At 58.7% G+C, this 56899-nt stretch carries 38 protein-coding genes and 1 pseudogene; 12 read left to right on the forward strand and 27 right to left on the reverse strand.

Going from position 1 to position 56899, the window contains the following annotated elements; all coding sequences use genetic code 11:
• Nucleotides 1-66: 66 nt before the first annotated feature.
• Both LKG04_RS04180 and LKG04_RS04185 read right to left on the reverse strand, forming a co-directional pair.
• A complete protein-coding gene (locus tag LKG04_RS04180; RefSeq protein WP_291763310.1) occupies nucleotides 67-2463 on the reverse strand; it encodes an alpha-galactosidase in 2397 nt (798 codons plus the stop codon).
• A gap of 852 nt (nucleotides 2464-3315) precedes the next feature.
• A complete protein-coding gene (locus LKG04_RS04185; RefSeq protein WP_291761205.1) occupies nucleotides 3316-3828 on the reverse strand; it encodes a nucleoside deaminase in 513 nt (170 codons plus the stop codon).
• 224 nt (nucleotides 3829-4052) lie between these two features.
• Here LKG04_RS04185 and LKG04_RS04190 point away from each other — a divergent pair, with 224 nt between their 5' ends.
• Entirely contained in the window at nucleotides 4053-6128 is a 2076-nt protein-coding gene (locus LKG04_RS04190; RefSeq protein WP_291761206.1) for a cation:proton antiporter domain-containing protein, read from the forward strand.
• A 127-nt stretch (nucleotides 6129-6255) separates the two neighbouring features.
• On the opposite strand, the gene LKG04_RS04195 is transcribed toward LKG04_RS04190, so the two are convergent.
• Nucleotides 6256-7047, reverse strand: a complete 792-nt coding sequence (locus LKG04_RS04195; RefSeq protein WP_291761209.1) for an alpha/beta hydrolase — start codon at nucleotides 7045-7047, stop codon at nucleotides 6256-6258.
• 442 nt (nucleotides 7048-7489) lie between these two features.
• Here LKG04_RS04195 and dcd point away from each other — a divergent pair, with 442 nt between their 5' ends.
• Complete coding sequence (dcd, locus tag LKG04_RS04200; protein ID WP_291761211.1) at nucleotides 7490-8071, forward strand: dCTP deaminase; 582 nt, start codon at nucleotides 7490-7492, stop codon at nucleotides 8069-8071.
• 138 nt (nucleotides 8072-8209) lie between these two features.
• Here dcd and LKG04_RS04205 read toward each other — a convergent pair whose 3' ends face one another.
• The gene (locus LKG04_RS04205; RefSeq protein ID WP_291761298.1) at nucleotides 8210-11203 is read right to left on the reverse strand and encodes a cation-translocating P-type ATPase; all 2994 of its coding nucleotides are present in this window, start codon (nucleotides 11201-11203) and stop codon (nucleotides 8210-8212) included.
• Between the two features lie 326 nt (nucleotides 11204-11529).
• On the opposite strand from LKG04_RS04205, the gene rlmB reads away from it, so the two are divergent.
• Nucleotides 11530-12543: a 23S rRNA (guanosine(2251)-2'-O)-methyltransferase RlmB gene (gene rlmB, locus LKG04_RS04210; RefSeq protein ID WP_291761213.1), complete on the forward strand. Its 1014-nt coding sequence runs from the start codon at nucleotides 11530-11532 to the stop codon at nucleotides 12541-12543.
• A gap of 158 nt (nucleotides 12544-12701) precedes the next feature.
• Here rlmB and LKG04_RS04215 read toward each other — a convergent pair whose 3' ends face one another.
• The 17 genes from LKG04_RS04215 to dnaA all read right to left on the reverse strand — a co-directional run bounded on the left by LKG04_RS04215 (nucleotide 12702) and on the right by dnaA (nucleotide 37238).
• Nucleotides 12702-14135 carry a DUF4032 domain-containing protein gene (locus LKG04_RS04215; RefSeq protein WP_291761215.1) on the reverse strand — a complete coding sequence of 478 codons (1434 nt, stop codon included), beginning with the start codon at nucleotides 14133-14135 and terminating at the stop codon, nucleotides 12702-12704.
• Between the two features lie 139 nt (nucleotides 14136-14274).
• On the reverse strand, nucleotides 14275-15402 hold the full coding sequence (locus LKG04_RS04220; RefSeq protein ID WP_291761217.1) for an ABC transporter ATP-binding protein: 1128 nt from the start codon (nucleotides 15400-15402) through the stop codon (nucleotides 14275-14277).
• A gap of 299 nt (nucleotides 15403-15701) precedes the next feature.
• Nucleotides 15702-16130 (reverse strand): large conductance mechanosensitive channel protein MscL, encoded by a 429-nt coding sequence (gene mscL / locus LKG04_RS04225; RefSeq protein ID WP_291761218.1) that lies wholly within the window; start codon nucleotides 16128-16130, stop codon nucleotides 15702-15704.
• Nucleotides 16131-16218: 88 nt separating this feature from the next.
• Complete coding sequence (locus LKG04_RS04230) at nucleotides 16219-17655, reverse strand: glycoside hydrolase family 1 protein (RefSeq protein WP_291761220.1); 1437 nt, start codon at nucleotides 17653-17655, stop codon at nucleotides 16219-16221.
• Between the two features lie 98 nt (nucleotides 17656-17753).
• Entirely contained in the window at nucleotides 17754-18725 is a 972-nt protein-coding gene (locus LKG04_RS04235) for a carbohydrate ABC transporter permease (RefSeq protein WP_291761222.1), read from the reverse strand.
• A 9-nt stretch (nucleotides 18726-18734) separates the two neighbouring features.
• Complete coding sequence (locus LKG04_RS04240; protein WP_291761224.1) at nucleotides 18735-19943, reverse strand: carbohydrate ABC transporter permease; 1209 nt, start codon at nucleotides 19941-19943, stop codon at nucleotides 18735-18737.
• Nucleotides 19944-20228: 285 nt separating this feature from the next.
• A complete protein-coding gene (locus LKG04_RS04245; RefSeq protein ID WP_291763314.1) occupies nucleotides 20229-21536 on the reverse strand; it encodes an ABC transporter substrate-binding protein in 1308 nt (435 codons plus the stop codon).
• Nucleotides 21537-21869: 333 nt separating this feature from the next.
• A complete protein-coding gene (locus tag LKG04_RS04250) occupies nucleotides 21870-22880 on the reverse strand; it encodes a LacI family DNA-binding transcriptional regulator (protein WP_291761228.1) in 1011 nt (336 codons plus the stop codon).
• Nucleotides 22881-23063: 183 nt separating this feature from the next.
• Nucleotides 23064-24065 (reverse strand): L-lactate dehydrogenase, encoded by a 1002-nt coding sequence (locus tag LKG04_RS04255; protein ID WP_291761230.1) that lies wholly within the window; start codon nucleotides 24063-24065, stop codon nucleotides 23064-23066.
• 350 nt (nucleotides 24066-24415) lie between these two features.
• Entirely contained in the window at nucleotides 24416-25546 is a 1131-nt protein-coding gene (locus tag LKG04_RS04260) for a VanZ family protein (RefSeq protein ID WP_291761232.1), read from the reverse strand.
• A gap of 238 nt (nucleotides 25547-25784) precedes the next feature.
• On the reverse strand, nucleotides 25785-26384 hold the full coding sequence (locus tag LKG04_RS04265; RefSeq protein WP_434734848.1) for a DUF3566 domain-containing protein: 600 nt from the start codon (nucleotides 26382-26384) through the stop codon (nucleotides 25785-25787).
• Between the two features lie 156 nt (nucleotides 26385-26540).
• Entirely contained in the window at nucleotides 26541-29258 is a 2718-nt protein-coding gene (gene gyrA, locus LKG04_RS04270; RefSeq protein ID WP_291761302.1) for a DNA gyrase subunit A, read from the reverse strand.
• Nucleotides 29259-29498: 240 nt separating this feature from the next.
• The gene (gyrB, locus tag LKG04_RS04275; RefSeq protein ID WP_291761304.1) at nucleotides 29499-31577 is read right to left on the reverse strand and encodes a DNA topoisomerase (ATP-hydrolyzing) subunit B; all 2079 of its coding nucleotides are present in this window, start codon (nucleotides 31575-31577) and stop codon (nucleotides 29499-29501) included.
• Nucleotides 31578-31826: 249 nt separating this feature from the next.
• Nucleotides 31827-32306 (reverse strand): DUF721 domain-containing protein, encoded by a 480-nt coding sequence (locus LKG04_RS04280; protein ID WP_291761234.1) that lies wholly within the window; start codon nucleotides 32304-32306, stop codon nucleotides 31827-31829.
• Nucleotides 32303-33847, reverse strand: coding sequence for a DNA replication/repair protein RecF (locus LKG04_RS04285; protein ID WP_291761236.1), 1545 nt, complete (start codon nucleotides 33845-33847; stop codon nucleotides 32303-32305). The genes LKG04_RS04280 and LKG04_RS04285 overlap by 4 nt, the downstream gene beginning before the upstream one ends.
• 243 nt (nucleotides 33848-34090) lie before the next feature.
• Nucleotides 34091-35215, reverse strand: a complete 1125-nt coding sequence (gene dnaN / locus LKG04_RS04290; protein WP_291761238.1) for a DNA polymerase III subunit beta — start codon at nucleotides 35213-35215, stop codon at nucleotides 34091-34093.
• Between the two features lie 568 nt (nucleotides 35216-35783).
• The gene (gene dnaA, locus LKG04_RS04295) at nucleotides 35784-37238 is read right to left on the reverse strand and encodes a chromosomal replication initiator protein DnaA (protein WP_434734851.1); all 1455 of its coding nucleotides are present in this window, start codon (nucleotides 37236-37238) and stop codon (nucleotides 35784-35786) included.
• Nucleotides 37239-37750: 512 nt separating this feature from the next.
• Here dnaA and rpmH point away from each other — a divergent pair.
• The 8 genes and pseudogenes from rpmH (at nucleotide 37751) to LKG04_RS04335 (ending at nucleotide 45326) form a co-directional block, all read left to right on the forward strand.
• The gene (gene rpmH, locus LKG04_RS04300; RefSeq protein ID WP_273203573.1) at nucleotides 37751-37885 is read left to right on the forward strand and encodes a 50S ribosomal protein L34; all 135 of its coding nucleotides are present in this window, start codon (nucleotides 37751-37753) and stop codon (nucleotides 37883-37885) included.
• A 20-nt stretch (nucleotides 37886-37905) separates the two neighbouring features.
• Nucleotides 37906-38286 carry a ribonuclease P protein component gene (gene rnpA / locus LKG04_RS04305; RefSeq protein WP_291761245.1) on the forward strand — a complete coding sequence of 127 codons (381 nt, stop codon included), beginning with the start codon at nucleotides 37906-37908 and terminating at the stop codon, nucleotides 38284-38286.
• On the forward strand, nucleotides 38283-38582 hold the full coding sequence (gene yidD / locus LKG04_RS04310; protein WP_291761247.1) for a membrane protein insertion efficiency factor YidD: 300 nt from the start codon (nucleotides 38283-38285) through the stop codon (nucleotides 38580-38582). Before rnpA ends, yidD begins: the two co-directional genes overlap by 4 nt.
• 28 nt (nucleotides 38583-38610) lie before the next feature.
• Nucleotides 38611-39615, forward strand: coding sequence for a membrane protein insertase YidC (gene yidC, locus LKG04_RS04315; protein ID WP_291761249.1), 1005 nt, complete (start codon nucleotides 38611-38613; stop codon nucleotides 39613-39615).
• A 227-nt stretch (nucleotides 39616-39842) separates the two neighbouring features.
• A pseudogene (locus LKG04_RS04320) lies at nucleotides 39843-40370 on the forward strand (protein jag); the annotation flags it as partial.
• A gap of 1122 nt (nucleotides 40371-41492) precedes the next feature.
• Nucleotides 41493-42182, forward strand: coding sequence for a 16S rRNA (guanine(527)-N(7))-methyltransferase RsmG (rsmG, locus tag LKG04_RS04325; protein WP_291761251.1), 690 nt, complete (start codon nucleotides 41493-41495; stop codon nucleotides 42180-42182).
• Between the two features lie 569 nt (nucleotides 42183-42751).
• Complete coding sequence (locus tag LKG04_RS04330) at nucleotides 42752-43696, forward strand: ParA family protein (protein ID WP_291761253.1); 945 nt, start codon at nucleotides 42752-42754, stop codon at nucleotides 43694-43696.
• Between the two features lies 1 nt (nucleotide 43697).
• Entirely contained in the window at nucleotides 43698-45326 is a 1629-nt protein-coding gene (locus LKG04_RS04335; protein ID WP_291761255.1) for a ParB/RepB/Spo0J family partition protein, read from the forward strand.
• A 149-nt stretch (nucleotides 45327-45475) separates the two neighbouring features.
• Here the strand turns inward: LKG04_RS04335 and LKG04_RS04340 are convergent, their stop codons facing one another.
• Nucleotides 45476-46006, reverse strand: coding sequence for a hypothetical protein (locus LKG04_RS04340; protein WP_291761257.1), 531 nt, complete (start codon nucleotides 46004-46006; stop codon nucleotides 45476-45478).
• Between the two features lie 562 nt (nucleotides 46007-46568).
• Here LKG04_RS04340 and LKG04_RS04345 point away from each other — a divergent pair.
• A complete protein-coding gene (locus LKG04_RS04345; RefSeq protein ID WP_291761259.1) occupies nucleotides 46569-46778 on the forward strand; it encodes a hypothetical protein in 210 nt (69 codons plus the stop codon).
• Between the two features lie 214 nt (nucleotides 46779-46992).
• On the opposite strand, the gene trxB is transcribed toward LKG04_RS04345, so the two are convergent.
• The 5 genes from trxB to LKG04_RS04370 all read right to left on the reverse strand — a co-directional run.
• Complete coding sequence (trxB, locus tag LKG04_RS04350; RefSeq protein ID WP_291761261.1) at nucleotides 46993-47934, reverse strand: thioredoxin-disulfide reductase; 942 nt, start codon at nucleotides 47932-47934, stop codon at nucleotides 46993-46995.
• A gap of 56 nt (nucleotides 47935-47990) precedes the next feature.
• On the reverse strand, nucleotides 47991-49190 hold the full coding sequence (locus LKG04_RS04355; RefSeq protein WP_291761262.1) for a D-alanine--D-alanine ligase family protein: 1200 nt from the start codon (nucleotides 49188-49190) through the stop codon (nucleotides 47991-47993).
• Between the two features lie 114 nt (nucleotides 49191-49304).
• Complete coding sequence (locus LKG04_RS04360; protein WP_291761264.1) at nucleotides 49305-50624, reverse strand: PLP-dependent aminotransferase family protein; 1320 nt, start codon at nucleotides 50622-50624, stop codon at nucleotides 49305-49307.
• 264 nt (nucleotides 50625-50888) lie between these two features.
• Entirely contained in the window at nucleotides 50889-55337 is a 4449-nt protein-coding gene (locus LKG04_RS04365) for a lipid II flippase MurJ (RefSeq protein WP_291763317.1), read from the reverse strand.
• Nucleotides 55334-56899, reverse strand: a 1566-nt coding sequence (locus LKG04_RS04370; RefSeq protein WP_291763319.1) for a DUF6049 family protein, incomplete at its 5' end; no start/stop codon positions are given. The genes LKG04_RS04365 and LKG04_RS04370, both read right to left, overlap by 4 nt.

Genomic DNA, 56899 nt, shown 5'->3' on the forward strand with positions numbered 1-56899 from the left:
AACCGCTATCGGCCGACTTGCATATATCAATCCAGGCATGTCGCGTTGTGAAATCAGCGCCTCGGTCTATTCCCGAATAGTCTCGAACAGCACGGCTTGCGCGGGGTGCAGGGAAGGCACGCGCAGGCCGTAGGTCCGCAGAGCCCGGCCATCAAGCGTGACACCGTCCGCATTCCACCAGCCACTCGGGCTCTGCGCGTTGGTGACATCGCTGCCGAGTTCACGGTTCACCGCCAGCGGACGCACACGATAAACCGCATCGACGTCCAATCCAGGCAGATGTACAGGCGCGGCAGGATACGTGGCCGAGGTGGTGCGCTGAGTGAACCGGTAGACGGCCCGCGAACCATCGGCGCTCACCACACCGTCCAGTTGCACAGCCGGATCCGGGGAATCGTTGTGCACGACCAGCCCGGATGCGAAATCGGCGCGGTGCGCCTTGAACGCTTCCACCCATGATCTTAGCGCGGCAAGCGATTCGGGCGACTGCTTGAGCAGATTCCATTCGATGCCCATGTGCCCGAAGAAGGCCATCGCCATGCGAAGCTCTTGGCTCGTGGCGCGCAGCGTGGAGTGTGCCGGACTCGCGCCCACATGCTCGCCCATCATTTCGGGCGGCACCAGCAGCGACGTATAACGCTGGATGGTCGCGCGCTCCACCGGGTCGACGCAGTCCGAGACCCACACGCGGCTCGCGAATTCGAGGATTCCCAAGTCGATGCGCCCGCCGCCGGACGAACAGCTTTCGATCTCCAAACCCGCATGACGCCGCCGAAGATCGCGGAAGATGCCATATACCGCTAGGGTTTGCGCATGCACTGCCGGCCGGCCGCTGTGCGGCGACACAGCTTCTGTCACCAGCCTGTTATGATCCCATTTGATGTAATCGATGCCCAGTTCGCCGACCAACGCGTCCATGGAGCCGAACACGTAGCCGCGCGCCGCCGGATTCGTCAGGTCGATGACCTGCTGCGAACGTCCCTGCATCGGCAAACGATCCACGGTGGGCTTGAGAATCCAATCGGGATGGGCACGAGCTGTATCGGAATCAGGACTGATCATCTCCGGCTCGAACCAGAGGCCAAACTCCATGCCCAGCCCGTGCACATAATCGGCGAGCGCCTTGAGACTCTTCTCGCCCTGCGGCCACACTTGCGGCGAAATCCGCCAATCGCCCAGCGCTTTTGTGTCGTCGCGCCGCGCCCCGAACCAGCCGTCATCAACGACGAAACGCTCCACGCCGGATGCTTTCGCCTTGTCGGCGAGCGCCTTCAACGTGTCGAAGTCATGCTCGAAATACACAGCCTCCCATGTGTTCAGTATCACCGGCCGCGGCTTGGCGGCCAATTCGGGGTGCTGTGCGCGCACAAGGGCGTGAAAGCGCTGGGCGATCTCATTGAGCCCATCGCCATACGCGCCGTAGATCCACGGGGTTGCGTAGGAATCCAAGTCCGGTTCCTCGCCGAAGGCGTTCGGCGCGCCGCCCTGCGACGGTCTGCCTGCTGACGCAGTGCCATGCGATGCGCCGTTATTCGATCCATCGTCATCGGCGGAACCGGCCGAACTAGCAGAACGGATCACGTCAGCCATGCCACCGCGCAGATCGCCCTTGGATCGCCCATTCAGTACGATCTCGCCACCGAGCAGCACTTCGCCGCCGCTGATTTGCGCCTGCGTGTAAGCATTGCGCTCGACCGCCAACACGCTGTTGCCGCTCCACGCCGTATGTATGGCATATGCTTCGCCGCGCTCTAATCCGAAGCCCGGCACACCGACTGTCAGCAGCAGCGAAGCATCGAAATCAGGCCTGCCCACCATGGACACGCGCTCGATGCGCTCCTGGCCTAGCATCTGACGCTGCGGATGGCGTTCGCGCAGATGGTGGCCAGTGGTCGTCAGCACCTCGGTGGCGCTGGACGGCAGCGCAAATCCGAGTTCCACTTTGTCGACGGCCAGCTCGCCATCGCCTGTATTGCGCACCACGGCGCGCTGGCGCACGAGCCCGCTTGCCGTCAGTTCGCATATCCACGTCAGCGCGACGCCTTGCTCGCTGTCCTCGGCCTCCACAGTGAGCGCCGCGTTTTCGGCATCGATCCGGACATCGCCGACTACGAATTTACAGAACAATTCCACGCCTGCGCGGCGCGCAACGAAGCGCGTGGCCCCAGTCCATCCCTCGGCCTGCGTCGGCAGCACGCCTGGCCATGGCGTCTCGTCCAATGCGCCTGAAACGCGTTGGGGTTTGAGCGCAGCGACTGCGTTCAGCAGGGTTTCCGGATATTCGAGCGGCCGGCCCCAATGCGCAATCCGCGGCAATTCATGGTCGAGAATCACGACGGCGAAGGCAACGCCCGGCTGCCTAGATTCGGCATATATCACTTGGAGCGGGCGGCCATCCGGCGAGGTGTCGGTGAAAGATCGCATCGTAGGAGCAGCTGTCGCGGCATGGGTTTTCGTCGTCATATTCTCAAATTCCTTCACGTTTCACTTCAATCATTGCAACTACCATTCAATTCATCTTTGAATCCGCTGAAACCGGGCGGTTCTCACGCTCTCAATGCTAAACGTTCACGGCTTTCTTTCCGCATCCCAGCGTGTTTCTTACCGACAGCAAGAAAATAGGGACCGGGCCTACACTTGGCCGTGTTTGCCCGTGCATATCCTCACAACACAGTTCCCATAACATCAATTAAGCACATTGCATGTAATTACGATGCAGCGCAGGCCCCACCGTCACTATTCCAAAATTCAGGAACGGCTGAATTCCGCCAAAGCGCCTTTCCTCCGATTTGAGGTCTACTTTGTGAAGTGCCTACTAGATGGGAAAAGTGCTTAATAGCTGATATTGACATAACGCAATGGGGAAATACGGGAGAGAACACGGCTGTGGTCATGTATTAGGCATTTTTCCCGCCTATTAAGCACTTCGCAAAAGTACAAGCCTATGAACGTATTTGCTCAACCTTGGAATTCCGCCATTCCTAGACAGGTGGCAAAGCCCGGAGAAGCCGCGCGCAATCAGTTTCGCCCGGCAATGTGCTTAGTACATAACGGGCACCGTTCCTGATCAACGGGCAGGACCATAATTCCATGGCCTCAGGCACATCTGAAGCCATGTATAAAGGCAAACTGCCCAACATGAGGAACCATGGCCACTCCGACGCAGCCGGCCACGCCCCTTCGACACGCAGACTTCACCATCAGAGAGTATCGCCACGCGCCGAATCAACACATACGCAAAGGCAGTTGGCGACTTCCCATCGTCTCGGCTCTTGCGTCGGCCCATATCGTATAGCGAATTCGTGTTATCAGGCATCAGGTTCGCGACGCTTCCCTGCGCGCGCGGAAGAAATCGCGCAGCAACGCGGCACAAGCTTCTTCCTCCACGCCGCCGATGATTTCGGGCTGCGGCCCGATATGAGGGTCGCGCGCGATGTCCCACACCGATCCGCAAGCACCAAGCTTGGCATCCCACGCGCCGAAAACAATACGATCCACATGCGTTTGCAGCGCCGCTCCGGCGCACATCGGGCACGGCTCAAGCGTGACCACCAGTGTGCAGCCCGCAAGATTCCACGGTGTCGCTCTCGACGATATTTCCCCAAACAGCGCATTCCCGCCCAAGCCGTTTGCCGCATCAGCCGCCTGTCGCATCGCTTCGATTTCGGCATGAGCCAGCGGGTCGCCTTCCGCCTCGCGCCGATTGCGCCCGCAACCCAGCATCCGACCATCGGCATCAAGCACAAGCGCACCGACCGGCACGTCGCCGTCTCCCGCCGCCTGACGCGCCAGCTGCAGCGCCTCGTTCATCGCCTGTTCATACCGCATACGATCAGTCTAAACCAGCGGTATAAAGCGGCGGATTCGGCCAACTCAGGCAAAACACCAGTTTCCCGCGAAGCCGCGCCCGGCCGTTTATGCCTTCCATTGCCCGCTTCATCGCCGCGCTGAAACAGTCATACGACGCCGTGTTACGCCCTACGGCGGAACGCCGACACGCTGCCCCCCTATAATCTAATGCTAGAGAGCTAGGCCCGAAGGGGAGATAAACGATGGACGTGTTCACATTGATACTGTATGTGATCGGCGCCGTCGTACTTTCATCCTTTATTGGCCGCTTCATTCCCAGGATCTCCACTCCGCTGGTGCAGATTGCGCTCGGTGCGCTGATGGCGCAACTGCCGTTCTTCCCCACCATCGAACTGGATCCGGCGCTGTTCATGGTGCTGTTCATCGCGCCATTGCTGTATCTGGAAGCCCACGAGATCGACAAATCCGCGCTGGTCAAAAGCCTTAATCTTTCATTGTCTCTGGCCATAGGCTTGGCGCTGATGACCATGGTGATCATCGGGTTCGCGCTGCATGGCGCATGGCCGTTGATCCCATTGGCCGCCGCATTCGCGCTCGGTGCGGCGCTCGGACCGACTGACGCGGTAGCCGTCTCCTCGATCGGCAACGTCGCCTCGCTCACCGACCGCCAGCGCAGCGTGCTTGAAGGCGAATCACTGTTTAACGATGCGTCGGGTGTCGTCGGCTTCCAATTCTCGATTCTCGCCGCAGTCACCGGAACATTCTCGCTGACCCACGCCACCGGGGAATTCTTGACTTCCTTCATCGGCGGTACGATATTCGGTCTCATGCTGGGCGTACTCGCCAATCTGCTGTTCGAAACCTTGCGCTCGTTCGGCTGGGAGACCACGACCACCAGGATCCTCATGGAGATTTTCCTGCCGTTCCTGATCTACTTGAGCGCCGACGGAATCGCACACGTCTCCGGTGTGCTCGCTGTAGTCGCAGCAGGACTGGTCATCCACTTCGATCGCACCGGCGTGGGCCCGAATGTAGCCAGAACGAACATCGTCTCCGGCAGCGTGTGGTCCGTGCTCTCCTTCAGCCTCAACGGCGCGGTGTTCATCCTGCTCGGCCTGCAGCTGCCCATGGCGTTGAGCACCAGCTGGTCGCACCCTGCGGTCAGCCATACCGTTCTCATTGAGATCATCATGTTGGCGTGCTTCGTCGTCATCGGGCTGCGATTCGCATGGATGAGCTTCGTACTCTGGCTCACCAAGGATCATGAAACCGGCAAACGCCGCAGCATGACACCGAACCGTTGGCGTTCTGCAGCTGTAATGACCTTCGGCGGGCCAAAAGGCACCATCACGCTGTCCTTGATGTTCACGATCCCCTACGTCGTCCGATCGGGAGCGCCGTTCCCGCTGCGTGACGAGCTCATTTTCGTTTCCTCCGGAGTCATCGTCATCACTCTCGTACTGGCGAATTTCATGTTGCCGCTGCTCGCGCCAAACCGAGGTGACAAGAAGGCCAACGAGATGACGGACATCACCATCGAGGCGGTTCATCGCACCATTGAAGAGCTCACCAAACGAGTCACTCCAGAGAACCGGCGGGCCGTGCTACAGGTCATCGATTCCTACACCAAGCGCATCAGCCGCCTGCGGCAGCACAACGATCGGATCGACCCGCGCAAAATCGAACAGCTGCAGGTCACTGCGCTGCACTGGGAAAAGGACTATATCAGGGGCCAACTCGACCAGGCGAAAGCCGACGAGCAAACCGACGCGCATGATCGAGGGCTAACGATCGAAGCTTGCGAACGTATGCTCGATCAGATCATGAACTCGTTGCGTCACATTTCCAGCCTCCATCCCTCGGGCAGGACCGTCTCGCAGATACGCGGCAGGATCCGCGCCCTGCAGCGGCGGCTGCTCATCCTGGCGCGTCGCGCCAACGCCAAGATCCAACGAACCACGCCCCTCGTAAGCGAGAACGAGGTCCACACGCATATGCGCAATCTGCAGCTTGCGGCCCTCGAATACGTAATTGACCATCTGTACGAGGAGATGGGCCAAAACCCGGACGACACCGAATACTGCTCGGCACTTATCCTCGATTACCGTCGTGCTGAGGCTGCGCTGCGCGCCCGCCCCAGCGTCGGAGGCAGCGCCAAACTCCTGGCGCAGATCGCCGAGACCAAGCGAGAAAGCTATGCCATCGAACTCGGCATCATCCAAGACATGGTCGAAGCTGGCGACATCACCCGCGCCCAAGCCCGGCATATGAGAAGAAATGTGTATGTGATGCAGGTTGATGCCGATAGCGAATTATAGTTTCCTGTCGACATCGACCTGCATCCTTCGTGGCCGTAGCAGCCGCTCACCTCGCCTGCGACGAGTCCACCGGCCCCTTCTTTAACGGCTCGGCGGATTGGTGCCAGCAGGCGTGCCGTGGCTGAGTTTACAGCACGCCCGAGGCGATGTCGTTGAGGAGGAGCCATTGCCGGATATCGCTGAATTCCTCGAGCCCTACGGAGTGGTCGAGCCCGTGATAGCTTTTAGAGGTCAGCCACGTATGCTCCTCCAACCAAGCGGAGAAAGCGTAGGACTCGTATTTGGGAATCAGCGTGTCGTCGGCGCCGAAGCCGTAGAACACCGGAATTTCGCGATCTGGAAGCCGCTCATCGCCGGGAAGCGGCCCAGGAGCCAAAAACCCGGACAACGTAATCGCTGCACGGTATCGTTCAGGATGGACCCGCAACACATGCACCGCCAGCACGCCGCCTTGCGAAAACCCGATGGGCACCACGTCGCGTTCATCGGGAATATTCTCCGAAACCCAAGCATCGATGGCCTCCGCAGCCGCTAGCGCATCATAGTCGAGGTCCTCGCCCACCGGCACGGATTCATGGAACCAGCTGTAGGCACCAGCCGAGTATCCGCCGGGGGACTCGAGCTCCAGCGGCGCGCGAAGCGAGGCATAGTCATTGTAGGGCGCGACATAGCGCATTATGTCTGCCAGATCCTCTTCATTGGAACCCCATCCATGCAGGCACAGGAACATCGGGCGATTGGGGGAGGACTTGGCGTCGCCGCGCGACAATGCGGCGTGCGTCACGTGCAAAGATTCGCCATAATGCCCCGGCACCACAGTGGATTTTCGGCCAACAAGCCGATCGTCACCGGTCTCGTCATCACCTGGTTTGTGACCCGTGGACTCGTATTCGGCGGAATGGGATTCTTGAGCAGCCATAGTCACAATATACGTCAGTGCAGCGGCAACGAGCGTAGTTCGGCGTAAGTCTGGCCTCATAGGCGCCAACACCATCTGCACCATGGTTCGAGTTTCGTTGTATGCCTCCCCTACATCATCACGCGCAACTTCTAGGTTTGCAAAAAGAAACCCCGGCGGGGTTGGCGCCGGGGAGAGAAAGGAGAGAAGAAGAAGGATTCAATTGTCGGAAGCGGTGCTCCTGGCCAGCTCTTGCTGACAAGTATTACTTAACCATCCATTCCTTGGTATAGCGCTCGTGTTTTCTGCTAACTTCCTGAGAATTTTTTTGTCGCCGTATTCGTCCAGCCTGTCTGCAACGGTTCGGCGGTAAGAACTAGACTAGGTCGAGAACCGTCGTCAACCATGCTTTGCCATGCGGCGCACTGCCGCAACCGGCAACCACACCCACGAGAGGGGAACCATGCTTCTGTCCGATCGCGACATCCTCGCGTTCCAAGCCGCCGGTCACATATCTCTTGACCCTTGGACGCCAGAGATGGTGCAGCCCGCATCCATTGACGTGCGGCTCGACCGCTTTTTCCGTCTGTTCAACAACCACGCCTATACCTATGTGGATCCGGCCGAAAATCAGGGAGCGCTCACCGAGCAGTTCGCGGTGGCCTCCGGCGAGCCATGGATTTTGCACCCGGGCGAATTCGCGCTCGCCTCTACATGGGAATATGTGAAGCTGGATGCGACGGTAGCCGCGCGGCTCGAGGGCAAAAGCTCGCTCGGACGCCTGGGCATTCTCACCCATTCGACCGCTGGCTTCATCGACCCGGGCTTCGAAGGTCATATCACCTTGGAACTATCGAATGTGAGCACGCTGCCGGTCAAGCTATGGCCTGGCATGAAAATCGGCCAGATGTGCTTCTTCGAGCTCAGCTCCCCCGCCGCGCACCCGTATGGGTCGGCCGGCACCGGTTCACACTACCAAGGCCAGCGCGGCCCGACGCCTTCGCGCTCGTATGAGCACTTCTACAAGGCCGAGGTCAACGACTGAGGCCATCGCCGGATATAATGTGCAACACCCCGGAAAATTCATAGGCAAGTCGGCCGATAGCGATTTTGACTGGCGGAATTCCGCCACTCTGATTGGCTATCGGCCGACTTCTGTATGACACTTACTGAGTCAAGGGCCTTACTGGGCAAGACCCCGATTCCCTGGCAGAGCTCTCAGCACCGCCTTGCGCACCTCGGAGGCGACGAGCACGAACAACGCCAGTCCGATGCATTCGAGCCAAGCTAAAGGCTCCAGCGGCGTCGTGCCGAAGGCGGCGTTGAGGAATGGCACATAAATGACCACCAGCTGCAGCAGCGTAGAAACGACGATCGCTCCCCACAGCCACCTGTTGGCGAACAGTCCCTTGAACACGCTTTGTAGATGCGAGCGCGAAGCGAGGGCATTGAACATCTGGGCGAACACGAGAATCGTGAAGCCCATGGTGCGCGCCTCGACCATCTGGGTCTCGTGGCCCATCGTCGAAACACTGCGGTCGGTGAATAATCCGCCGGCCAAGTGCATATCCATGCCAATCAGCGTAACGACAGCCATGATGACGCCGATGAAGACGATGTCGCCCCACATCTCCATGTTGATCACACGATCGGTGATCTTGCGCGGCGGCCTGCCCATCATGTCCTCCGACGATCTGTCGACACCCATCGCGAGCGCCGGCGCGGCATCGGTGAGCAAGTTGATCCACAGCAGTTGGGTCGCCAGCAGCGGCACAGTGACCCCGGCCGTTCCCGGCTGGGTGATGCCGAGGAATCCGGCGAACATCACGCCGCCGAACACCGTGAAGACCTCACCCACGTTGGAACTGAGCAGGTAACGCAGGAATTTCTTGATATTGTCAAATATGCCACGGCCTTCGCGCACCGCCGAGACGATGGTAGAGAAGTTGTCGTCCGCGAGGATCATATTCGCGGATTCCTTCGTCACCTCGGTGCCGGTGATGCCCATGGCCACCCCGATATCTGCGGATTTAACGGCGGGGGCGTCGTTGACGCCGTCGCCCGTCATCGCCACGATGTTGCGCTGGCGCTGCAACGATTCGACGATTTTCAGCTTGTGTTCAGGAGCCACGCGGGCGTAGACCGAGACTTCGGAAGTGGCCTTGTCCAGCGCCGCATCGTCGGTGAACTCATCAAGCTGTTCACCGGTCAGTGTTTTTCCATTCAGTGCCTTGCCCTCAATATCTCCGGATTCGATGATGCCCAAATCGGAGGCAATGCGCGAAGCGGTCAGCGGGTGGTCGCCGGTAATCATCACCGTGCGAATGCCCGCGCGATGTGCCTCTGCCACGCTGGCACGCACCTCGGTGCGCGGCGGGTCGATGATGCCGACCATGCCGGACCACACCAGCCCGGTCTCAATGGCATCGCTCTGCTCCGAGATGTCCGTCACCTGGCCGGCGGCGTTCGAACGCACTCCCGGCACATCGGCCAGCGACTGCGTGTCCAACGGCCGATAGGCTTCGCCCAGTGTGCGGTAGGCCTGTGAGGATAGCCGTTCGACGGTAGAGAGAAGCGAATCACGATCGCCATCGGTCATTCGCCGCACCGCATTGCCCACTGCGATATGCGTGCAGTAGCCCAGCAACACGTCAGGCGCACCCTTGGCAAATACCGTAAGCTTGCCGGAATCGGCGTTGTCTTTGGCGATCACCGCCATGCGCTTGCGTTCGGAGGTGAAGGGAATTTCGGCGACGCGCTCGAAATTGGCAAAGCTCGACATGGCCTTGACCTTGCGGGCAGCAACAATAAGCGACACCTCGGTCGGATCGCCCACGGCCTCCCAAGTGCCCTGCGAGTCGCCTGAACCGCCCTGCCGCAGGTCGCCGTCGTTCGCGATGGAGCCAGCAGCCAGCGTGGTGAGCACTTCATGCGCGAGGTCGCCGTCAATGTCTTCGCTGCCATCCTGCGCGATCATGCGGCCTTGCGGCGCGTAGCCGGTGCCGGTGATCTGCACTTCGCCACTCGGCGTGACCACACGCTCGACGGTCATTTCGTTGCGTGTGAGCGTGCCGGTCTTGTCGGAGCAAATCACCGAAGCGGAGCCGAGCGTCTCCACGGATGAGAGCCGTTTGACGATGGCGTGATGCTGGGCCATGCGCTGTACGCCAAGCGCAAGCACCACGGTGAGAATCGTGGCCAGGCCTTCCGGCACCGCCGCAACAGCCAGCGACACGGCGAGCAGCAGCGAGTCGATGACATCATGGATATCGTGGAATCCTTCCACAGTCGCGAGCGCGATGAGCACGACCACCGCGATGATGACCACGGCGATTCCCAGTATCTTGGAGACATGGTTCATTTCCTTTTGCAGCGGAGTGGTCTCGTCGTTGGTATGCGAAAGCATCTCGGCGATCTTGCCGACCTGCGTGTCCATGCCGGTGCCGGTGACGATGGCGCGGCCCGTACCTTGGGTGACGGCGGTGCCGTTGAAAACCATATTGGTACGGTCGCCCAGCGCCTTGGCCTGCTCAAGTGTGGCGGGCTTCTTGCCCACCGGCACGGATTCGCCGGTCAGGCTTGCCTCCGCGATGCGCAGCGATGCAGCAGCGAACAGACGACCATCGGCCGAAACCGAATCGCCCTCGCCCAACACGGCGATATCGCCGGGGACGACTTCGGATGTGTCGATGCGGTTGACTTTGCCGCCGCGCAGCACAGAAGTCTGCGGCGCCGTCATTTTCGCCAGCGCATCGACAGCTTGCTCGGCCTTCGCCTCTTGCAGGTAGCCTAGCACCGCGTTCACAATCAGAATCAGCACGATCACGATGGCATCGAACGGCAATGCTTCGCCGCCTTCGGCGCCCGGTCGCGCATTCGCCCGTTCAATGAACCACGCAACCAACGAAATCAGCGTGGCGGCAAGCAGCAGGTAGACCAGCGGGTCTTGAAACTGTTGCAAGAACTTCTTCCACTTGGGCGTTTTAGGCGCGCTGGCCAGTTGATTGGGGCCAAATTGCTCCAACCGCCGCCGCGCCTCGTCGTCGCTCAATCCCACAGCCGGGTCGACGTTCAGCGCCTTGGCGACATCAGTGGCATCGGTGAGGCTGGGATCGGCCCGATCCGGCGAATCCTGATGTTTCTGCGGGTTTGCCGACGACGTATCGATCGGCGTCATATCCACTGCCGCCATATCCATGGATACTGCGCCCGACGATGCCGTGGGGTCTGTTGATGGGGCTGCGTCTTGAGATGGCGCAGCGGATTGATCATTGGATCGACCAACCATAGTGTTCTCCTGTAGATTGGCCGCGAAGTAGTCAGCCCGGTCGGCAACGAAGAATGTGCAACACGGAACTGCGCGGTTAGTGGTCGCTGCGGCCTGTGCCGCTGGCGAATACAAGAACCATAGTACACAATGGCGCAACAGCGCCTGCAAATGTCGGCACGTATTCGCATATGTCGAAACGTCATTTGCCATGGGGTTCTGGGACAATGAAGATTATGGCTATGAAGAAGGGCCCGACCAAGGGGTCGGGCGGGAAACACCGCAATGCGCTGCGGGGCAAAGGACCTACGCCGAAGGCAGAGGATCGTGTCTATCACAAGGCGTACCGCGCCAAGAAAACCGCGGATCGCCGCAGGGTCGCCGATCCGCGCATTGCGGCGCGGCGGCGGGTCGCGAAATACACCTCGGACTCCGACGATCTGGTCATCGGCCGCAACGCGGTGCTCGAAGCGCTGCGCGTGGGTGTGCCCAGTTCGCAGCTGTATATCGCCTCGCGCATCGAACACGATGATCGCACGCGCGACATTGTGCGACTCGCGGGTATGCAAGGGCTCAATCTGTTGGAGGCTGACCGGCTTGAAATGGATCGCATCGCGCGTTCCGGCAATCATCAGGGCGTGATTCTCAAAGCCCAGCCGTATCAGTATTCCTCGCTGCAGGAACTGGCCGAGCGCGCTGAAAAAAGAGCCAAGGCGATGCAGGCAGCGGATTCCGGGGAGGCCCGCATCGCCTCCCGGCCGCTGTTTATCGCGCTTGACGGCGTCACCGATCCGCAAAATCTCGGCGCGGTGATCCGTTCGGCCGCCGCATTCGGTGCCAATGGCGTCATCCTGCCTGAGCGCCGCTCGGCCTCGGTGACCGCAGCCGCATGGAAGGTATCGGCCGGCGCCGCGGCTCATATTCCGGTGGCCCGCGTCGTCAATCTGACCAAAGCGTTGGAGGCGCTCAAGGAGCGTGGCTATTACACCGTCGGCCTTGATGGCGGCGGCGAGAGGCTCGTAGGCGAGACCGGCTTCGAATCCGACCCGCTCGTAGTCGTGCTCGGTTCCGAAGGCAAGGGCCTGAGCCGACTCGTGCGCGAAGCCTGCGACGCCATAGCCGGCATTCCGATCACGAATGTAGTCGAATCGCTCAACGCGTCCGTCGCCGCGGGCATCAGCCTGTATGCAGTGGCGCGTGCGCGTCGTGAAGCGGCCTCGGCTACTGCCGACGCCACGAGGGCACAATAGGCGGAGCGAGATATCGCATGCTTTCATGCGGATTCACGCCACATATGCAGAATGGCGAAAGGCCGCATTCTCGGTCATAGCTGCGCCCTTCTTCGCGCATGGAGACCCTGCCGCTGCGACGGATGGTCAGAACCGCGCCTGTCCGGGCAGCGGAATGTTCAGCGGCTTGCCCATACGGCTGCGTCAGGATCGTTGTCAACTGCATCGGAACCGTAATTGTCGTCGTTGGCGTTGAAGGCCGAATCGTCGTCGACCACGCCGGAATCGGCTTCCGCATTGAGCTGTTCGACGTCTTCGGTATCAAGCTTGTACTTCGGCAGCACCGTGTCGATGTAGCTTTTGACCGCCTCGCGCATGGGGATGTCGTGTCCTGCTTTTTCGGCCAGGAACCAGCGGTGCTCCAGAATCTCGTGGAAGAACTGGGCGGGTTCGATCTGCGAGCGGTATTCGGGCGGGATCATGCGCACGGTCGGCTCGAAGACGACGCGCATCCAATCGGTCGCCACTATTTCGAGGTCCTCATCATCCTGCCAGGTCGAGGCGCGGTAGGCGTCCAGATCGTTGAGCAGCCGACGGGCCTGATTCTCCTGCACGTCCAAGCCAGTGAGCCGCAGCAGCTTGCGCGATGCATATCCGGCATCGACCACACGTGGCCGCACGAGAATGCGGTTGCCGTCCTCGGTGGTTTTCATTTCGAGCTCGTCCACGTCGAAACCAAGCTTATTGAGTTTGTTGACGCGACGCTCGATCTTCCACATTTCGTCCGGCTTGAAGTTTTCGGTATCAGTCAACGTGCTCCAGAGCGAGTGATACCGCTCGGCAAGACGGTTGCCCACTTCGACCTCGTCTACGTCGCCGGGCAGCAGTTTGCCAGAACTCAGATCCATCAGCTCCCCAATGATGTTGGTCCGCGCCAGATCCATGTCGTATTCACGCTGACCGTCGGTGAGCACCGCGTGCAGATCGCCGGTCTCAGCATCCACCAAGAATGCAGTGAATTCGTCAGCGTCGCGCAGGAACAGCACATTCGAGAGCGATACATCGCCCCAGTAGAAGCCCGCCAGATGCAGGCGAACCATGAGCACGGCCAGCGCGTCGATCAGTCGCTGCGCGGTATCAGGGCGCAGGTTGCGTGCGAACAGGGCGCGGTAGGGCAGGGAGAATTTCAGGTGTCTCGTCACGAGGATAGATTCGAGCGGTTCGCCGGACTTGTCATGGCGTCCGGTGACTACGGCAATCGGCGTCACGGTAGGCAGATCAAGTTTCTGCAGTCTTCTCAGCAGCTCGTATTCCCGCTCGGCCACATTGCGTGTGATCTCTTTCATGGCATAGATTTCATCGCCGACGTGCACGAATCGCACGATGTGCCGCGAAATGCCACGCGGCAGATTGGCCAGAAGCTCCTGCGGCCATACGGACAGCGGCTTTTCCCAAGGCAGGGTGAACATCTTCGGATTCGAACTCGCCGCAGTGATCGTCAGAGTCCTCGGCTCTCGGGCATTAGCGCTGATGTTGCCATCCCTGCCCTTCGACTGCGCTGAGGATGCGGGATGCAGACGAGCATCGATTTCGACCGTATTCAGAAATTCCATACTGCCCAATCTACTGCCCATATAAGAAAACAAGCAAGAAAAAGGCCCCGCAGCTATGCGGGGCCTTTCCAACGAGACCTGAAGAGAGGAAGAGGAGGTCTCGTTTACTGGTTGGTTCGGTCTTGCGGCCTCGCCAAGTTTAGTTGAGACGCAGCTCGGATGCCGGCGAGAACAGGTGCATCTTGACCGGGTCGATCTTGATCTTCACGACCTCGCCGACCTTCGGCAGCGCACGCGGATTCACGCGAATCGTGGTGAGCTTGTTCTGGTCGGACATGGTCGCCGAAGCCTCGAGGACCGAATCGTCGATGATGATGTTGCCGTAGATGTAGCCATCAGAGCCCAGATCCTCGACGTTCACGACTTTGAGCGAGAAGGCGTTGGGGTCGTCAGCGGTCGCCAGACCGGCGTCCTCCGGTCGGAAGCCGATTACGATCCGGCCATTGTCTTCAGGGGCCAGCTTCGAAACGACATCGGTCGGCAGATCGATGGTGTCGCTGCCGATCTTCGCTTTGCCGTTGACCACCGGGTGGGTGTTGAGATTCATCGATGGGGAGCCAATGAAGCCTGCGACGAAGACGTTCGCCGGGGTATCATACAGCTCGGTCGGCGCGCCGACCTGCTGCAGGATGCCGAGTTTGATGACAGCGATGCGATCGCCCATCGTCAGGGCCTCGGTCTGATCGTGGGTCACGTACAGGGTGGTGACACCCAGCTGGCGCTGCAAAGCGGCGATCTGGGTGCGGGTCTGCACGCGCAGCTTCGCATCAAGGTTCGAAAGCGGCTCATCCATGAGGAAGACCTTCGGCTCACGAACGATGGCGCGGCCCATGGCCACGCGCTGACGTTGGCCACCGGACAGGGCCTTCGGCTTGCGATCAAGGAACTCGGTCAGATCGAGGATCTCAGCGGCCTTTTCGACGCGCTTGCGGATCTCGTCCTTCGGAGTGCCGGCGATCTTCAGGGCGAAGCCCATGTTGTCAGCAACTGTCATATGCGGATACAGCGCATAGTTCTGGAAGACCATGGCGATGTCGCGATCCTTCGGCTGCATCGTTGTGACGTCTTTGCCACCGATGAGGATGCGTCCCTTGTTCACCTCTTCCAAGCCTGCCAGCATGCGCAGAGTCGTTGACTTTCCGCAGCCGGAAGGGCCGACGAGCACGAGGAACTCGCCGTCCTTGATATTCAGATTCAAATCGTCTACAGAGGGCTTATCGTTGCCCGGGTAGACACGAGTGACATGCTCGAATACTACTTCTGCCATGATAGTCAATCCTTTCATCGGCAGGTACGTGCCGAACGATCCGTTGTGAAGGGTTATGCATCCACTCGTCGTAGCCAACTTCGGAAACGACAAACTTCTGCGTTTATTTTTTGCCGGCCATTGAAGGGTTTCTCTTCGTTGAGCCAAGACCAACTATACACCCCGGAAACGCTTCGTCAATTCATGGTGTCCATAACGTACATTGTCAAAAACAGACAGGGACTCGGGCGCGATGCGTCTGAGTCCCTGCTATGCGATATCTTCCCGAAGGGTGTTGGCCCCCCGCCATACGGCATGCCTCACCGCATGATTTCGGTTTTCCCATTCTCGCCTTTGGCCAGCTCGTCGCGGATCTCCTGAAGCAATGCCACGGTCTGCTCTTCAGGGCTGAGTGGCTCTTCCTCTTCTTCCGGCGTGCCATGCCGCGCGGCAGCCATATCACGGAACTTGTTGATCGGCAGCACGATGCAGAAGTACACGGCCGCAGCGACTACGAGGAAGTTGATCAGCGCGCCGAGAACCGCGCCGAAGGAGACCGTGGATTTGTTGACAGTGAATGCCAACAGTCCATCCATATTCTCAGTGCCAAAGATCATGGCGATCAGCGGGTTGATGACCTTCTCTACAATCGCAGTGACCACTGAGGTCACGGCTGCACCCATGACCACGCCAACAGCCATATCGACCATGTTGCCCCGGGCGATGAATTTCTTAAATCCGTCGAGCATTGTTCCTCCTTGTTTATCGGGTTTATACACTAGGTGAGTCCCACAGGGAATTCTAGCGCACCAACAAGGCACTGCTCGCCGCAACGGTTCAGATCGCGTTATGCGCCACAATCGCGCGCAATCGCAATGCGGAGTCCTTCCAGATGCGTTGCTGCGTGTCGTAATCGACGCGGATGATGCCGAACCGCTTGGAATAGCCCAGCGCCCACTCGAAATTGTCGAGCAGCGACCAAGCGAAGTATCCCTTCACTTTGGCACCGGCCGCTATCGCGTCGGCCACGGCGCGCACATGCGCCTCCAAATACGCCACGCGCCTGGGGTCGTGCACGATCATGCCGTTGGGCTCGTCGGCGTCTGCAGTTACCTCGTCGTCCCATGCGGACCCGTTCTCCGAGACGAACAGATCGAGATCGGGGAAGCGCGCCCCCAATTCGGTGAGCAGAGACGTAAGCCCTTGCGGCTCTTGGTTCCATCCCATGGCCGTCAGCTCGCCGGCCGGGGGCAGAGCCTCGACGATATCTTGCGCAGGCATGGGATTGCGTTCGGCTGGCGAAACCGGACGCGCAACCGAGGCAGCCACGCCACCGGCCGCACTGACAGCAGCAGCCGTATCCCGATAACGAACGTGCGTGGTCGAGTAGTAATTCACGCCAAGCGACTGCATCGGCTGCCGGATGAGTTCCTCGTCGCCGTCATGCACGAAGGACCAGTCGGTGTATGGCTTGGTCACTTCGAATATTTCAGGGTCGTAGCGGCCCTCGAGCATGGGCCCAAGAAAAACCTCGTTAGCGATCAGATCGGCGCGATGTTTAGCTGCCATGTCCGCCTCGCTGTCGGTCTGCGCGATGTTCACCGCAAGATTGAGCACGCTGGAAACCTTCGCGGTCCCGCCAAGATGAGCCCGGATCGCCTGCACACCCAAGCCGTGCGCAAGATTCAAATGGTGTACGGCGGCGAGCGCTTTGCCGTAATCGCGTACGCCTGGCGCATGCACGCCACTGCCATAGCCGAGATACGCAGAGCACCATGGCTCGTTGAGCGTTGTCCAGATGCCCACGCGATCGCCCAGCCCGCTGGCTATCGCGTCCGCATAATCGGCGAAACGCAGCGCCGTATCGCGCCTCGCCCAACCGCCGTGATCTTCAAGATATTGCGGCAGATCCCAGTGATATAAGGTCACCACAGGCATGATGCCCGCCTCACGCAACGCGTCCAACTCACGCCGGTAATGGTCGATACCAAGCTGGTTGACAGCGCCATCGGCATTCGGCACGATGCGCGGCCAGGCGATGGAGAGCCGGTAGGCCTTGACGCCGAGCTCGTGCATCAGCGCGATGTCTTCGGGATAACGGTGGTACTGGTCGCAAGCGATCTCGCCGGAGGAGCCGTCGGCTACCGTGCCGGGATGCTCGCAGAAGGTGTCCCAGATGCTCGGGGTACGACCGTCCTCGCGGATCGCGCCCTCGACCTGATAGGAGGCGGTGGCGGTGCCCCAAAGGAAGTCGCCGGGGAAGGTAGTGGTCATGGTGATACTCGCTTTCATTGGGTGGTGTTCGCCTGTTGTCTTGCACATCACATCAGACGCCAATTGATGGTCGGGCAACGGTTCCTTATGCTGCCGTCTCAGCCTTTGACCGCACCGGCCATGATGCCGGAGACGAGCTGGCGGCCGGCGAAGAAGAACAGTACGATGAGCGGGAAGGTCGTCAGGATGACGCCGGACATCACCATCGTGTAATCGGTGAAGTACGCGCCCTTGAGCGCTGCGGCGGCCACAGTGAGCATGCTGTTCTTGTTCGATCCCAGCACGAGCATGGGCCAGAAATAATTCGTCCACTGGCCGATGAAAGTGAACAGGAACAACATCGAGGCAGCCGGGCGGGCGGCCGGCATCGCGACTGACCAGAAAGTGCGGATCATCGAGCAGCCGTCGACGCGTGCCGCCTCGATCAGCTCGTAAGGCAGGGCATCGCTGATGTACTGCGTCATCCAGAACACGCCAAACGCGCTGACCAAACCGGGGATGATCACAGCCCACAGGCTGCCGTACAGACCGGCCTTGTTGGCCATGATATAAAGCGGCACGACGCTTAGCTGCTGCGGAATGGTCATCGTCGCGACCACGAAGGTGAGCATAAAATTACGCCCGCGGAAGTGCAGTTTGGCGAACGAGTAGCCAGCCAGCGTGCTGAAAAGCACGGTGGAGATGGAGACCAGCGTCGCGACGAAGAAAGTGCCGCCGAGCGCCTGCCAGAAGTCAATCGCATCGAAAGCCCTGCCGATGTTCCCCAGCAACGCGCTGCCGGGAATCAGCGCACGCACGCCATACTGGTTGCTCGGGCTGTTCTGAGAGGCGATGGAAACCGCGTAATACAGCGGGAAAATGAAGATTACAATGGCCAACACCAGAATCAGGTAGCTTGGCCAACCGGGCTGACGGCCTTCGGAGGTCAAACCGAGCTTCTTGGCACGCACCCTCGCCGCGGCCCTGGCCACGCCCTTGCCATACGCCTGTTCGAGCGCGGGGACGCCATAATCGGTGCCGATGTTGCCATTATCGTTATCCTTGCCGGTTGCTTCGTCTATCTTGCTCATCGCTGGCCCCTACGCTTCCTGTTTCATGCCGAGTGCGTCCAACGTTGCCGCAGCCGCGCGCGCGTTGTATCCGGAGTGAATCGCCCGTTGCCGCTCCGCCTCGTTACGCTCCTCTATCTGGCGGATAGCCTGTTTGCTTCGCCGCGCCTGCCCGCCGGATGCGAACCGCTGCGTGAGCAGGTAGTTGAGCACGGCTATAGCCACGATGATGAGGAACAGCACCCATGCGACGGCTGCGGCACGGCCCATATTCGGCTGGCCGGGCGTCACACTGACGAATCCGAGCTTGTACAGGTACAGGCTCACGGTCAGATACTGGTTGTTGACGCCGCCACCTGCGCTGGCCGCATTGTGGAAGAGCTGCGGCTCATCGAAGATCTGCAGGCCGCCGATGGTTGAGGTGATGATGACGAATATCAGGGTCGGGCGCAGCATCGGCAGCGTCACCGAACGGAAAGTACGCCACTTACCGGCGCCATCCACGACCGAGGCCTCGATCACATCGCGCGGCACGGCTTGCATGGCGGCGAGCAGAATCAGCGTGTTGTAGCCGGTCCAGCGGAAATTCACGATTGTTGCGATGGCGATATGCGACCAGATCGTGCTGCCGTGCCACATGATGGGATTCAGCCCGATCTGCTGGAGCAACACGTTGATGGCGCCCATCTTGTCAGAGAAAATCTGCGAGAAGATAATGCCTGCGGCAGACGGGGCCACCACATACGGCAGCAGTACGCCCATGCGCCAAAAGGTTTTGGCTTTGAGATTCGCGTCCAGGATCCAAGCCAAGAGCAATGCCAGCATGATTTGCGGAATCGAGCTCAGCAGAAAGATCGACACCGAATTCCGCAGCGCGACATAGAAAGCCTGCTGATGCAGGACCCATGCGAAGTTGCCGAACCATGAGGGCGCAGTGCTTCCGCAGGTCGCGCCGCACACGGCAAGCCCGCCGTCGCCGGTGAGCGTGTTCCAGTTTCGAGTGGCTACGACCATCGTGTACAACAGTGGGAACAGACCGACGATGGCGAACAGGATGAAGAACGGCGCCACATAAATGTATGGCGACGCCTTCCACTCGAACTGGCCGAGCCGGGTGCTCCACTTGCTCGGCTCGCCGTCAAGCAGGCCGCTGCCGGAGCGGTTCCCGCGCGTCATGCCAAACTGTTCGCTGGGCCCGCCAGCTGCGTGATGTTGATGTGACCTAGTCTGCTGTGACATAGTCTCTCCTTTTCGGCTCATCGCCGGACTCGCCGCCGATTTTCGCCTTCGTTCTCGCTGCTAATCTCGCGTTAACGCACTATCCGCCGATCTCGCCGACTCAATTGCATTTGACCCCGCAATTCCGCCGCATGCCTCGACATGGTATGCCTTAGGCACACGGCGGAATCGCATCCTAGAGTCGGTCATCAGTAGGCAGGCACCAAGTTACTCAGCGTGTTCACACGTTGGACCTGAGCTGCCGGGAGTACGTCACCCGGTCCGTTTCCAGCGGCCCAGCAACGCTCAGGACAGTGCCTTGACGTCGTTGACGTACTGGTTCCAAGACTGTGCCGCACTCTGTTCCTGAGTCACGTCGACACGGCCGAGTGCATCGCCCATCTTGGAGTCGATGTCGTAGTACTGAGCACCGGTGTAGGGCACGACGGTGACCGCCTTGGCACGGTCGGCGAAGATCTTGCCGGTCGGCGCATTGTTCAGGAAGGTATCCGTCTTGTCGGCCACGGCTGGATCGGCCATCGCCTTGGGGGAGCTCGGGTAGTTCGAGGCGGCCTTGAAGGTCGCGACCTGCTGCTCCGGAGCGGTCAGCCACGCCACCAGTTTGGCTGCTTCGTCCTGGACCTTGGAGGTCTTGGGCACGACGAGCCACGAGCCGCCTTGATTGGATCCGCCTCCAGGCGTCACGTCGGCGATATCCCAGCCCTTGAAGTCAGAGCCTGAGTTGCCCTTGATATTGTTGACCAGCCAGGCGGGGCACATGATCGTGGCGAAGCCCTTGTCGGATTTGAAGTTGGCGTTCCAGTCGTCGGACCACTGATTGAGGTGTGCCGACATATCGGTGGTCGCGGTCAGCTGATCGTAGAGGCTCTTGATCTTGCTGTCGGTGGCGATGACAGTGCCATCCTTCTTGACATAGGCTTCTTCGATCTGGGTTTTCATCGCGCCCCAGATGCCGCCCATCGCGTCATACCACGGCAGTCCGGTCTTTTCAGTGTATTGCTTGCCGACTTGGAAGTAAGTGTCCCAAGTGGCGCTGTCGCCCCCGAGCAGTTTGGCAACTTCGTCGCGGTCGGTCGGCAGTCCGGCCTTGGCGAACAGATCCGAACGATAGCAGACGGCGGTGGGGCCGATATCGTTGCCCGCGCCGATGACTTCGCCATTCGCCGTGGTGGCGCCCTGCGTCTTCCAGTCGAGCCAGTCGTTGTTTTTGAGATAATCCTTGAGATCCATGAACTTGTCGGGCATCGCCGTGATCGACGGCATCCACGCGATATCGGCCGCATAGATGTCATAGGCGTTCGAGCCGGATGAGATGGCGGTGTTGAAGGCGGAGCGCGCATCGTCCGAGCCGGAGGCGACGGTCTCCTCGATTTTGATGTTCGGGTGCTCTTTCTCGTATTTGGTCCACAGATCCGCACCCGGGCGCTCATTGCTGGGCTTGCCATAGCCGAAGTTGTTGAAGGTCTGGATCTTGATGACAGTCTTACCACCTGATTTGGCCCCATTTTGCGAATTGCTGGATCCGCAGGCGGCCATGCTGGCCAGCGCGGCAATCGCAGTGACGGAGGCGAGTATTCGTGTGCTTCGCTTCATGGTGTTCCTTTCCTCATCGCACATCCATGTGCGATCTCTCCACCGGTGAATGCAGCTGCGCATATCACCGATGTTCTTGGAACCGTTTCCAAAAACACAGTTACTGTATCACATTTTTCGATTGCGCTCCAACAGATGTGCCGTGTTGTGCTCAACTGTCGGCAACTGTGCGCTTCTGTGCCTTTGAGTCGGTAATAGACCGGATTGTGGTGAGATTCTCGATGCCTTATGTGCTCTTCTGAACAGTGGCAGAGCCTCGGAAGGCACCACAGCAAGCGGCAGGCATTACATGTATTGCCTCAGCGGCACTCGCCGGGGCAGCCATGCCAGTGCTCACGCGCTCTCCCGCGTTACCAGTGTGACCGGGAATATCTGCACTGTCGTCTTCCACTCTCCTGTGGCAAGTCGATGAATCAACATATCAGTAGCCGCTTGAGCCAACTGGGTAAGCGGCTGCGCGACAGTGGTCAGGCGCGGTGACGTGGCGCTGGCGATATGAAAATCATCAAAGCCAATCACTGCGACATCCTGCGGCACGCGCTTGCCACGCTGATGCAACGCATGCAGAGCTCCGGCAGCGATCTGGTCGGATTGCGCAAACACTCCGTCAACGGTCGGATGCGCATCGAGAATGGCAGCCATCGCCTCAATGCCATGCTCGAAGCTATAAGGGCCGGGAAGAATGGCAACCGGCTCGAGACTGGCCTCCTTGAGCGCCATCACGCAGCCTTCGGTGCGCAGATTCTTGCCCGCCGGCGACTGCATGTCGACAGGTCCCTCGATAAAGGCGATATGCCTTCTGCCGCGGCTCACCAGCAGCTGCCCGGCGAGATAGCCGCCCTGAATCTGATCGGGATCGACATACGGGTAGTTCATGCCGACGGGCGGCTTGCCCACGAACACTGTGGGCTTGCCCGATGCCTTGATGATCGTAGCGAAACGCTTGGAATAGTGGAAACTGACGACCACCATGCCTTCGGCACCGGAATTGCGCAGCAGGCGGATGAAACCGTCGGCGTCCGTCGGCGCGATCAGCACCAGGAACGGCAGCAGATTCGCCTTCGAGAAGGAACCCATGAGCCGGCTGACAATATCAGAGATGAAAGCGTCGCGAAACGCGAAGTCGGGAGATTCGGTGATGACGATAGCCACGATATTCGATCTGCCCGAAGTCAGCTGTCTTGCGGCCATATTGGGCACGAAATGCAACTCCCGGGCCGCCTGTCGCACCTTGCTGCGCGTCGCCGGCGACGCAGAGCCTTCGCCTAGCGCGCGCGAGGCGGTCGACACGGCCACACCGGCCTTGCGTGCCACATCGCGTATCGTGACCGCCTGCTGTGCCATAGCCGCCTCCGCCTTGGTGATCCGTATGCAAACGGTTCCATCGATTTGACTGCAATTGTAGCGCCACATTGCGGCTAATGGAGCAAAACAGACACTGACGAGCTGCCATCGGCCCTTATGTTCCACTACCTAAGTTTACTGGCATAACGGACGCTGGTGGAGTTGCTCGGTTAGCGGCTTGGTTTATTCATGCTTGGGGAGAACGACCGGGTTCTTGCGCGACTCCTCGATGCTGAAGGGGGCGAGGCGCGCGGTGTTGGCGCGCACGGCGTCGCAAGAAGCGGCGAAGCCGGCCTGTTCCTCCTCGTTCAAATCCAATTCAACGATGTCCTCGACGCCGTCAGCGCCGATGATGCACGGCACTGAAATATATAACCCGCTCTGGCCGTACTGTCCGTCAAGCCGCACCGATCCAGGCATCACCGCGTGCTCGTCATGCAGGATAGCACGGGTGATGCGGGCCGCCGCGTTGGCGATCGCATATTCCGTGCACTGCTTGCCACGGTAGGCGACATAACCACCGTCGCGCGCCTTCGCCTGCACATCGTCAGGCTTGAGATCGCGAAAACCTGGTTTGCCGGCAACGTTTTTCATCGGAACACCGGCGAAACTAATGGCCGACCATGCGGCGATCTGCGTATTGCCGTGTTCGCCGATCATGTAGGCCTGAATGGATTCGGGCGCAAGCTTCGTAGTCAGCGAGATCACCTCCCGCAGCCGGGCGGAATCGAGGCAGGTGCCAGTGCCGATGATATGGCTCGCGGGCAGGCCCGACAGCCGATGCAATTCGGCGGACACCACGTCGCACGGATTGGCGACATTGACCCAAAATCCTTCGAACCCTGCCGCCGCGAGACGTCCGGCAAAAGTACGAGCCGAATCGACGGTGGCGAACAGCTCGCCGTCGCGGCTGACCGCAGCAAGCTTGACATTGCCGGCAGCGTTGATGATGACATCGCAATCCGCCAACTGCTCGTAATCGGCATGACAGTTCCTCACCACGACACGATGCGGTGCGAAGACGACGGAATCGTTGAGATCCTGCACCTCGGCGGCGAGTTTGCCCTCATTGACGTCGCATAGCAGCAGTTCGTCCGCGATACCTTGCAGAATGAGGCTGTTCGCCGCGTGCGGGCCGACATGGCCGATGCCGATGATGCCAATGGATACTGGACGATGGCTCATATGAATCCCTCCTCGTACGGCGTCCGCACGGCCGCCGACTGTGCCCCAACGTCGTGCCCGGCATGCGTCTCGCCAGGTCAGGCGCGCAACATCTGCCAATACGCCTTGAAATGGCGCATCCGCGATGCCTCGTAACCGTGATACTACCCCGTACCACTGGCCAATGGCGACACCGTATCACAACCGTTTCAGTGAACTGAGCTTCTGTGCGCCATTATCGAGGAAACCAACTCAGTTGCGCCTCATACGGCTTATCACCGAACTCGCGCGCCGCCACGCATAGCAGGCCATCGAACCGGCAGCCCGGCAATGACGAAATGGCCGTTGCCAAATTGACTCTTACCGAATGATCATGCAGCCACCTCAGGATTTTCGCTCCATTTGCCTTGCTTCGGCTCGCCGGGAATCAGATCGTAGGGCATTTGGCGTTTGATGAGCCAGAATACGATAAGGACCACAGCCACCGCGAAGGAAACGCGATTGGCGGCAGTGTTGAGCGCGGTCTCGTTGCCCTGATTGTTGAAGCCCGGTTGCAGCAGAGCATAGAGCACGACGATGCGCAGAGCGTAGAACGCGGTTCTGGCATGACCGTGGCGGCGACGAGTCTCCACGGTCATGTGGGTGAACATGCCGCCCAAGGTCTGGCCGCGGTGCGTGACCGGGATCCACAGCTCGAAGACGAAGAATACGAGACCTGCGACGACCCTGATGATGACGGTGAACACCTCGACGCCGAAAGTCAGCCCCCACAATCGGTAATCGCCGTTGGGCTGCGGCGTAGCGACATAATGCAGCAGAACGACCAAGCCGGCTCCGAACGAGGAATACGCCACGGTGGCGAGCGCCATATCGATGGCCAACGTCACTGCGCGGTGCAGCAGTTTCGGCGAGGCGTTGACCGCATCCCTGTCGATCTGTTCGAGCGGCAACATCCGGCTGAACAGCAGCGCTGCCGCCCAGCCGAGAAACGCGCCGAGCGTGTTCGTCATAAGATCGTTCACGTCGAACTGCCTGTAGGCGCACGGGTACAGATGCCAGAATCCGGTCAGCTGCGAGCATTCGACAGCCAGCGATATCAGGAATCCGGCTGGAATCACCGCCCAGCCCTTCCAACGCAGCCAGCGGGTCATCGCAAAGCCGAGTGGGATGAACAACACGACATTCATCACGAGCTGCAGCAGGCCATACAGGCCATCGTTGCGAATATCGGCGATGAAACGCAACGGATTGAGCTGCGGGACGACATGATGAACCGCACAATAGGCCTGCGGGTCATCCGGCATCGGATACAACGTGAATGCCGCAAGCCCCAGGATATACAGCACGACGAGGTAGGCCGCCAGCACCGCACTGAAACGCAGCCGGTGATGGCGGTGATACATGCCGGCGAGAATGGGCAGCGTCAGCGCCGCCGAAACAAAGGGCCACGCAATTACCGCGATAATGAACGAGGTGCTGAAATATCCCAGATAGCCGAGCATGTCTTTATTCTTTTGCCTTGAATGAGATTACGATGGTGAGCCGGCAAATCCCCGCGCGCCGGTCAGCGCATCCTTGCTCGCCGCGTATTTCCGCGCGGATTCGTTATTTTCAAGCCTCTGCAACATCCTCTTTGCCTAATTTATGAGAAGGTTGTCCAACGTCGTGCAGATTATGAGCGGGCATACGACTGATGGGTCAGGCCGATTCCATTCGCCGCGACGACTCACGCGGAAGGATTCAGTCATCACCAAGCGTGACGTGGACGCCGCCGACCAACGCGCTGGCTACGTTGTAAAGCCAGGCGAGGATGGTGGCGAGCAGCGTGAACAACACGACTTCGATGATCGAGAATATCGTGACGACGCTCAGCACCGTGCTCAGCGAGAACACGTCGGCAAGGTTGAAGTCGCCCGTATCCAAACCGGTCGACGAAACGATCTGCGTCACCTGGTCGAAAACACCGACGATGTTGAGCAGGAACCAAATCAGCGCCGCGGCCACGATCTGTATGATAGCCCCGGCTACGCCGAGCAGGAAGGTGACCTTAGCGACCGACCAGGCGTCGAAGTGAACGAAGGAGAGGCTCATGCGCCGGGCGCGCGGCGGACGGCGCTGATTCGAACCAGCTGACCGTGGCTCTGCCGCAGTCGGCGAAGCGCCGAACGCATTGGCCGGTTGATTCGATATGGACCGAGCCATTCTCGGGGCGTGCTCACGCGGGATCGCGTTTTGAATACGCATCTCACGCACACTTTCCCCGTCAGCGGCCTCAGCACCGGGTGCGAAACCATTCGATCTGATGGCGTCCGGCTCGTTGCCTTCAAGATTCTCGCTCATCGCTGCTCCTTGTCACTGATGGGTCACTGATGTCCTGTCCCAGCCATATGGGCCATGCTTCAAATCCTAGGCCGAGGCTACCAGCGTTCTGGGACGATTAGCGCCATCCTGCACAGTCTGCACAGTTTCTCGCCGCCGCATTGATGCCAATCCCAGTTACTGCAGGTCCTGCGAACCTGCTGCATCCCGTCCGTCCGGCGCCGCCGGGAATTCCGGTGTCTCGGGCGCGGCATCTGAACCGCTGCCACCGGCTGCTGCTGCGCGTCCGGCGCTGCCCCCGATTTCAGTAGCGGACAGCACACTCTGGGCAATGGCAGACACGGTTTGTGCGCCCTCAGATTCGACGCCGTCACCCTCGTCCTCATTCTGTTCCTCGTTGCGTGCGATGGACAGGATCTCGTCGCCCCTGTCGGGCTTCGCGAGCGTCACCCCTTGGGTGTTGCGACCGGTGCGATTCACCTCGGAAACGGCCGAGCGGATGACCTTGCCGGATTTCATGATAGCCATGACCTGATCAGTGTCCGAGACAATCAGCGCGCCGACGAGCGCACCGCGCCCTTCGGCCAAATGCACAGCCTTGACACCGTAGCCATTGCGGCCTTGCAGGCGGTATTCTCCGATCGCGGTGCGCTTGGCGAAGCCCTCGTTGGTGACCACGAGCAGATCCTGCTCGCTGGCGTCCGACACCACATCCATGGCGAGAAGCTCGTCGCCTTCGCGCAGGCGCATGCCCTGCACGCCGGCGGTCTGCCGGCCCATCGGGCGCAGCTGCTGGTCGTCAGCTTGGAATTTGAGGCTCATACCAAGCCGCGAAACCAAGATGATATCGTCATCGGCGTTGCATAGCGCGGCCCCGACCAGTTCGTCCGTGGGCTCTCCAGTCGCCTCGTCAGCCATCAGCCGCACGGCGATCAGACCGCCCTGACGCGGGGAATCGTATTCGGACAGCGCGGTCTTCTTGACCTTGCCCGAACGGGTGGCGAGCACGAGATATTTTGCCACTTCGTAGTTCGGGACGGAGAGCACGGTCTGGATGCTCTCGTCGGGACCAAGCTGCAGCAGATTCGCCACATGCTGGCCTTTCGAGTCACGCGAGCCTTCAGGCAGTTCGTAGGCTTTGATGCGGTAGACGCGCCCACGGTTGGTGAAGAACAGCAGCCAGTTGTGCGTCGAAGTGAGGAAGAAGTGGTCGACCACATCATCCTCACGCAGCTTGGCTCCCTTGATGCCTTTGCCGCCGCGATGCTGTGCACGGTATTCGTCGGCCTTTGTGCGCTTGACGAAGCCGGAATGCGTAACCGTGACGACCACGTTCTCCTCGGCGATAAGATCTTCGACGTTCATCTCGCCGGAGTACGGCAGGATCTTCGTGCGTCGCTCGTCGCCGTAACGCTCTACGATGCCGTCCAATTCGTCGCCGACGATCTGGCGCTGGCGTTCCGGATGCGCGAGAATATCGTCGTAATCGGCGATCTTGCGCATGAGATCCTCATGCTCGTCGAGGATCTTCTGGCGTTCCAGCGCTGCCAGACGGCGCAGCTGCATGGCCAGAATGGCATCGGCCTGGACCTGATCGACATCGAGCAGCTCCATCAGCCCGGTGCGCGCAGTCTCCACATCAGCCGAAGCGCGGATCAGGGCGATGACCTCTTCGATCATGTCGAGGGCCTTCAGGTAGCCCTGCAGAATATGGTCGCGTTCTTCGGCCTCGCGCTTCAAGTAGCGTGTCCGACGTTCGATGACATCCATCTGATGGCTGACCCAATGGCGGATGAAGGCGTCGAGGCTCAGCGTGCGCGGCACGCCGTCGACCAACGCGAGCATGTTCGCGCCGAAGGTCTGCTGCAGCTGGGAATGCTTGTACAGGTTGTTGAGCACGACCTTCGGCACGGCGTCGCGCTTGAGCACAAGCACCAGCCGCTGGCCAGTGCGGCCGGAAGTTTCGTCGCGCATGTCGGCGATGCCTTGGATCTTGCCGTCGCGCACGGCTTCGCGAATCGAGACAACGAGCCGATCAGGGTTGACCTGGTACGGCAGTTCCGTGACGACCAAGCACATGCGGCCCTTGATCTCTTCGGTGTTGACGACGGCGCGCATGGTGATGAGCCCGCGACCCGTTCGGTAGGCCTGCTCAATGCCCTTATGGCCAAGAATCGTGGCTCCCGTAGGAAAATCGGGGCCCTTGATGCGCTGTATCAGAGCCTCAAGCAGCTCCTCCCGGCTCGCATCGGAGTGGTCGAGCGCCCAGTGCACGCCATCGGCGACCTCATGCATGTTATGCGGCGGAATGTTCGTGGCCATACCCACAGCGATGCCAGATGAGCCGTTGACCAGCAGATTCGGGAAACGTGCCGGCAGCACGGTCGGCTCCTGCGTTTTGCCGTCGTAATTCGGCACAAAATCGACGGTGTCCTTGTCGATGTCGCGTACCATCTCCATCGCAAGCGGAGCCATGCGGCATTCGGTGTAACGCATAGCGGCGGCCGGGTCGTCGCCCGGGGAACCGAAATTGCCCTGCCCGTCGACCAGCATGTAGCGCATCGACCACGACTGGGCCATGCGCACGAGTGTGTCGTAGATCGCCGAATCGCCGTGCGGATGGTACTTGCCCATGACGTCGCCTACGACGCGCGAGCATTTGTTATAGCCGCGATCAGGACGGTAACCGCCGTCGTACATCGCGTAGATCACGCGCCGGTGCACCGGCTTCATGCCGTCGCGCACGTCAGGCAACGCGCGTTCGACAATGACGGAAAGCGCATATGCCAAGTAAGATTCGCGCATTTCCTGCTGCAGATCCATATGCTTGATGCGTTCGCCCTGCAGCAGACCATAGTCGGTGTTGTCATTCTCCTGCGGGCTGAGCGGCTCCATCGAGCCGTCGGGACTCGCCTGCCCGTTTATGCCATCCGTGTTATCAGTTTCGTCCGCCACGATGCTTCCCTTTGTCGTATTGCCTACTGCCTGCTGAATTATGTGATTGCTGCCGGCGTTGTGATGTGATTGCGAATTCTAATCCCTCAGCTGAGAGCCCATACGAGCCGCTCAGGGCGGCAGGGCGGACATGCACAGCACGTCCGACTGCAGCCGCTGTCTACGCGAGGTTCGCCGACGCTACGCATCGATGAACCTCGCGTCATGCGCGTTCCTCTGTATGAACAGCCTTCTTGGCTCGACCTCGTCGCCCATCAGCATCGAGAAGGTTTCATCGGCTTGCGCTGCGTCTTCGATGTGGATCTGCTTCAGAACCCGGTGCTCGGGGTCCATCGTCGTCTCCCACAGCTCTTGATAGCTCATCTCGCCCAAGCCCTTGTAACGCTGGATGCCTTCGCCCTTGGGCAGCTGGCGTCCGGCGGCCTTACCCTCGTTAAGCACGCGGTCGCGCTCAGCGTCGGTGTATACGAAATCATGCGCGCCCTTGGTCCACTTGAGCCGGTACAGCGGCGGCATGGCGACATACACATAGCCGGCCGTGATCATCGGGCGCATATAGCGGAAGAATAACGTCAGGTTCAACGTGGCGATATGTGCGCCATCCACATCGGCGTCGGCCATGATGATGACCTTGTGGTAGCGCACTTTGTTCAGGTCGAACTCCTCGCCGTACCCGCCGCCGACTGCGGTGATGAGCGATTCGATGGTTTCCGATTTCAACATGCGATCGAAGGACGCGCGCTCGGTGTTCAGAATCTTGCCGCGCAACGGCAGGATAGCCTGCGTGATCGGATTGCGGCCTTGAATCGCGGAACCGCCTGCGGAATCTCCCTCGACGATGAACAGTTCGCATTCCTCGGGGTTGCTCGACTGGCAGTCTTTGAGTTTGTCTGGCATGCCAGCAGTCTCGAAAATGGATTTGCGCCGGGTGTTTTCACGCGCTTTCTTGGCGGCGAGACGGGCGCGGGAAGCTTCCATCGACTTCTGGATGATGTTCTTGGCTTCGCCTGGGTGGGCGTCGAACCAATCGCCGAGTCGTTCGGTCATCACGCGCTGTACGAAGGTTTTCGCCTCGGAATTGCCCAGCTTGGTCTTGGTCTGGCCCTCAAACTGCGGGTTCGTGAGCTTGACGGACACGACGGCGGTCAGGCCTTCGCGCACATCGTCGCCGGAGAGGTTCTCGTCTTTTTCCTTGAGAATGCCCTTATCGCGCGCATAGCGGTTGACCAGCGAAGTAAGCGCCGCCCGGAAACCTTCCTCGTGCGTGCCACCTTCGGTAGTGGAGATGGTATTGGCAAAAGTGTGCACCGCCTCGGAATACGCCGTGGTCCATTGCAGGGCGATTTCGGCGGATATGCCGAGCTTCAGGTCCTCGGCCTCCAAATCGATCACGTCTTCTTCGATTGGGGTGGCCTTGCGTGACTTGACCAGATAGTCGACATAATCCCTGATGCCGTTCTCGTACTGGTAGCTGACGGTCTGCTGCAGCTCTTCAAGCGCGTTGTCGCCGTCGCCGGCGACTTCGTCCGTCTCGGCATGGCGCAGATCGGTCAACGTGATCCTGAGGCCTTTGTTGAGGAAGGCCATCTGTTGGAAACGCGACCGCAATGTCTCAAAGTCGTAGACCGTGGTTTCGAAAATCGCCGGATCGGCCCAGAACGTAACTGTTGTGCCTGTGCCTTCGCCTTCAGTCATCGGCTCGCCCTTGGCCAGCGGCGCGACAGCACGTTGATCCTTGAAATTCTGCCGCCAATGGAAGCCCTGCTGGCGCACCTCGACGTTAATGCGAGTGGACAGCGCGTTGACCACGGAAATGCCCACGCCGTGCAGGCCGCCAGAGACCGCGTACCCGCCGCCGCCGAATTTACCGCCGGCATGCAGCTTGGTCAGCACGGTCTCCACGCCGGAGACACCTTCGCCTGGCACCTCGTCGACCGGGATGCCGCGGCCGTCATCGGTGACGCGCACGCCGTTATCCGGCAGGATCGTCACTTCGATATGCGAGGCATAGCCGGCCAACGCCTCGTCAACGGAGTTGTCGACAATCTCATAGACCAGATGATGCAGCCCACGCGGGCCAGTCGAGCCGATATACATGCCTGGCCGGATGCGCACGGCCTCCAACCCTTCGAGTACTCGCAGGTCGCTGGCATCGTAGTGCGACGGAGCGAGCGAATCATCAAGCTGATGGTCGTCAAGCTCTTCGGAATCATCGGGCGTCTCCGCAGCATCGCCTGTGCCAGCTGCAGCCGACGCCATGTATTCGCCACGCACGCTGTTTCCTTGCTCATTGTCGTTATGCTCGATGTCATTATCGTCGATATCACCTTGAACGGTGGTATTGTCTGCCACAACGGTTCCTTCCTGCACTTCCGTTCGCACAAGGGGTTCAGGTGCGGGCGATACGCTCTAGAACGCAAATAACGGGGCCTTCTAGGCGTTTACATATACTGCGCGATATTCTACTAGCGAATAGGGACTTTATGGCTTACGAATGGGTTAGTGTGATTAATTCCTTCCCGCCCGCATCCGACCCCGGCCGAATGGTCCCGCATGCGGCCCGGTGACACGGATTTCGCGAATATCCAAGCCTTGCAGACGTTTGCGAATGGTCGCGCTCAACTGCGGCATGAGATACGTCAGCTGCGTGGCCCACACCGTTGATTCCGTGCGGATGGTCAGTATGCCCTCGTCGAATCCGACGACCTGGGAATGCTGCGCGATCCCCTGACCCACCACTTGATCCCAGTGGTTGCGCAGCTGCGCGATCTTGAGGTTCGGCAACCAGCCGCCGCGATCGGCCAGCACACGCAAAACCCCACCAAGCTTGTCCGGATCGCGTCCAGGCTTGCCGAAATTGTCCCATGCCTCTTCTTCGCGTTGCCGCCTGTCACGATATACTCCGGCCCTGGCGGCGAAGCGGTTGAAGATCTCAGCCGGCAGCTTGCGTTGATCAAGATGCAAAGTCGTGGCGATCGGCGGCGTCATGCCCGGCTCCCGCCTCGCATGGTCCGCAGCTGCGCCATGAGCTGATCATTGCCGTCATGCGAAGATGTTTTGAGCTGTGCCACATCGATGATGTTCGGTGTGATGCCGACGCCATCGTTATTGCCCATACCCGCGTCACCCAAACCACTGAAATCGGGGATATCGCTACGCGCGGCGACGGTAATGAACACCTGCTGCTGCGCGGCGGCGAAAGCGAGGATCTGCCGGCGTCTCGTTTCGTCGAGCTGGGCGAAGACATCGTCGAGAATGACGATGGGCGTCACGTCGCTTGCGCGCTGCACCACTTCGAACAATGCCATTTTGAGTGCCAGCGCCATTGTCCACATCTCGCCGTTCGACGCGAACTCGCGCGCGGGCATGCCTTCAAGTTCGAGGCTCATATCATCGCGATGCGGGCCGATGAGATTGAGCCCACGTGCTACCTCGCCCGGATAGATGCGCTGGAAGTGCCTGCTGATTGCTGCTTTGGCAGCATCGCTGCCGTTTCCCTCGCCTGGATCAAAGCCATGGCCACCGCGATCACCGCTGCAGTCGAAATCGCCGCTGCCGAACACTTCGGCGAATGACGGCTCATAGGCGAGCCGTGCGGCGTGCGAGGTTTGGCCCGATTCCGCTGCTTGGGCTGCTTGAGGCATCGGATCCGTCGCCATCAGCCATGACGGCTCCCGCCGATCGCGGTTCGCACCGGCAAGCGCGTCGTAGATCACGGCGAACGGCTCGCGCAACGTTTCGACGATACGCTGGCGATCTATGGTCAGGGCGATGCCCGCCTCAATGAACTGTCCGGTCCAGATCTCCAAGCCGCTTAAGGCCGCATTCGCATCTCCCTCGGACCGTTCGAGCTGCTTGAGCAGTGCGGACCGCTGTTTAGCTATCCGCGTGCAGGTTTGCAACCGATTCATATAGCCCGGCACAAGCAACGCGCCGGCCTGATCCAGGAAGCGGCGTCGCATTGCCGGATCTGCGGTGACCAGCCGCTGATCCTCCGGAGTGAAACAAACGCTCGGAATCCGACCGACGATATCGCGCAAATACAATGCCGCGCCACCGTTGATTCTGGCTCGATTCGCCCCACGCGCGGCGATGGTCGCCTCATACGTCGTGGCGTGCATCGCACGCGAATGCCCTGCACCGCTCGCCACCGGGAAATCGGTCATGATAGCGGCGGTATCGCCCCGGCTATAATCATCGGCCGTGCTGGTGGTGCCGGCATTGTCGCTGCTGCCGCCACCATTCGCCTCAGCGTCCGCCGCATCACCTGCCTTAACTGCAACCATCCCGCCGGTATTCATTTCATCGACATTGGCTCTGATCGTCGCCGACGCGGCTCCGCGCTCGACCAGCGGCAGCGAACTTGACGCCCGATGGCTCGAGCCGGTCGACATCACTTCGATCGCCTCAACGATATTTGTCTTGCCCAACCCGTTTGCGCCGTGCAGGATGTTGACGTTTGGCGTGAAATCGATGACGCAATGCTCCCACGATCGGAAATGGTCCAACGCAAGGCGGCTGATGTACACGGCGTTCTTTCTTGACTAGGCAAAGCGATTGGATTGAGGAACGTCATCGACAAGCGGTTTTGTTCCGACTACTTTTTAAATCCTAGAAAAAAGGGTAAAAAGATTATCCAGACGGATTCTTACTCGGTAAGTTCGGCTTCTTGATGGGGCCTCACCCTCACCTACGAGCAGCACAACGCTGTTCGCTTAACGGTTCGGCGTTGCATCTCACTGCAACGACCAGCTGGCTTAGCAATGAGTTCTTTAGTTGTTGTAGCGCATCGGCACCAAAAGGTAGCGATAATCCATCGATTCGTCAGAATCCGCCTCCTGCTGACCGTTGAATTCGACCGGTTTGACGGCCGTCGTCATTTTCATACGCACGTAGGGCTCGGTGATCGCGCTCAATCCCTCGATTAGGTAGGACGGATTGAAAGCGACGGTGATATCCTCTCCATCCAGATCGACGTCGAGGATCTCCCGTGCCTGCGATTCGTCGGCCGATCCGGCGCTCAGCAGCAGTTCCTGGCCGTTGAACTCCATGCGGATCGGGGCGTTGCGCTCGGCCACCAGCGAAACGCGCTTGATCGCGCCGATCAAAGCCTGCTTGTCGATGACCGCCTGCGTGGGGTATTCATCGGCGAACAAGCGGTCGATAGCTGGGAATTCACCATCGATCAGCTGGGAGGTCGAGACGCGTCCGGCGTTTTCGAAGCCGAGCAGTGACGGATTATCCACATCAAAGTCGATGACGACGTTCTGATGCTCGTCTAAAGCGCGTGCGACATCGCGCAGCAGCGAGCCCCGTACCAGCGTGACCGTCTGCGTATCGGCGTTCTGCGGCGTCCATGAGAAGGTGGAGCGCGACAAGCGGAAACGGTCGGTCGATGTCATGATGACCTTGTTGCCTTCGAATTGGACACGCACACCGGTCAGCACCGGGCGGTTCTCCTCACGGGAGACGGCCACGCTGGCCTGCGTCACTGCCTGCATGAAAGTCGGTGCATCGACCTGACCGAGCGTCGATGGAACAGCTGGCAAATCAGGGTATTCGCTCAATGGCATGAGTTGCAGCGTGAATGTGGATTTGCCCGAAGTGATGGTCAGCGAGGAATTCGAAGTTTCCAGTTGCGTTTTTTCTGCAGGCAGCGATTTCGTGATATCGGCAAGCAGTTTTCCGACGACCAGAATGCTGCCAGGCTCTTCAATGCTGGCCTCGATATGGTGACGGGCGGAGATTTCGTAGTTGAACGCCGAAAGTTGCAAGGTTCCGTCAATGGCTTCAAGCCGGACGCCTGAGAGAATGGGCTGGGCTGGGCGGGCGTCAATGACGCGCGTCGTCCAGGCTACGGCGTCCGCAAGGGCTGCGGAATCTATTTCTACCTTCATGTGTGTTCCTCGGTTCGCAAGTGCGGATTCTTAACAGGTTCTGTCGTTATTCTAGCGGTTCTTGCGCTGTGGCGTTGTGTTGTTTTGTTGGCAGGCGTTATCATCACGACGATGAACGTAAGAGATATCAAGTAGTCGTCATAATAAGGCCGGTGGATAGTGTGGATAAGTGCGCTCAAGCTCACTGCGAGTTGATGGGAATGGCTTATATCCAATGTGGATAATTACTGCATTGTGTGTGGATAACTTGTCGATTTATCCACAGCCGTGACGATGCGTTTGGGTTGTCCACATTTTCGGGTTCGCCATCCACGGGTTTTCCACCATCATGAACCCCTCTATCCACGACTTAGTCGCAGCTTTTACGCACATTTGTGTATAACCATGTGGATAACTTTATTTGCAGAAAGGTGTTTTCCGGTGTGTCGTGTGGGCCTGTGCAGCATGATATCCAAAACGTTCTGTGTGCGTCGTTCGTGCGGACAGGCTTGAGGAAACGTCGATGATTGGATCGGCGTCAGGCAGACAATGACAACGGAGCTGCGACAATAGGTCTGAAAATCGCGCCTCAGTCGTTGGGACGCTGTTTGAGGCGGACGGTGAGTTCCATCACGTAGTTGTAGATTTCCTGCTTCTCCTGCATTTCACCGGAGATGCGGGTGTAGGCGTGCATGACGGTGGTATGATCGCGCCCTCCAAAGACCTCGCCGATGTCGACCAGGCTCATGCTGGTCATCTCCCGAGCCAGATACATGGCGACTTGCCGGGCCAGCGCTACGTTCTTCGTGCGCGCACGCCCGACTAGATCATCGAAGGTTAAGTGGAAGTATTTGGCCACCTGGCCGATGATATCGGTTGGTTTGATTTCCACATCGGAGGTGAAGAAGTCCTGCAGCGTCTGTTCGGCAAGCGCGCGCGACACTGGCTGATTGCTCAACGAAGCGACCGCAGTGACGCGGGTGAGCGCGCCTTCGAGCTCGCGGATATTCTCGGTGAAACGCTCGGCGATGAGGTCGAGCACGTCATTGGGTATGTTCGAACGGCTCATCGACGCCATCATGCGCAGGATGGCGATTCGGGTCTCCAAATCCGGTGGCTTCACGTCGACGGTAAGCCCTGACTCGAATCGGGAGATGAGTCGAGCCTCGAATCCCTTGAGATTCTTCGGTGCCACATCGGATGCGATGACGATGCGTTTGTTCGCCTGGTACAGCGCGTTGAAGGTATGGAAAAACTGCTCGAGGGTCGCTTCCTTGCCGCCGAGGAACTGGATATCGTCGATGAGCAGCACATCGACCTCGCGGTAGCGCCGATTGAAGTCGGCAATCTGACCTTGGGCCTGGTTAGGGGTTTGCAACGCCTCGATGAATTCGTTGGTGAATTCCTCGCTGGTGACGTAACGGACTTTGACTGAATCGTCCTTGACCAGCGCATAATTCCCGATCGCATTGAGCAGATGCGTCTTTCCCAACCCCGAGCCGCCGTAAATGCACAATGGGTTGAAGTCTCGCCCCGATCCTTCGGCGACGGCCAATGCGACAGTGCGTGCGAAACGGTTGGAATCCCCAGGCACGAAGGTGTCGAAGGTGGCGTTCTTGTTCAGATGGGTCAACGGATCGAGGATGGCCTTGTGCTGGTCGACCGGGTAGGGGCGATCTTCGGTCAGCTCGGGCATCGGCTGCATGTGCTGGGGGGGTGCATCCTGCGGGTGGGATGCGAAAGCGAGTTGGGACGCCTGTGGTTGCGAAGCCGTGTTGGTTGCGGTGTCATCGGCAATGTAAGGCGCAGAGTGGGGCTGCTGCGCCTGCTCCGGGTATTGCGGCTGCGGCTGTTGCTCGTACGGATTCGCAGGCATTGGAGCCTCGTGCACTGCCATGGCGACTGGCACGATTTTGAATGCCGGAAACATATCCTGCCCGGACGCCATGTGCAAAGCCGCAAGCAACGGTTCGCTCAGTTCATTCTGCAACGCCTGCTGGGTGGAGATGTTGGCGACGCACAGCACGATTGTCGGTCCGTACACGGCCTCGGGAGTTACGCCTTCGAGCCAGCCTTTGGCGCGTGGCGTGAGCGAAGGGCTGTGCTGGAGGACGGCTAGCGTGGCGGACCAGAGGCGTGCGGCCTGCGCGGCCGGATCGGTATCGTCCGTCATAGCAACCCCCTCTTCCCTGCAAACTCCCTGTCATGCGTTATGGCGGGCGCCGCCTTATGCATGGTCATCGCATAAAAGTAAATACAGACGACATGTTTACTCCAAATCGTGGAAGTTATCCACAGTCTTGCGTGTTGCAATCGCTCAATTGTGAATAACATCGATGTTATTTGTGGATAAGTTCCGCTTGCACGAGGTCTTCTTCGTGGCGCTATTGCGCCGATTCTGGTCTGGCGTCGGCGCCGCGCAATCCCTGAGAAACCTCAAGCGTATGTGAAAGATTCACTGCCGTTTTGACTCTAGGTCAGGGGTGAGAGTACGTTAGTAGAGCTTGACTCATGAGGAGCCATACTTTTGCATGGCTGAAAACCGGGAGCTTACCTATGAAGAGGACATTCCAACCGAACAACCGTCGTCGCCACATGAAGCACGGATTCCGTGTGCGCATGCGGACTCGTTCCGGCCGCGCGCTGATCAACCGTCGCCGCAACAAGGGCCGCAAGTCCCTTTCCGCCTGAGGTCCAACGGCGTAGTGGACGTGGAGCGACTGCAGAGCCATCGTGATTTCGTCACTGTGCTGAAACGTCGCCGCAAGGTCGCCGCGAAGGATATCGTCGTACATTACTTGATGCGCGGCGATACCGCATTTCAAGCGGATAATGTCGCGTCGGTCCGGCGGCTGGGGCTTGCTGTCTCGAAGGCAGTGGGCAATGCAGTCGTGCGTAATGGTGTGAAGCGTCGTTTCCGTGTTTTGGCGCGGATGCATGAAGACGCGCTGCCGCCTGGTTGCGATATCGTCATGCGCGCGAAGCCTGGCGCTGCTTCAGCGTCGTTCCGGTCGTTGGATGCACAGGTGGCAAAGTCGTTTGACGATATCAGGGCAAAGACTTCGGCTGCGGGCACAGGGGACGGGTCATGACTAGTCATTTGGCGCAGGCCTGCCTAGGTGCTATCCGGTGGTACCAGCGGCGGATCTCTGCGAACACGCCGCCGCACTGTCGGTATTACCCGACTTGTTCCACGTATGCCGTCCAGGCCGTCGAACGGTACGGGGCGTTGCGCGGCGGGCTGCTCGCGGTGCTGCGTCTGCTGCGCTGCCGTCCGTGGAGTCGCGGCGGAATCGACGATGTTCCGCAGCGATATTCTGTGTTCTATCGATTTTCGTGGTCCAAAGCTCATGAAGAGCCGCGCCTGACGCCACTGGCCAACGATTAAAGGAGACGGCCACATCATGTTTAATTCCATGAATTCAGACAAGTTCCTTTTGGACAGCGGGTTTTTTGGCTGGCTGTACAAGATACTGACCCCTATCGAATGGCTCATGACGCAAATCATGGTGTTGTTCCATAAGCTGTTCGTGCTGGTCGGCATGCCGCGAGAAGGCGTGTCGTGGATTCTGGCCATTGTGTTTCTGGTGCTGGTGGTGCACGCCTGTATCCTGCCTATTTTCGTGCGGCAAATGAAGTCGATGCGCAAGATGCAGGAAATGCAGCCGAAGATGCAGCATATCCGCAACAAGTACAAGGGCAAGAAGGATCCGGCGAGTCGCGAGGCCATGAATCGCGAGATGACCAAGCTCTATCAAGACAATGGGGCGAATCCGGCCGGATCATGCTTGCCGATGCTCATCCAAGGCCCTGTATTCATGTGCATGTTCTACACGCTTTCGGCTATTCCGTATATCGCCAATGGCGTGCGCCAGCCTCTCGGTGCCTTCGATCGGGCGACAGCGACGCATTTCGCCAATACGAGCTTCTTCGGCGTCAAGATCACCACAACGTTCGGCCTGGCCGATTCCACAGGCAAGATCGTCATCGGCATTTTTGTCGCCCTGATGTGCGCGGCGATGTGGTTCATGCAGTTCAACAACATGCGCAAGAACCTGCCCCGTGCCCAGATGGAGGGTTCGCAGTACAAGATGCAGCAAGGCATGACGTGGGTCTTTCCGATTATGTACATCTTCTCCGGTGTCACCATGCCCTTCGCCGTGCTGATCTACTGGCTGACCAACAACATCGCCAATATGGTCCGTTCGATGTGGCAGGTCTACACGTTCCCGACCCCAGGCTCCCCTGCGGCCGAGGAGAAGGAGGTGCGCGACCATGAGCACGAGAATGTCCGTCGAAAGCGTACCGGGCAGATCTCCCTTGAAGAGGAAGAACTGGTGAAGGCCAAAGAGGCTGCCGAACAGCGCGAAAACCGAGGGTTCCAGCGCCAGCAGCCAAAGCGCAAAGGCCACAAGAAGTAGGCGGCACGAGTGCGTGCTGACTGGCAGCATGACGTGGATTGCCTGGTTCGCCGTCATGTTTGCCGTAGCTGTTGTAGTTTTGATTGCGGTGTTTCACGTGAAACACCGCAAGCGGATTCTTGCTATGAGGCGTATTGGGTATTCGGCTGAGATGCAGGGATTCGGCCGTGTACATGAATAAGACTGTTAGACTTTGTAAACCAAGGAATGACGTAAAGGAGTTCATGATGGCTCAGGAAGAACCTAAGACGATAGAACAGCTCAATGAAGAAGCTGATATTGCGGCCGATTATCTGGAAGGCTTGCTTGATATCGCGGATTATGAAGGCGACATCGAAATGGGTGTGCGCAATAATCGCCCGACTGTTCAAATTGTTGCTGACGATGATACGGACATCAAGCATCTGATCGGTCGAAATGGCGAGGTCGTCGACGCGTTACAACAGTTGACGCGACTCGCCGTGCAGCAAAAGACAGGCGACCGTTCGCATCTCATTCTTGATGTCGATGACTACCTCAAGCGCAAACGCCAGCATTTGCGTGATCTCGCGCTTGATGCGATCGACGAGGCGAGGGAGACGGGCGAACCTGTCGACTTGAGTCCTATGAACTCTTTCGAACGTAAGGTGGTTCATGACCTTGTTCGCGATGAGGGCTTGAAATCGCGTTCCCACGGTGAAGAGCCGCACCGCTACGTCAGTATTTTCGTCAAGACGGGAACGCAGGACGCAGTTAGTGATGGTGACGGTGAGGATGCAGCGGTCGGGGCGGCGGCCGACGAAGCTGTCGCTGAGCCTGCAACAGGTCGCGATGACGTCGTTGACGATGTGCTTGCCAATGACGATGTCGATGGTGGTGAAGGCGATCCCGGAATCGAGATCGGCTCGGATGCCGATATGGAAGATGTAGTCGACGATGTCGAGGTGGATGGCGGTCCCGAGGATAATGCTACTGATCCTGGCGATGATAAGGCTGCTGAATGAGCTGGGCGGACTGCGCAATGTGATCCGGCCCCGACGTGTACCGTCGGGGCCGGTGGCGTCTTCGCCGAATTTTTGCGTTGGTTTGGGCGTGGAGGTCTCTGGTAGGCCCTGTGCCTCTGGTAGACCCTGTGGGGTTGTGATATGCGAGATCTGAGGAGAGAGTATAACTGAGAGGAGTTTTACAGTGCGGCGGACGCTGCATATGTAAGCTGTACGCCGCAGGGTATGTAAGACAATCATCGGCTGACTATTGGGAATGCCGGGCAGTTGAAGTACACAGATGCGCGCTATTTGGGACTTTGATTTGACAACATACTGATATATGCAGGTGGTTTTCGTCAGGTCGGCGCATCATGCTGATTTGCGCCAGCAATAGTTGTGTTCAATTGAGAATTCATGAATGGGGCGTATGTCGTCTCAGCTGTGTTCCCGGAGCAGATTTTGTTTTGGTGAAGCAGACCATGATGTTGTTTACTTTGTTGGTGATTTGCCGCTGGTTATTTCTCGTGAGGGGGAGACTGCTTATTGATGTCGAATGTCTATGTGCAGGCATATTCGTTGTGCAATGCCCGTCGGCACTGATCTACCGCTGACCTGTCACTGATGTATGGCCGCATAGGATGAAGATGTATTTCGGACAAGAACTGTGGAATTTTCTGGGCATTGTTGAGTTTGCATGTCTGTGTCCTGCTTAGCTTGAAAGAAATCGCTACTGCGTCAAATGTTGCCAACCGTTTTCTGCTCTGTCGGCATACAGGAATACCAATACGAGTGACACTACGGAGCATAAGGCAATTCTTATTCAATATTAGTTTTGCGGCAGCCCGATGCAGTAGCATAGAACAAGTTGCCGAAGACGAGAACGGATTGAGACGCAAAGGGAAGAGTGCATATATGACGGAGTACGCAGTTCATACAGATGCGGAAATTGAGGACTCTGGAGTCGCCAAGCGCGTATTGGGTGATGCATTTGCGTCATGTGAATTGTTTCACGTGAAACTTTCCACGGAAGGTGAATTACGCGGAATTATAGGACCCCGTGATGTCGACATTCTCTGGGAGCGCCATATTCTGAATTCAGCAGCAATTGTGCCATTCATTCGTCAGGCTTCAGCACATCAAAGGCTCAAGACTGTAGCCGATGTGGGAAGTGGGGGTGGATTCCCGGGTCTTGTCGCTGCAGCTTGTCTCCCCGATTATGAATTCACACTTATCGAGCCCATGGAACGGCGCTGCGAGTGGCTCCAGGAGTGCATTGATCTTATGCAGTTGACAAATACCCGTATACTGCGCAATCGTGCCGAAGAGGCTATTGCCCGGATACATGATGATCATTCGTTCCATCCTTTTTCCGTTGTCACGTGCCGTGCCGTTGCTCCTATGAAGAGGCTCAGCGCATGGACCCTGCCTCTTGTGGCAGCAAAAGGGCAACTCATCGCATTAAAAGGAAGGTCGGCTCAGACGGAGATCGAGAAAGCTGCCTCCGCGATAGCGAAATCAGGCGGGATGCGGCCTCGCGTGGTAGAGGCGCCGGTCGGTCCAGATATGGAGCCCACGCACGTGGTGATTGTCGATAGGCGGTAGCCGGAATAGTTGAGCAGACACAGATTCTGCTTTCCGTTACTGACGTCGAATTCATATTTTACGGGCGTACTTATCAGGGTCAGCTGAATCTGATGACTGAAAAGCATGCAGGGCAGCACTAGTCATTCGTGGCGTGTGCCTTTGATTTATGAGATCTGGCATGTGAGTCCTAGGACCAAGCTCAATTGCAATGTTTATGTGCGAGTGAATCTTTGTTACTTTGTATTGACGTTGGAGAATGTTTCACGTGAAACATCGCGCATGAGATTTCACTGCAAGTATCACTCGTGAAGTTATCCACAATAGAGCAACAGGATTTTAGTTATCCACAGAAAGTGTGTATAGAACATCATACGATGAAATCATTCTCGCACTTGGGTTTAACTGCAATGAAGAAAAAGTTATCCACATAGTTATCATTAGTTATACACAGTTATCCACATTTTTGAACAAAATGCCGAAGATGTATTCTGTCCACCCAAGTGACGAAACTGGAACAACTGTCATTCGGGAATCGAAGCGTCAACGGCCGACATGTGTTGGAAAGCAACGGAGAAAGGGCATTCGTTATGGAATCTGCTGCGGAAACCATTCAACGCATTTTTGGTGATGCCCGAAGCTCTGTCGGAGCTGAAATGGCTGAGACGACTACACACTACGAGCGTCTTCAAAAAATTGAATTTCCTAGACCTTCTTCGACAAGATATATAGCAGTCGCGAACCAAAAAGGCGGAGTCGGCAAAACATCGACAACGGTGAATATCGCTGCGGCGCTTGCGCAGGCGGGAGCTCGTATACTGTTGATCGATATGGATCCACAGGGGAATGCCTCTACTGCACTTGGTGCCCAGCATAATTCAGGGGATGTGTCGGTATATGACGTTCTTGAAGGAAGACGGGGAATCGAGGATGTGCGTCAACGGTGTGCGGAATTCCCCTCCCTCGATGTCGTGCCCTCATCGATTGATCTCAGCGGGGCCGAGCTTGAAGTAGCCAATCTGGACGAAAGAACATATCTGCTCAAGCATGCCCTTGATTCTTTCTTGGCACAATCTGAAGATCACTATGACTATGTCTTTGTTGATTGTCCTCCAAGTCTTGGTTTATTAGTCATCAATGCGATGTGCGCCGTTACGGAAATGCTTATTCCCATTCAGGCAGAATATTATGCGCTCGAAGGGTTAGGCCAGCTGATTCATACAATCGGACTTGTGCAAAAGCATTATAATTCTTCGCTTTTGGTGTCGACGATGCTAGTCACGATGTTTGATAAACGCACGTTGCTCAGTCGAGAAGTATACGAGCAGGTGAAAAAACATTATCCCAATATTGTATTGGACACAACCATTCCCAGAACAGTAAAGATATCCGAAGCGCCCAGTTTCGGGCAGAGTGTGATCAGTTATGACCCACGGGGGATAGGGGCTGTCGCATATGTAGAAGCTGCTCTTGAGATTGCGCAGCGTTCGCCTACGGTTTTGGCTGCGATTGAATTAAAACAAGGAGAGAACTGACATGGCCACGAAATCACGGTTAGGTAAAGGACTTGGAGCCTTATTTCCAGACCTTCCCGGAGAGCCGTTGTCGCTGAATGTGGATCACAGTAATGAAAATGTCCCACAACGCCCTTCTGCTGTATTAGAGGCGAATTCTGGTTCACATGGTTCACGCAGTTCGAATGCTTCGAACGGTTCTGAAAATCCTCAACGGGTTTCGCTGAATGCTGCACCGGTAGATCCGACCCATCAACCGGAGGAGAGCAAAGAATCGGGCATCAGGCATGATTCTTCCGCGAATCGTCATGTTTCACGTGAAACATCAGAAATAAGAAAACAAGGGCGGAGCAACAAAAAGGAAAGCACTATTTCTACAGCGACGCCGAATGTTTCACGTGAAACATCGAGAAAAACGAAGAAAAAGCGTGTGAGTATTCCCACGCTCAGTGAAATAGCGCATCCGAGCGATATGTTCTTCGGCGACATCACGAGCGAGGGCGCAGTATCTCAGCGGCGAGATATGGAAAATCAAACCAGGAACGCAAGCCGGGGGCAGGTTCTTCCAAACGAGAAGGCGACTGCGGAAGCAGGCGAACAGGGAAGCAACACTACAACGAACGAAAATATCCCAGCCGAAACCGAACTCGCTCCCGTGCAAGGCGGGTATCTTGCCGAAATCAAGGTCTCTGATGTTGGCCCCAATCTTCATCAGCCTCGAACCGTATTCGACGAGGACGAATTAAAGGAACTTGCCGACTCAATACAAGAGGTCGGCGTACTGCAGCCAATTGTTGTGCGGAAAAGGCCTCAGAATCAGCAGCCAAAAAACGGTGCGCACGATGTAGGTTCATGGGCGCCCTTGGTGCATGAAGCCAAAGCCGAATTCTCGGAGTCAGCGGCAGCGACTCAAAAGAGCACGCCGAATACACTTGGTGTGGTTATTTCCCCAGCAGACCGTATGGATGGCGTCTATGAGCTGATTATGGGGGAACGTCGCTGGAGAGCTTCGCAACTGGCCGGGCTTGAGACAATTCCGGCTATCGTTAAAACCACTGCCAACGATGATATGCTTCGCGATGCGTTGCTGGAAAATCTTCACCGTGTGAACCTCAATCCATTGGAAGAGGCTGCAGCGTTCCAGCAGATGATCAAGGAATTCGGGTTGACTCAGGCTGAGCTGTCCCGTGCGATTTCCAAGTCGCGTCCGCAAATCGCCAATACTTTGCGGCTGCTGAATCTCCCAGGTTCTGTGCAGAAGAAAGTGGCTGCCGGAGTGCTTTCCGCTGGTCATGCCCGTGCGTTGCTGTCGCTGCCCAGCCAGGCAGAAATGGACAAGCTTGCGACAAGGATTATAGCCGAGGGCCTTTCCGTTCGCAGCACCGAGGAAATCGTCGCGATGTGGTCTGCGACGGTTGATCAGCCGGAAAAGCCGAAAGCACCGAAAAACAATCCATGGTCTGATTCGCCAATCCAACGCAATCTGGAAAATCGGTTCGATACTAAGGTATCTATCAGGGGAAATCACAAACACGGTCGGATTGAGATTGTCTTCTCCTCTCCCGAAGATATGGATCGCATCGTCAGCCTATTGATGCCCACCACTGGGTCTTCGGGCGATCAGGCGACAACTCAACCGGAATGGGTGTGAAAAGATCATCATAGCTCACAGACGGCTGGTCGTAGGCGGCTAAGGGCAACGAGCGATGTGCAGCAAGCCAATAGTTTCATAACCATTTACAGTCACCAGCATCTTAGTTTCACCTCATCGTTAGTGAATATCACAGGTCTGCCTCATAATCATGAGAACGGTTCATTGAAAATCTCGGAAGGAATGTGCGCTCGGGCGACTGAAACGTATATGCCCGAATGCTGGTAATACGTCGGGTACATATTGCCCTCCCATGATTCCATGTAACGGATGGGATCGCGCACCTCTTTCGGACTGACACCAAGGCTGAATTCAGCGCCGCACGCCTTCTTGAAATGCATGCGTTGCACTGTTTGGGTGAAGGAACCGGTCCCAACAGCATTGCCGCTGATCTTCTCCTCCTCGCTGTATCCATAATCGGCAGCGATAGTCACTGATCCTTGCGCCAAGTCGATCGCAGTATGGGCGAGCATGAATCCAGCGACAGCAAGGAAATACAGGGCGCCCAGTCCGAAGCCGAAGTATGCTGCCAGATACAAGGTGTATGGACCGCACGGCGGATTATTCCTCCAGTGGTAATGCAGGCATACGCCCAATAGAATGCCTGCGACAGGCAATCCAAGCGAAAAGAACAAGGAGGTCGCGGCATTGGATTCCGGAACGAAATGCGTGAAAATCAATCCTGCGCCAGTGCCACCACAATCACTTGCGCGACATGGATCGTTATCTCACGCAGCGACAGAGACAGTTCGCGATGGGGCTCATCTGATCGCCAGTCACCGCCACGGGGCATCCTGGCTTGGATCTCCCTCAACTGCATAGGGAAGAGCATGATCAATAGAGTGCCTATCACCAGCCGGAACAATCCCTGATACCGTGGGAGAACAGTCCTATCAGCCCCATTATGGGCCCTAAAACATACGGTAGACAGGAAAGATGATAATCATGACGACGCCAATCATGGTGAGTACCCAGCTTGCTCCAGTCACTGTTTTCCATAAATGTCGCAACGCCGACGTCCGGAAAGGAACAGGGCCAAGGTCAGAATGGGATATTGAATCTGATTCCGCCTGGGATTGAGCAGAATAGGACGGGAGATCTTCCCCTGGTCTCATTATCCGAAACATATGGCGTCTCGGCATCATTTATGGCGAGCCCTCAGCTATAAAGCCATATCCATCAAATGGTGTATGAACATGATACGCCACTTGGCGACAGACGACGGCATGCGCATCGTAACGAATGGATGTCCAAGACGGCGGCGGCAAGAAAACCGACAGCCCAACGAATATCGGCATACAGGCGATATTGCCTGAATCTGTGAATACCGACGATCTGGCGCGCATCATGGTCGCCGTGATTTACGGCAGATATGCGCTGTGCGATCAGCCTGGTGCAATCGCCGCGAAGCAGCCAGGCGGTCCGAAGTCCGTTTCGGCTACAGAGCTTTAACGTCAGCGGACGTTTGCAACACGCTGCTGAAGTGCGACCGATGGCATACGGATCCCGATGCCACCCTCACTTCCACGTGGAACGACGTCGACAGATCGCAGTGGCGGGTACAGCTCAAAGAACCCGGTGTTGGTGTGTTCTAACCGGCGGGTATATGGTCAAAGAAAGTGCAGTCTTGGGCGTAATGGTAATGCGGTCGGAAGAAAGTTCAGCCTTACGCACCCAGTTCGTCCAGATACGCCTGCGCGTCAAGCGCGGCGCGGCAGCCGGTGCCAGCGGCGGAGATGGCCTGGCGGTAAACGCTGTCGACGCAGTCACCGGCGGCGAACACACCGGCGAGCGAGGTGCACGTGGATGCGCCTTCGGTCGTGATATAGCCATGTGCATCGAGATCCAACGCACCATCGAGGAAGCCAGTGGCGGGATTGTGCCCGATGGCTACGAAGACGCCACTGGCCGGCAGCGTCGTGGTTTCGCCGGTTGTGACGTTCTTCACCGTTACCGATTCGGCCTCTTTGTCATTGCCGTTGACTTGCTCGACGACGGAGTCAAGCACGAAGGAGAGCTTGTCATTGGCTTTGCCGCGGTCGACCATGATTTTGGAGGCGCGGAACTCGCTGCGGCGGTGGATCAGCGTGACCGAAGAGCCGAAGCGGGTGAGGAAATCAGCGTCTTGAAAGGCGCTGTCACCGCCACCGACCACGACGATGGGCTTATCGCGGAAGAAGAAGCCGTCGCAGGTAGCGCAATAGGAGACGCCTCGGCCCGAATACTCCGCCTCACCGGGCACGCCCAACTTCCTGTAATCAGAGCCGGTCGTAATGACTACCGCGCGGGTCCGATAGGTGTCGCCGCCGTCGCAGGTGATGCTTTTCGCGTCCCCCTTCAGATCAACCGACACGACATCGTCCCAAAGAATTTCCGCGCCGAATTTTTCAGCCTGATGCTGCATCGCATCCATAAGGTCCGGCCCCAGAATGCCATCAGGGAAGCCGGGGTAGTTCTCCACTTCGGTCGTGTTCACCAGCTGGCCGCCAGGGGTGACCGCTCCGGCAATCACCAGTGGCTTATAGCCGGCGCGGGCGAGGTAAATCGCCGCCGTATAGCCGGCAGGGCCGGAGCCGATAATCACTGCATCGCGTATGTTTTCAGTCATGGGCACCACGCTACCATCACCGGTGCAGCGGCTGAGCCTTGGGCGCAATGGGTCGCTCAGTTATGCGGTTGGACACGATCTTGGCGCAGCACTGATTCCACAAGCTGCGAATACAATTCGGCCAGATCATATCCGGCGGCGACAGCGGCCTGTGGCAGCAGCGAAGTATCAGTCATGCCGGGGGCGACATTCGATTCGAGGAACCTCGGGACACCATTGGCGTCGACGATGAAGTCGGTGCGCGAGATGTCGCGTAGGCTCAAGGTCCTGTGCGCCGCCAGCGCCGCATCTTGCGTAGCCTTGAGCACGGCGGCGGGGAGCCGGGCGGGAACGTAGAAGTCGGTAGGACCGGGAGTGTAGCGGGCATCGTAATCATACGTGCCGTTCGGCGTCACAATCTCCAGCGGCGGCAGCACCAGCGGCTCGCCATCGATTTCCAGCACCGAAACCGATACTTCCGTGCCAATGACCGCCCGCTCGACCAGAGCGACCTGCCCGTAGGCGAAGCAGCTGACCATGGCCTGCGGCAGTTGCTTCGCATCGGTCACGAGCGTGCAACCGAGCGCCGATCCTCCCATCGTCGGCTTAATGAAGAGCGGCAGTCCCAGCGAATCGACAAGCAGCTCCATGATCTTACCTGCCCCGAGCTCGCGGAACATCGATTCGGGCAACGTGACCGAATGCGAAGTGCTCAGGCCGGCGAGCTTGCGCACGACGTTCTTCGCGATGGGCTTGCTCCACGCCGTGCGCGAAGCCTTGGCGCGCGAGCCGATATATGGCAGCGCTTCCATCTCGAGGATGTCGCGGATCGAACCGTCCTCGCCGTTCGCCCCGTGCAGCAGCGGCCAGACGATGTCGGGTCGGGTAGCCGGGTCCGAAAGATATTGCAACAGTTCGCTGTCCATATCATGGAAGCTGACCTGCCAGCCGGCGTCGTCAAGGAAGCCGCCGACACGATGGCCCGAGCTCAGGGATACGTCGCGTTCATGGCTCAGACCGCCGCAGATGATCAGCACCTTGGTTTCGCCGCGTGGCCGCACCTTTGATGCGGCCACGTCTCTCTGGGTGGCCTTCTTTAGGGCAGCCGATCTGCGCCCAGATCCAGCTGCCGGGCGTTCGGTCTGTTCGCCGTCAGCGGCCTTGCTGTCCGCGAACAGTATGTCTGCATCTTTTCCCGCAGTGTTCTTCCCTGCTGTACTCCTCTGCCCCGATTGCGTTGCCGCGTCGGCGGAAGGATCATCCTGAATCGTTGCCATGGCGTTCGCCTTTCTTGGAAACTCTATTGCTATGCCTTATTTCTGTGCGTTATGCCTACGACGATACTGTGCGTTGGTTGCGTGGGAATCACGTCGTACAGAAGTCCTCCGGCCTTATGGGATCTGCGGACCGGGGTGCTCTGAATCGCGCGGATCCGGATCAGGCACGCCACTGGTGCCAAAGAGTTCGGTCGTCTCCCGTTCGGCGTCGATGACCCCGGCCAGGCGGCGGATACCCTCGTGGATGCGATCTGGCGTGGGATAGCAGAAGGACAGGCGCATATGGTCGCGGCCTTCGCCATTCATGTAGAAACCGGTTCCAGCCACATAGGCGACTTTGGCGGTGACGGCACGCGGCAGCATCGCGCGCGAATCGAGCCCTTCGGGGATCTTGAGCCAGATGTAGAAACCGCCCTTGGGCTTGTGCCACGAACAGTATGGCAGGTATTCGCGCAGCGCCGCATCCATCGTGTCGCAGCGCTTCTTGTACATGCCGCGATAATCGTTGATCTGTTTTTTCCAGTCGAAATTGTCCAGATACGTGGTGATCGTGAACTGGCTCATATTCGGCGGGCACAGGATCGAGGCCTCGTTGGCCAGGACGAGCTTCTGCCGGATGCCCAGTGGAGCGACCATCCACGCGATACGCATGCCTGGGGCGATGATCTTGGAGAAGCTGGAGAGATACACGACGTTCTGATCGTCCATCGAGCGCAGGGCCGGGTAGGTCTGCCCGTCAAAGCCGAGCAGGCCGTAAGGATTGTCTTCGACAATGAGTACATGGTATTTGCGCGCGATCTCGAGGATGCGCGGGCGGCGTTCGACGCTCAACGTCACGCCGGCCGGATTATGGAAATTCGGCACAGTGTAGAGGAACTTGACCTTTTTGCCCTGCTTGCGCTGCTCGACGATGGTCTCTTCAAAAGACTCGGGGATCAGCCCGTTCTCATCGAGCATGACATTGACAACCTCGACCTGGAAGGATTGGAACACACCGAGCGCGCCGACATAATTCGGCGCCTCGGAGAGCACGACATCGCCCGGATCACACATGATGCGGGTGATGAGGTCGAGGGCGTTCTGCGAGCCGTTGGTGATGACCACGTCATCAGGGTGCGCATCGGTGATGCCCTCAAGCTCCATGATTTGCAGCACGTCCTCGCGCAGGTGCGGATCGCCCTGTGCCGAGCCGTATTGCCAAGCCACATCGCCCCGTTCGACCATCATTTTGGCGATAAGCTCGGAGAGCTCTTTGAACGGCATGTATTCGAGATAGGGCATGCCGCCGGCGAGCGAGACGACTTCAGGCCTGGAAGCCACGGCGAACAACGCTCGGATCTCGGAGGCTCGCATAGCCTCCGCACGGGCGGCATACGAGCCATACCAAGGGTCGTTCCTGATGACCTTCGAAGATGGAGTGTCGGTTTCGGACATGCTATGGCCTTTCTTCACAATGCATTTTCGATGCACGCATGGCGCGTTCAGCCCGTGCCAGCCCTTGCGCCGCGCCGCGGACGACCTTGGCGAGAGCTCGGCTTTGAAGCGTAAACGTATAGGAAAACTCTAGTCTACCGAGCCGAACAGGCGCGAACGACGTCCAAAATGTCACGAGCCTGACACGTGGACCGCCTGAATGCGCAGGCCATGCGCGGATGTTGCCACGTGTTCCCTCGGATCTTTTCCACGCCGTTTGAATGCTCAGTAGATCTGCACACTGGTGACGTAGAGCTGGCGGTTTGGCAGGCTGTCGCGGGGGACCCACATGAGGAAGTCCTGCGAAGTGACGGGCTTAGTGAACGTCACCTCCGTGGTGAGGCTGGAATCGAAAGTGAATTCGGCGACCTGCTCCCCCTGCTTGGGATCGTTCGTGGTGTTGGCGAACAGATAGCCCTGGCCGCCGGAGGAGCGAATCGTGATGACGAAACGGGAGGCTTTCTCCGGCTGACTCAGATGCATGTAATAGGCGTATCCGAGCTGGCCGCCCGGGTTGACAACCCAGCTGCGCCGATCGATATGATACGGGGTCGTGTTCAGCGGTACCTTAGGTGCCGGCACCTGCTTCACGTTTTTGTCCGCAGTGAGGATGCGTGGTTTTTTCGTGGCCTTCTTGATAATATCGCCTGATGCGCTCTGCTGTGGTGTTGAGGACTCGGAGGCGCCCGCGCTTGGCGAGCCTGCGTTATCGTCCGAGGCGCTCGCACCGGTGCTCGGGCCAAAGGGCACGTCGTTGAGATTTGCGCTGGGCCATGGGTTTGATCCGCTCTGACTGACCCCGTTGGAGCTTTGGCCGGACAATCCGCGCAGGGCGAGGAACAGCGCCGCGACCACGACGAGGGTCACTACGACCAATGAGACGATTTTCGTCGTGAAGCCGCCGAAAAGCGGAGTATCGGCAATATCGTCATCAGCGAGATCATCGTTGGGCGCATCACCGCCAGCGAGGCCGTCCTGGGGCGCTTCGGGAGCGGTTGCAACGGTGGCGGGTCTTGCAGCGCTTGCCGTTGGCGTGAAGCTCGGCGGCAATGTTGCGACATTGTTCGCGTTATTGTCGCTCGGCGTGGTATGTCTGACGCTCTGTTCGACGCCTGCAGCGTCAATCTTGGCTGCGCCTTGTCCTCGCGGGTTGCCTTGTGCATTGTCGTATGCCTTGCCCTGTGCGCCGCCTGCCCCCGTGTTGTCATCGCGTTCGGCTCGCTGCGCCGCGTCCCGCTGTTCCCGCTCCTGCATGAGCGCTCGCCGAGACTCGGCTCCAGGCTCTACGGGATCGCCGTTTTCGTCGATGACCGGAATGCGGCCTGTCGCCGCAAAAGGTTGGGTTGACGGGTCGTTCATGCCCTCTGCGGCGTTCATGAATTGTGGGGAGGAGAAGTCGAATTGCATGGTCGGGTTCGTCGTGGTGCCGCCTGTCGCTCCCCCCGTAGTGAAATCGAAATTCGGGAAGAGCGTGCCGCTGTCTTCGGTGTCCCCGGGAGCGATGATCTCAGCCATTTCTGCTGCGGCGATATCGCGGAAAGCGGGGATATCGCCGTCCTGACTGTTCTGCTGTGCCACGGCGTCGTGATCAGTGCTGGTCAACGCTGATTTGCCGCGGTTCCAGAACGATTTGAGTGCTCCGACGCCCGCACCCCAAACGCCCGGCGTAGTGACAGCGGCAGATTCGACGGCATCATTGCCGGCAGCGGCATTGTCGAAAGCCTCATCGGAATCACCGTCGGCAGGTATGCCCACAACGATGCCGGCACTCTTGTCAACCGCAGCGGCCGCTCCGATAGGGACGCCAATGGTGGTGTTCGGAGCCGCCGCAGGCAGCTTTTCGCTGGTGAATACGGTGCCAGGTATGTCGAGCAGTCGGTCATTCGTCGTGTTGCGAAGCATGGCAGTGCTAATGGAGACTGGTCCGTTCATTCCGGGTTTAGTCATATCCAGCGCGGACAGCTGCGACATGGGTTTCCACTCGCCGAGCAGCGCGATCAACTCATCCAGCGCCAGCATGGCGATGCTCGCGTTTCCGGATTCGTCCCGGAGGCCCAAGCCGCGTTTGCAGATAAGTCGGAATTCATCGGGAGTGTCGTTCGGCAGTTTTTTCAGATCATATGCGCCGCCAATTTCGGCCGACGGCGTGTCTGTGAGCAGCGCGTACAGCACGGCGGCGAGCTGCCAGATCGCGAGCTGCTCGCTGTGGAGAGCTTGTGGAGGGCGTGAGACGTCATCCAATATCGGGCCCAACGGAACGTCGGCGAATTGCACGCCATGCGCAGTAACACGAATTGTGTCCGTATTGAGCGCCAGCCGTTCGAGCCCGCCGTCAAGCAATTGCCGCGCGAGTTGCGCCGACAGGGCCAGAATGGAACGCATTGCGGAAAAATTCATTATGCGGTCCGCGCGGCCTTGGCAGTACTCGCTCAGCGCGGAGCCGGCATCCAGTTGCGTGACGACGATTGCGATGCCGTCGCGATGCTGCAATTGCAGCACGGGGGTGACATGCGCGTTGCGTGACAACGCCAGCGAGGAGGCGATTGCGTTGATCTGCGGCACCACATCGGCATCGTTGACCAGGAAAAGCTGGCAGTACCGGGCCAGCACCCGGTCATTGGCCTTCCATGCCTGCAGCCCGGGCTGTGCACGCAACAGCGACACCAACGTATAGCGGTTGATGACAACGTCTCCCAGTTCAGGCTCCATGGTTCCTTCGACTCCCCGGTGCGATGGCGGCGCAAAGCTCTGCGGCGCTGTAGATATTCTACCGGTGGGGCTGGCCGAATTCCGGGGTGATTCCGCACGTCGATCAGGTCTGATCAACGCATGTGTCGCAGGGTCGAACATCGGCGGCAGGGAGGTCGCCTCGATGTCTTGTGGCACGATGCTGTCTTGGGGTATAACGCTATGAGTTGCAATGTCGCCGGTTGCAATATTACGGGCCGGGGCATTGCGAAGCGTCGCTCCACGGGCTCCCGTGGAGGCTGAGACAGCGCCGCCTTGGTGGCCGGCGCGCCGGCGCAGGAGGCGGCGCGACAGGGAGCCTGCGATCAGGATGAATTCCTGTGTGCGCAGCAGCCAGAGCACCCCGGCATACAGCACGGTTACGATCACGCCGAGGATGAGGCACACGGCGACTGCTTGGAACCAGTTCATTGTGCCGCCCTTGGAATCCATGTGCGCACCCACCAGCGTATACGCCGGCTGACGCAGCCACAGCCCGCCGACGACCGCTGCGCCCATGGCGATCAGCGCTTTCGTATACGTGGCCACGATGCGTTTGCCATCCACACGGCCGTTGAAGCGCCTATGGATCATCACGGCAAGAATCGGGAAGGCCAGCAGATAACCGATCGAGATCGACGCGCCCAGCAACGTCGCCCAGTGGACGGGTGACAGCAGCAGCACGCCAATCAGTATCACGATGAGCTGGAAGCCGGTTTGCAACACGATGAACAGGAAGGGGTGCCGGCCGTCTTCGAAAGCGTAGAAGGTGCGCTGGATGATCAGGTAGGCGCTCGCCAAAGGCAGGCTGACCGCCAGCGCCACCATCGGCCCGGCGATCAGCAGAGCCTCGTGCACGCTCACTGAAGGCAGCAACGCCAGCGTGATCGGGGTGGGCATCACGAGAAACGCGACTGTGAAGAAGCACATGAGCAGGCCGACATTACGCAGCGCCTGGCTCAGATCCTTGCGTGCGCCGTCAAGATCGTGGGAGGCGATGGCCTGCGCGATTTTGGGGAATACAGCCGTAGCCACCGACACGGCGATCAATGCGTATGGCAGCAGATAAATCGTATAGGCGTTCTGATAGCTTGCGTTGCCGGCGACCTGATACTGGCTCAGGCCGAAGAGCGCCGCCGCCCGGTCCGGCGCGCTGGTGGTCACATTCGTGTCGACGATATTGGCGAGCTGACCGACGACTACGATGCCGATGCTCCATGCGGCGACCGGGCCCATCGCACGCAGCCCGATGCCTTTGATGCCCCAGCTGAGGCGATATCGGATCCCGATCTTGCGCAGCGGGAAGAACAGCACGAGCGCCTGAAAGGCTACTCCCAGCGTCCATGCGCCCGCCGTGAGCGTGATCTTATCCGGGGTCCAAAAGCCTATCGGGCGTCGGTTGGCCCGGCCGAATAGGACGATGAACGCGATGAAACCGGCGCTGCTGATGATATTCGCGCCCACCGAGCTCCAGGCGTACATGCCGAAATGGTCTTTGGCGGCGAGTATCTGCCCGATCACCGTGTACAGGCCGTAGAAGAAGATCTGCGGCATGCACCACAGCGTAAAGGCGTTGGTGAGCGCCAGCATGTCGCCGTCGCCGCGCACGTACAGCCGCGTGAGCAACGGGGTGCCGAGCGTCATGAGCAGCGTGATGCCCAGCAGGAGCGCGATAACGAAGGTGATGAGCTTGTTGAGCCGGTCCTCCGCGTCCTTGCGCTGCAATGTGCGCACGATCTGCGGCACGAGCACCGCGTTGAAGATGCCGCCGGAGACCAGCGTGAACACCTCCTGCGGAATCATCGAGCCAGCCTGGTAGGCGTTTGCCGCGATGCCGGTCGTGCCGACCGCGGAGGCGAGCAGGATCGTGCGGATCTGGCCGGTAATGCGGGAGGCTGCCGTGCCAGAGGCCATGATCAGGGAGTTGCGTCCTACGGTGGAGGTCATTCGTCAGGATCTTTCTTGCGGTGGAATTGTCGCCAAAGGCCAAGCACGCCGAATGCTACTGCGGCGGCGATGAAGATGAATCCGCTCATGTCGCTGATTTGCAGCGTGCTGATGATCGGCGTCGTTCGCGGCGTGGAGAATCGTGCGCCCTGCCGATCCAGCAGGGCCAGGTGAGCGGTGGTATTACCTGAAGTCGACACGCGGATGGTGAAAGTCGTCTGCGTGCTGCCATGCGCCGGCACCTCGACTTCGGAGAAGCGGCCAGTGACGATCTCCATGGAATCGGTGATTGAGGAGACCCGCACCAACACGGGATATGGGTGGTCGTTGCTCACGGTGACCGGCATGCTGGCCGTTTCGCTCACCACCGTCACCCGTTCGGTAGGCGTGATGGTGATGCCTCCCAGCAAGTCAGCGGCTAGGCTCTTGGCTCCCGCCGTCATGCCGCTGCGCAAGGATGCCGTCCCGCTCAGCGCATGCAGGGCGAAACGGTCATGACAGGCGAGAATCCGGGAGATCCACGTATCGCTTGTCTGCACGTGCGTGGCCTTGGCATTCTGCTGCGCCAAGGACTGCGGGCTTCCGCTGCTCGCGGAGCCGTTGCTGGAGGAGCTGTCCGTGGAACTGCGCTGTGGCTCATCGGAAAGGATCGACGTGGCGAAACGACTGATATCCGCCCTGCTTTCCTGCAGTGCGCGCAAGGTGGAGTTGAGCGTCTGAGACTGCTGCTCTGTGACGCCAGAATCTGCCGGTGCCAGCGCTGCCGCTGCCTCGCCTGAAGCATAGGGCTCGACTGCGGAGAGTGTGCTCAGATCGGTCAGCGAAAGCCATGGGGCCTGCTCGATGGCGCTCATGAGTTTGCCTTCGTCGCCCGCCGGCGTATCGGCATCAAAGCACACCAGTAGATTGCGCGCTATATAAGGTTGCTCCATCTGATAGAAAGCGCTCTGCGCCATGAAGCGCGCCAACCGTCCCGCAGCGCTGTTTTCGCCGCGCGCCCGGGTCGCCGTGGCATTGCCCTGCGCCAGGTTGCTCAGCTCCTTTTGCGCTGCAAGCACGGTGACATCGCCGGCCTGGGTCGGCACGACGTATTTGCCGGTGTGCACGGTGGCTGAGTCACGGTCATTGAATCCGCTGCTGGCGATCACGGTAGAGTAGCCTTGACGCCTGGCCTGCGTAAGCGCCTGCAGCGTCCAGCGGCCGGTGCCCTGCCAAGCATATGTGGGCTTGCTCGCTGCGGTATCACCCAGCGCGCTGCGCAGACGGGCAAGCGCAGCCTGCGCACTCCAGGAATCGGGTTTCACCCCCGCCTTCATATAACCGGCGGCATCATTCCTGTTCGCATATCCGGTGATATCGAAGAAGCCCGGCTGCATGATGCCGCTGCTTTGCGTAGGCAGTTGCAATGCCTCGAGATAGACCGGGTCCGAAACGATCTGCAGCAGCCCATGCTGGGAAAGCATTCGCTCAGTGGCCTGCGGAATCTGGGCATTGTTTCCAGGCGCCAGTGTGGCGTCGTCGTCAGCAGCGGAATCGGCGGTGCCGGTCATCAGCGTTCTCAC

It is taken from the genome of Bifidobacterium sp. (genome assembly GCF_022640935.1).
In the GTDB taxonomy this organism is placed as follows: Bacteria; Actinomycetota; Actinomycetes; order Actinomycetales; family Bifidobacteriaceae; genus Bifidobacterium.

Bases quoted from the DNA above. Each gene is read 5' to 3' on its own strand.
- LKG04_RS04180 (WP_291763310.1), bottom strand. From the start codon at position 2,463: ATGACGACGAAAACCCATGCCGCGACAGCTGCTCCTACGATGCGATCT.
- LKG04_RS04185 (WP_291761205.1), bottom strand. From the start codon at position 3,828: ATGCGGTATGAACAGGCGATGAACGAGGCGCTGCAGCTGGCGCGTCAG.
- LKG04_RS04190 (WP_291761206.1), top strand. From the start codon at position 4,053: ATGGACGTGTTCACATTGATACTGTATGTGATCGGCGCCGTCGTACTT.
- LKG04_RS04195 (WP_291761209.1), bottom strand. From the start codon at position 7,047: ATGGCTGCTCAAGAATCCCATTCCGCCGAATACGAGTCCACGGGTCAC.
- dcd (WP_291761211.1), top strand. From the start codon at position 7,490: ATGCTTCTGTCCGATCGCGACATCCTCGCGTTCCAAGCCGCCGGTCAC.
- LKG04_RS04205 (WP_291761298.1), bottom strand. From the start codon at position 11,203: ATGACGCCGATCGATACGTCGTCGGCAAACCCGCAGAAACATCAGGAT.
- rlmB (WP_291761213.1), top strand. From the start codon at position 11,530: ATGGCTATGAAGAAGGGCCCGACCAAGGGGTCGGGCGGGAAACACCGC.
- LKG04_RS04215 (WP_291761215.1), bottom strand. From the start codon at position 14,135: ATGGAATTTCTGAATACGGTCGAAATCGATGCTCGTCTGCATCCCGCA.
- LKG04_RS04220 (WP_291761217.1), bottom strand. From the start codon at position 15,402: ATGGCAGAAGTAGTATTCGAGCATGTCACTCGTGTCTACCCGGGCAAC.
- mscL (WP_291761218.1), bottom strand. From the start codon at position 16,130: ATGCTCGACGGATTTAAGAAATTCATCGCCCGGGGCAACATGGTCGAT.
- LKG04_RS04230 (WP_291761220.1), bottom strand. From the start codon at position 17,655: ATGACCACTACCTTCCCCGGCGACTTCCTTTGGGGCACCGCCACCGCC.
- LKG04_RS04235 (WP_291761222.1), bottom strand. From the start codon at position 18,725: ATGAGCAAGATAGACGAAGCAACCGGCAAGGATAACGATAATGGCAAC.
- LKG04_RS04240 (WP_291761224.1), bottom strand. From the start codon at position 19,943: ATGTCACAGCAGACTAGGTCACATCAACATCACGCAGCTGGCGGGCCC.
- LKG04_RS04245 (WP_291763314.1), bottom strand. From the start codon at position 21,536: ATGAAGCGAAGCACACGAATACTCGCCTCCGTCACTGCGATTGCCGCG.
- LKG04_RS04250 (WP_291761228.1), bottom strand. From the start codon at position 22,880: ATGGCACAGCAGGCGGTCACGATACGCGATGTGGCACGCAAGGCCGGT.
- LKG04_RS04255 (WP_291761230.1), bottom strand. From the start codon at position 24,065: ATGAGCCATCGTCCAGTATCCATTGGCATCATCGGCATCGGCCATGTC.
- LKG04_RS04260 (WP_291761232.1), bottom strand. From the start codon at position 25,546: ATGCTCGGCTATCTGGGATATTTCAGCACCTCGTTCATTATCGCGGTA.
- LKG04_RS04265 (WP_434734848.1), bottom strand. From the start codon at position 26,384: ATGAGCGAGAATCTTGAAGGCAACGAGCCGGACGCCATCAGATCGAAT.
- gyrA (WP_291761302.1), bottom strand. From the start codon at position 29,258: ATGGAGCCGCTCAGCCCGCAGGAGAATGACAACACCGACTATGGTCTG.
- gyrB (WP_291761304.1), bottom strand. From the start codon at position 31,577: ATGGCGTCGGCTGCAGCTGGCACAGGCGATGCTGCGGAGACGCCCGAT.
- LKG04_RS04280 (WP_291761234.1), bottom strand. From the start codon at position 32,306: ATGACGCCGCCGATCGCCACGACTTTGCATCTTGATCAACGCAAGCTG.
- dnaN (WP_291761238.1), bottom strand. From the start codon at position 35,215: ATGAAGGTAGAAATAGATTCCGCAGCCCTTGCGGACGCCGTAGCCTGG.
- rpmH (WP_273203573.1), top strand. From the start codon at position 37,751: ATGAAGAGGACATTCCAACCGAACAACCGTCGTCGCCACATGAAGCAC.
- yidD (WP_291761247.1), top strand. From the start codon at position 38,283: ATGACTAGTCATTTGGCGCAGGCCTGCCTAGGTGCTATCCGGTGGTAC.
- yidC (WP_291761249.1), top strand. From the start codon at position 38,611: ATGAATTCAGACAAGTTCCTTTTGGACAGCGGGTTTTTTGGCTGGCTG.
- rsmG (WP_291761251.1), top strand. From the start codon at position 41,493: ATGACGGAGTACGCAGTTCATACAGATGCGGAAATTGAGGACTCTGGA.
- LKG04_RS04330 (WP_291761253.1), top strand. From the start codon at position 42,752: ATGGAATCTGCTGCGGAAACCATTCAACGCATTTTTGGTGATGCCCGA.
- LKG04_RS04335 (WP_291761255.1), top strand. From the start codon at position 43,698: ATGGCCACGAAATCACGGTTAGGTAAAGGACTTGGAGCCTTATTTCCA.
- LKG04_RS04345 (WP_291761259.1), top strand. From the start codon at position 46,569: ATGGATGTCCAAGACGGCGGCGGCAAGAAAACCGACAGCCCAACGAAT.
- trxB (WP_291761261.1), bottom strand. From the start codon at position 47,934: ATGACTGAAAACATACGCGATGCAGTGATTATCGGCTCCGGCCCTGCC.
- LKG04_RS04355 (WP_291761262.1), bottom strand. From the start codon at position 49,190: ATGGCAACGATTCAGGATGATCCTTCCGCCGACGCGGCAACGCAATCG.
- LKG04_RS04360 (WP_291761264.1), bottom strand. From the start codon at position 50,624: ATGTCCGAAACCGACACTCCATCTTCGAAGGTCATCAGGAACGACCCT.
- LKG04_RS04365 (WP_291763317.1), bottom strand. From the start codon at position 55,337: ATGACCTCCACCGTAGGACGCAACTCCCTGATCATGGCCTCTGGCACG.